We start from the raw sequence: 53,722 nt of genomic DNA, 5'->3' as shown, positions 1-53,722 counted from the left end.
ATAAGGGCAGGCTCCTCTTGGTTGGGGTGTGCGCCCCCGGCTGGAGCCGTGCCGGGGGCGCGCAGGGCTTTTAGTCCTGCTTCTGCTCTTGGTCGGGCTCCTTCTGCCCGTCCTTGGGCAGGTAGGCGCCATCCAGGGCGGCTTTCTCGTCGTCGCTGGGCTTGTAGCCGGTCTGGGCGAGGATGCCGTAGTACTGCCGGAGCAGGGGCAGGCCATGGTCGGGGTCGGCCCAGTCGGAGGGCTTCTGGGCGAGCTGGCCGGCGCTCAGGAGCAGCCAGATGGCGGTCTGCTGGCAGTGCTTGTCGTCGGGGCTGAGCACGTCGGTGCCGGCCCCCCAGACATCCTCGTAGGCGGGCCCGGGCTTCACGCTCGTGAGGTCGGCTTTGCAGGCCCGGTCGTGCATGAGCGCGTCGGCCAGGACTGCGGCGGAGTTTTTCAGGGGCGTGGCGCGCTTGGTGATGTGCTCGATGTGGTCGAGCACCAGCTTTTCGGTCATTTCCGCGAAGGCATAGAGCTTGGCCTGCCGTTCCCATTCGGCCTGCTCGGCTTCCTCCTGCTGGGCCTGCCGGAGGGCTTCCTGCATGCCTGTCCGCTCCCGCTCATGCTCCTGTTCGTCCAGTTCGGCCTGGGTGTACCGGTGCAGGAGGGCCAGGCCGCGTCCCCATTCGGCCGCGTCGGTGATGATGTCGGCGGTGGTCAGGGTCTGGCGTTCGGCCAGCTCCATGTCGGCCAGGACGTGGGCGATGTCGACGCCGGAACGGATGGTTATGACCCGGTGGTATCCGTCCGGGTGGTCGTAGATGTCGTCCATGTCGTCGATGGTGTCCAGTCCCAGGGATTCGACGGTGGCGCGGGCCTTCTCTAGCCACTGCTCGTCCTTTACGCTCTTCCTGCACTTGGCCAGCTGGGCTGACCAGTTGTTGGTGCCGGCGGCCTTCATGAGCTGTTTCTGCAGGTCGGGCCGCCCGTCGAATTCGGCTATGCGGTCGAGCTGTTCGAAGCTGACCTGCCGGTCGGGCAGGATGCTGGGGTCGATGCTGGCGGCCTTGAGCCGCCTGCGCACGGTGGTGCGGCTCCGGCCGGTGGCCTTGGCCATCTGGTCCTCGCTCTCCCCGAGGTCGAGCAGGTGGGCGTATCCCTTGGCCTCCTCGATGGGTGTCAGGCCTGCGCGCTGGGTGTTCTCTACCAGCATGAGCTCGGCCTGCTCCTGCTGGCCGGCCTTGCGCACGATGCAGGGCAGGGTGTCCAGGCCGGCCTTGATGGCGGCGGCGTAGCGCCGGTGGCCCATGATTATCGTGTGCCGGCCCTGCTTGTCGGCGGGGGTGACCACCAGCGGCTGTTGCACCCCCTGGGCGGCGATGGAGGCCGACAGTTCGGTCAGGTCGCCGAGGTCCTTGCGGGGGTTGTCGGGGTTGGGGTCGAGGTTGGCGGCCTTGACCTGCAGGAGGACGGGCTGGCCTTCCGCGGGCATGGTGGCCCCTTGTGTCTTGGTCGCGGTGGGGGTTGCGGTTGCGGTGCTCATGATGTTGGCTCCTTGTCTGTCCGGCGGGCCTCTCCCGCCTGACACCGGCATCAGGCCGCCGGGAGGGCGGAGCGCCGTTCCGCGTGCGGATCGGGACCCGGCAGGCCGCAGGGGGCATGGCATGCTGTTCGGCCATGCGGCCCGCAGGCCCGGCGGTGACCGGGACGCTCCGGATGGCGCGCAGCCCGAGCGGTGGCAGGATGTTGGGGTCAGGCGAGCAGGTTGCGGCTGTGTCCGTCCGGACACGGCCGCCAGGCTTCCCGCCGGCCGGCCGTAGGCCGGCGTCCGTCTTCCGGCGCCTCTGATCGGCCGGCAGCTGATCCTTCCGGATAGGGGTATACCAGTGGTATAGTCATGGGCATACCATTGATATAGTCCAGGGAGGGATCATGACCGTTAGAAAGCCGATGGAGAGCCGCACGGGAGCCGATTTCAGGATGCTCAGGGACAAGTTGGAGGTCAGCCAGCAGTGGGTGGCCGGCCAGGTGGGCGTGACCAAGCTGACGGTCCTCACTTGGGAGGATCCGCATGAGTTCGCCCTCCCCTCCAGGAAGGCCTGGGATCTGCTGGAGGGCATGTGGCGCCAGGCCGACGAGATGGCCGACAGGCTGGTCGGCGTCGCCGGCGAGGCCGCGAAGGCGGCCGAGGAGGAGGGCCGCAGCCCGGCCATGCTCCTGCTCCCCTACTGGCGCAACAAGGCGGACTATCTGCGCTCCGGCCGTGACGGGTGCATGGAGGTGGAGAACCTGTCCACCAGGATGGCCCAGGACCGGCTGGCCGTCCTGGGCATGCCCTGCGGGATCACCTACGCGCAGCCCCTGCCCGACGCATGAAAAAGGGCGCCCCAGGAATTCCAGTCTTCATGGATTCCTGGGGCGCCCTTGCGTCCTTCTGCGCCGGCCGTCAGGCTACTGCCTGCTGCCTATCCGTGCCCTGGAGGTACCAGGCGACGGCCTTGCGGATGATGGCGGATTTGTTCGTGCCCTCCTGCTTGGCCAGCTGGCTGGCCTTGTCGTCCAGGTCCTTGGGCACGCGGATCTTCCACGTCTTCCGGGCCGTCTGGGTGGCCTCGGCACGGCGCAGGCGCATCTGCTCGAATTCCGCATGAAGGTCCCTGAAGAACTGGTCCTCGTCCACCTCGCGGTTCGGGTCCATGTGCCGTACGGAGCCCGGTACGACATCCAGATGCTCCCCGCGTTCGGCTTTGGCAGCCACCTCTTCCATCTGCCGACGCTCTTCCTCCGTCTTCGGCTCGTATTCATATGCCTGCATGATTCCCCTAGATTCTCCGTTTTTATTATTTATATTATTTGCTTGGCAATCTACCGGTCGCGCTTGTGCTGCTCGATCAGATAGCGCCATTCATCGGTGACGGTCATGGCATGGAAGGCGACGAATTCGCCGGGTTCTGCTTCCTTGACCATGACCTCGATGTAGTCCTCTTCGAGCGCCCCGAGATGCCTGGGTCCGACGAACACCACGGCATCCAGCCCATTCCGATCCTGAATCCCCTCCTTGCCTGCATGATGCAGGACAGCATAGGCGATTTCCTGATAGGTCACACCGTGCTTGCCGGCGCTTCTGGTCATCTTGAGCATTCGATATCCTTCCCTCTCCCATCTCCTGTCTATATGGTACCACACTGACGACCCACAGTCAAGGGCTACACTCTTTTTTCTGGCCTTTCCCTGGATCTTCCAGCCGCGGCCCTGCTGTGGCGGTCATCCTCCTCGATGATTCTTCGGCTTCGGATCCTTTAGCGGAAAACCCTGATATGCCCTTTCGCAGCTCCGGCAGCCTGTCCTCGCGCTCGCCCGGCCCCGCATTTCCCTCCCTGCTCTGGCAGGCCCCCGCCTTATGCACGCCCAAAGCTGTCAAGCCGTTATTTGGCAAGCTTCCTAGGGGGCGCGTCTTTTGCGCCCCATAGGATGCGCGGCAGCCGATGATCGACCTGATCCAGGTCGCCGGGGCTCGGGGCGGGAGCCCCGCCGTCACGCCCTGCCCCGCCTTTCACGCCCGACTCTGCCGTACGCCTGGCTCTTTTCCCATGGGCATACACCCCTATGTGCCTTTACCATGAGGGCCATGGCAGGCGAGGATGTGTCTCCGGAGGACAGGGCCAGGGCGGAGCAGGTGGCCGACAGCGTCATCGGCCAGCTGCTGGCAGGCCAGCGAATGACCCTGATCGATGAGGACTCCCCCAGGGGCCGCTACCTGCATGCCCTGATCGAGCGGCGCCGGCAGGAGCACCTGATCGACATAGGCCGGTCCATGGGGCACCTGGCCTGGGTCACCCGCGAGCAGGCCGAGCAGATCAGCGAGTGGTACGCCAGCCGGCGGGCCATCTACGCCAGACTCCAGTCCAGGGTCCGCCGCTGGTGACCGGATGCCCGCATGCCGGGTTATCCACATTCTTCGATTCAGACCCTGCCGCCTTGCCTCCAGGCTGTAGGCTGGGCCTTGCCGTACCGTCCCACTCCCCCGATCAATGCGGACGGCACGGCGTTTCTCAATCGGCCGGGGCCTGCTTCCTTCCCTTGCCCTGGCGTCGGCCGGCGGCCTCGATGGTGGCCTGGGCCTGCGCCTTGTAGCCCAGGTAGAAGGCGCTGCGGGCCGGGGCGCCCAGATGGTCCGGGTAATGGTCGCCCACCGGGGTGACGGCCCGGGCCAGATGCAGATACCATCTCCTGTCGGCCTTGGAGGGGCTGGTGCGCAGGCGGCGGTCAAGCATGGGGATGCCGTGGGACGGGCGTGAGGCTGTGCTGCACAGCGTCTGCCGGAGGAGGGGTTTGAACGTACCGCGGCCGTTGAGCCGGCGGATCTGCGCCGCGTACATGTAGTAGACCCTGCCCAGCCGGTAGCCCAGGCAGTCGGAGTCCTCGTGCGTGCCCGGCCCGAGGATTTCAGGGGGGCAGGCCTTGTCGGGCCTCCCGGCGTAGTAGGCGCGCAGGAGCATGGCATCCGTGCCGCTCACATCGCCGGCCCTGCGGATGTCCTCCTCCACCAGGCGGGGCAGTCCGGCCGGGTAGGGGTCTCCGGAGAACATGGTGCGGAGCATGGCCACGGCCAGGCCCTGGCCGGAGTCGCCGAGGCTGGACAGGATGCGTTCCATATCTGGGGCGGGGCCGTCCTCGTCGCCGGTCATGTCGGATGCCGTCCGGCGCAGTCGGCTGCGCATCCGGCCGTAGGAGGCGTCCTCGTGCATGAGGACGATGGCCCGCCCTTTGGCCGAGCTCAGGGCCATCACATGGCAGGGCATGCCCTCGTCCAGGCCGTCGGCGTCATCGGGCGGCGGGGTCTGCCGCAGGCCGGCCTGATGCAGGAGGGCGTCGGGGTACCTGGGGTCGGCGTCGTCGGACCAGCAGACCACCACGGCGGCCTTGCCGATGGGCGCATGCCATCCCGGGGTCGCCAACATGTAGTTGAGCGCATCCGCATAGGCTGTCGCCTCCTGGTCGCCGACCGGGGACACCAGGCCACGCTGCTTGCCGTATGACCATGAGGATTCCGGGGCGGCGGACACCAGGGAGGCCCCCATGCCCTCGCCGCCTGGCAGGCCCTTGATCTTGGGGTGGGAGCGGACCGGGGAGACGATGCGTCCGGATGCGAGGCTCTGCGCCTTGCCTGAGTCGGGGCCCTCCTCCCGGGACCCGGCCATGGCCTGGTCCCAGGCCCGTCGCAGCGCCGGCGAGTCGGTGAGGGGCTGGCCGCCCCTGCACAGGACGATGCTGCCGATCATGGCCGACCGCCAGACGGCCGGATCGGTCGCCTCCTGCAGGACGGAGCCCTGGGGCCCCCGGTCGAAGAAGGCGAGCACCAGCCTGGCGTCCCGGTCTTCGGACCCGTCCAGCAGCTCATGATGCAGTTTCGCGGACGCCTGGAAGCACCGCCGGCCCCTGGCCCCGTCGCCGCCCAGCAGATAGGGGGCGCTGTCGCACAGGTACATGGGCTTGATGTTGCGGGTGCGCAGCCCGTGGGCCGGGATCTCCAGCAGGCGCGCCCCCTTGCCGTCCGGAGCATCGAGCCTGACCAGGCCTTCGGCCGTGCCGTCCGGCCCCAGGTCCAGCCCCCATTGGATCCTTGCGGACTCGTAGCCGTCCGTCGCCAGCAGGCCGCGCCTGCCCAGGTTCTCGTGCAATGATGCCAATTGTTCCAACATGATGATTCCCCTTGTCTTTATTGAAGTTCGTCCGTCCGGGCCTACCACTCGGGCAGCTGGTCCTTGTACTCCTCGACCTCGGTGCCCTCGAAGATGGCGCGCAGGTTGTCGAGGGGCAGCTCGTCGACGTCGTCCGGATCCTGGCTGTCGTACCAGTCCTCGAGGATGTCGTGCACGTCGAGGGCCACGGTCATGTCGTCGACGTCCATGTCGGTGTCGTCGGCGAGATGCTGCAGGGCGGCCATCCGGTGGCTGCCGGTCAGGCAGATGCCCTGGACGCTGTCGACCAGGATGGGGGCCCCGTCCCACCCCTTCTGGAGGATGGACCGGGCGATCTCGTCAACATGCTTGCGGTCCGTGCTGTTGGGGGTCGCGTAGCAGCTGATCTGCATGTAGGTCATCTCGTCCATCCCGAAGCCTCCTGCCTGTGGATTCCTCTTACATGATTTATTATACTACGATATCGTAGTAAAGCAAGGCGCACCCGGCCTTTCTTCCGGCGAGGCGCCTATGCCTCCGGATGCTCCTGGCCGTCGTGGTAGGCGTCGAACAGCAGGTCGATCACCCAGCCCAGCTGCTCCGGCGTGAGCGTGTCCGACAGCCCCCGGGGGACCCGCTCCAGGTTGCGGGAGAAGCTGGTGCCGAACCCGCCGATCCTGCTGTACTGCTTGGCCTGCGCGATCTTGAGCTCGTGCTCCAGGGTCTCGTCGTCCAGGTCGTCCCTGGCCACCTTGGTCAAGGCCTCCTTCATGCTCTTGCGCCTGTCGGGGTAGGGCTCGGCCTCGTCGATCACCCAGTTGCGGCCCAACTTGCGCGCGGTGCGGAACCCTCCCCGGTTGGCCATCTGCCGGGCGCTGTCGGGCGTGCGCCCGTGCCGCTCTGCATACTGCGCCAGCGCTATCTCTGCCATGACGATCTCCTTCCGTCCGTCCTTGCACCACCCATTATACTACGATATCGTAGTAATGCAAGGAGGGCAGGAGCCCACTCCTGCGCTTGGGCCATCAGGGCCTGCACGCCTCTAGCGCCGCCATATGCGCACGGTCTCCTTGCGGATGAGCGGCTTGTCGGCGGGGCCTTTGACAAAGGGCGGGATCCACTGCCGGCGGCGCAAGGAGCGGCCTTTGCCGTAGGGCTGCTCGCGCCAGAAGCCGCGCACGATCCACCGGTGCGTGTACTCGCGGGTCTTCTCGCCAGGCTCGGCCTGCTCTCCCGGCCTGTGCAGGTTCTCGCGGAGGGTCAGCATCTTCACCCTGGGGATCTCCGTCTGTTCGTACCGGGCAGGCACCCGGTCCAGCGGGTTGACCCTGGGGGCGCGGGTCTCGCTGATCGTGGGCTGCCGGCTGAGCGCCCAGGCGGCTTTGAGCACGTCCTCCAGGATGCCCGGCCTGCTGCCATGGGCGAAGGTCACATAGCCGATGGGCAGGCGCGGATCGCACTCCTTGACATAGGCCGGCTCCCCGCTGAACGCCTCGGTGATCAGAGTGGCGCCCTGGCCGATGGCGTATTTGCCCCAGGAGATGGCGTCGACGCTGCATGAGCGGCCGTCCGGGTAGTCCTGCAACCGGAAGGGCAGGCCGTCCTGGAAGACCATGAAACCGGTGTCGCTGGGCGGCTGCACGTCGGGCAGGTCGCCGGCCTCGGCGGTGTCGGCTGCCAGGGTCGTCATGTCCCTGCTCACCCACCAGATGGGCGAGGACCGCAAGGACTCCCCTATCCGCCATGAGTCGTCCAGGGGCAGGCCTTCGGCGATGGCTGTCCTTCGGCCCAGGTCGTCCTTCCAGTCGGCCAGCCGATCCCTGATGTAGGGCAGCCAGATGGGGGACAGTTTCGGCCTGCTCTTACGCCTGCTCATGATGCTCCTCGTACTCGATGCTCGCGCCGGTCTGGTCGGCGATCTGCTTGGCGACCATCCGATGCCAGGCCGGGGGCATGTCGTCCTCTGGACCCAGGTCCTGCATGGGCACATGCAGCACCTTCTTTCGGGCCTGCACCCCCTTGTCGATGCTGGTCTGGGTGAGGACCTCCAGGTCGTGCATGGCGGCCTCCACCGTGTCGGGGATGGGGAAGCGGCCGTTCTCCCAGCGCTGGATGCTCTGTCGGCGTACGCGCATATGCGAGGCGAGCCACTTCACCGTCAGGTGGAGCGACTCGCGTGTGCTCTTGAACTCTGCAGGGGTCATTTGCCGGAGATGTCGTTCTTCTGCAGGATGTCGTACCCGTCCACGCTGCTGGCGGCTGCAGCGACCGCATCGTCGTCGATGTCCGCGCCAAACTCGCAGTAGGAGACCCCGCTGACCGTGGTCACCACGCCAAGGGGCCTGATGACCTCGTTGATCGCATCCACATAGTCGGAGACGGCCTGGTCCATGTCGTAGTCGTTGACGAAGTCCCCAGCCGCATCGCTCAGGAGGGTGTAGAAGCTGGCCTCGCCGGGGGAGATGATGGAGGCGAAGTTTTCTGTATAAGTTGTATAAGCCATTGCCGTAGCCTTTCTTGCTATTCGCCGGAAGCCTCTGCTTCCTGCTGACAGTTCCAGTATAGCGCAGGATGGGCACTGTGCAACTTTGTGATTCTCCGGGCGTGTTGCATTGTTTCGGCCGGATGTCATGTCCCGCAGGCCCGTCTGATACGGCGTGCCGGCCGGCCGGCCCTTGCGGGCCCCGCCCCTGGGTCGCCGCCGGAGGGGCACGGGCATCGGGTTGCTTCTCCCGCGGCTCATGCCCGCTTGCCTTTGGTCCGTTTGATGCTGTTGTAGATGGTGCCGGCTGACACGTGGTACCGGACGGCGAGCTCGTTGACGGTGGCCTTGCCCTGGTTGTAGAGGCGGGCGACCCTTTTGTCGTCGTCGGCATCGAGCCGTTTGGCGCGGCCCCGCCGGCGGTGCAGGGGCTGCCCCTGGTCGCGTTTCAGGCCTCCCGTCCTGGGCTGCAGGCGCCATTCGGTCTGGGGCAGGATGCGCAGGCCGCTGACGACGTCCCGGAGGATCCTGGGCTGGCGTTCCCATGTCCTCAGCATGCGCTGCAGGCGCTGCTCGCCCGCCCCGCCCGCGGCCATGGCCAGAGAGGCCAGGGCGGCGGCGTGCGGTGCAAGACCCTCGACTCCCTGGTCTTCGGGCATCCAGACCCGCCATGCGTCGTCGGGGTCGCCGGCTCCTTCGGCTGGCCGGGCCAGGCGGCGGTGCAGGGTCATGTGGCTGAGCCCGGAGGCGGATTCGAGACGCTCCCTGGATGCCCCTTCGTGCTCGCCTGCCCGGCACAGGCTGATCAGCAGCCCGGACAGGGTCTGGATGCAGGCCCTGGCATCGAGCATGGCCGGCCTGGGGTCGGCCGTTTCGGGCTCGTCGGCAGTCTTGGCGCCGTCCCGGAGCCGGTTGAGGGTGGCCTCGCTCATGCCGTAGGCGCGGGCCAGGCTTGCGGGGGTCCATCCGTGGTTCATGGCTTCCTTGGCCGTGTCGGCCAGCTTCTGGTTGCCGGCTTCGATGGCCTGGGCGACGTCCGTGAGCCGGGACAGCCCCTCCCCCAGGATGGCCTGTGACAGCCTTCCGTGCAGGACGCCCAGGGCCTGGATCGGGTCCTGCCCGTTTCGATGCAGGAAATTCCTGGGCTGGTCGGGGACCGGGCGGCCCTTGATGCGCCTGGCCATGTCCTCCAGGATGCCCACGGGGTCGGCGCGGCCCTGGAGCAGCATGCTCATGGCGTTCCGCATGTCCAGGGCGTTTTCGTCGCGGGCGGCGGCCCTTACGGCGTTCAGGCGGTCCGGGCCTCCTCCTTCCGGTCGGCCTCCGGCGGCGCGCATCATGCGGATCCGGTAATCGACCCATGCGTCGTCCATGTCCGTGAGAGCGCGGGCCGTGCGGGCCAGGATCCTGCCGCCCAGGGGGGTCAGCCAGTCGGGGATGATGGGTGTCGTGCGTGCTGCGATGTCCGTGATGCCGCTGGCCTGGCGGCCGTAGGAGACGGCCATCGTGTGCAGGGAGAGCCCCAGGCCGGCGCCGGCCGTGTCCAGGGCCTGCGCGTCCCATGTGATGCCGGCCGGGCATACGTCGGGGTTTTCGGCGCTGGAGGGGATGATGCCAGTGATGGCGCGGGCCAGGGTCGGTTTCGGCCCGGAGGGGATGCCGGCGGGCCTGGGCGCGGATCCTTTGCGTGTGCGGGCCGCCCATCGGGCCATGGGCTCGATGCCGTGCAGGGTGGTCGGGTCGACGATGTCCCCGTAGGCGACGATGGCGCCGTCCACCCCGTTGGGGCCGCCTTGGAGGAGTATGCGCCGTCCGGTCCAGGTCAGGCAGTCGGCCGGCCCTTCGGGCCTGCGGCCCAGGACGGGTCCCGGCGACGGGGGCAGGGGACGTTCCCAGGCTGCCCGGTCGCCTTTCCGTCGGCATGTGGACGCCCATCCCAGCAGGAGCGTGTGGTACAGGTCGGGGCCCTCCAGCCAGGCCATGTCCAGCAGGCCGCATATTCCCTGGCCCGGCAGGCCGTGGGGCGGGTATTCGTGTCCGTTTCTGGCGCTGGGCGAGCCGTCGGCTGCGGGCTTGATGCCGGCCGTGTCCCAGGCCTGGATCGACAGGAGCATGAGCGCCGCCCTGGCGGGGTCCACGCCTTCCTCGGGGATGTAGGCCTGCCCCGGTCCGATGCCCCGCGCCACCGGGTCGGCCACGCCCAGGGGCCGGGGGCCCTTCCTGGTGGCCAGCCCCGGATACTGCATGAACGGCCGGTCCGGGCCGAACAGGTCGAAGCGGTCGTGCCACCGGTCCAGGTAGGCGTCCACCAGGGCAGGGTCGAAGCCGTCCCGGTCATACAGCCTGCGCCACTGTTCCATGGGGTCCTGGCCGGTTTCCGGGCCTGGAAGGATGCGGTAGGCGATGGCCGTGAGCAGGCGCAGGACGGGCGCCCGGTAGGCTGCCTCGCCCTCGTCCAGTCCCCGGATGCCGCCGGCTTCATGGAGCACCTGGCGGATCCCCCACTCATGATGCGTCCCGCCGGCGTCGGCGACCCCTATCCAGGGCTGGTCGATCAGATTGTATCCGCCGGTCACCGTGCCTGCCCCTCCCCCAGCATGGCCAGCACGTCGCTGTGGTCCAGGCCGGCCAGTTCGGCCAGCCGGCCCACGCTCATGCCGTCGTCGGCGGCGTGAGTCATGGCCGTCCTCAGCTCCCCGTCGGCGATGATCTCCTCCTTGCCGGCCTGGATCCTGCGCAGGGGCCTGAGCTCGCTGTTGATGGCGTGCTCGTCGGCGTCGAGGGCGATGATGTCCGGATCGTCCGCCATGTGTTCGATGGCCTGCTCCTGGCTGGCTGTCACATGCGCTTCGTCCGCCTCCACGCCGTCGGCCCAGGCCGCCTGCTTCTGGAAGACCCTGGCCAGGCGCAATGCCGAGGCCGGCGCCAGATCATGCCTGTCCGCCAGGTCCTCGGCCACCTGCTCTATCGTCCTGCCTGCTGTCATCATCGACTCCTATCCCTTGCCCAACTGATTACAATATCATTATACCATAATAATGAAACTATATGGTACTTATATTATGAATTCTGGCCAGAGGTCGTGGGATAATGTTGTCAGTGGCGACGGGAAAGAGGCATCCATGACGGATCAGCAGACCGGCGGCGATCCAAGCGGCGAAACATCGAACAATGCCACTGACGACAATCTACGGCAGCCCTCTCAACGAACCCTTGGACAGGCCCGGCAGAGGTACGACGAACCCGATGAATTGCGCCTGATGCCATTGATCCGTGACCTCCGTGTGCCGCTCCTGGAAGGGCTTTTCGCACTTATCGCCGCCCTCTGCGCCTTAGCGAAGCCTTCCCGGCTGATCACTGCAATACAAGCCTGCTGCATCATCGCAATATTGGGCATTGCAGTGGTTGACTTTGTGGTGTTCATCTATGATAGGTTCAGCCTCGCAAAAAACACCGCCGACGGTCAGGAACCCCAGGCGCCGCAGCATGACAGTACGGAACAGCCCCAGACGCAATCTGTGGACGGAGTGGACCCGGCAAATAGAACGCTCCAATATGGAAGTTGGAGAAAGTGAATGGTCCATGCTCAAAGCAGCCAGACGCTTGCACCTTCCTCGTGCGATTGGCCTTGAACCGATCTGAGACGGCAGCTCCTGGTCAAAGGAAGCGTCTGATGGCAGGAATCCTTTGTCCCATTTGTCCCTTGGCCTTATGATTGTCATATGGAATCTACAACAAAAAAGAAAATAGACAAATTCGCAGAAATACAACGGCAACGTCTTCCTAGAGCCGATACTTCCAGCAATCTCATCATTGATATCCTGTATCAGCAATGTTCTCCAAAATTGACGAGGTTCCTGTCCACTGCTCAGGATGACCTGTACACATATGCCAAACAACTTAATGGCGATATAACCGACAGCGAGCAATTAGAAGACATCTGCAAAGACCTGGGGAGAACGCTGTCGGTTCTGAAGGCTTTCAACGAAGATCTGGATTATGAGAGCATAGGATGTACTCTCGTCTGCGATAATCCCAATCAGTGGAAGCAGTTTAAACATGCCTTGCATATTCTGCAGGCAGGACCGGCATCCTGGAGGAAGCCAAGACAACCATTTGATGTATATAAGTTGGAACGTACGGCCCTTTTCTCATTGCTGTAGTTCTCTGAAAAAGCGGAATAGGCCTTTCTGGCCCGGACAAGTGGCACCGTCCTGTCAGAGGCAAGGCCAGGCAGGCGCGGCTTTCCCTTTCAGAGGCTTGCCTGGCGCTGCTCCTTCTCTTCCGCCCGTTCGACCGCCTTGTAGATGGTGCTTCGGCTGACGTTGAACCTGGCGGCTATCTCATTGACGGTCACGGTCCTGGAATCGTACAGCTGGCGCACCATGGCGACGTCCTTGTCGGAGAGCTTGTAGGGCCGGCCGCCGTTCCTGCCGCGCGCCCTGGCCGCTTTCAGGCCGGCCATGGTGCGTTCCCGGATCAGGTCCCGCTCGAACTGCGCCATGACGGCGAACATGTTGAAGACCATCACCCCGCCGGACGTGCTGGTGTCCATGTTCTCGGTCAGGCTGCGGAACCCCACCCCCTGCTTCCGGAACCGGTCCATCAGGCCGGCCAGGTTCTGCACGCTGCGGCCCAGCCTGTCCAGCTTCCACACAACCACCGTGTCGCCCTCGCGCAGCGCCTCCAGCATCCGGTCCAGCTGGGGGCGGCTGGCCTTGGCACCGGAGGAGTGATCGACGTAGATCCTCTCGCACCCCGCCTTCCTCAAGGCGTCGGTCTGCAGATCCTCGTTCTGCTCAAGCGTGCTCACCCTCGCATAGCCAATCAGCATGCGCCCTCCCCTGCATTCCGCCCTCCGGCAGGAGCCGCCGGATGGGTCTCCTTGTACGGGCCGTATTTGGGGGCGATGCGATCATCGATGATTTGCATCAGATAGAAGAATGTCAGCACGCAGGCGGCCATCGAGCAGCAGATGCTTGCGCCGGCCGAGCCTCCTGTCAGCCAGAGCAGTCCAAGAAGGACCGTCCCCATGACCGGCCAGGCGGCGGTGCGGATCCACCACCTGTCGCAGAACCTTCCGCCCATGCCGTGATGGACATCGTAGCCGTATACGGCCAGGGCCAGCAGTTCGACCAGGCCTTCGACCGCCATGCTTATCAGCGGCGCGGCCACAAGGGGCCCGGACTGCCCCGGGAGGTCCGTGCCCGTGCTCACTGCAATCGGGTATGCCGCCGTCGCCATGAAGACCGCTGCAGCCATCAGGTACAGGTAGTGCGCCAGTGCCGTCAGCCGGTTGCGCCAGCCGTCGCAGAACGGCACTATCAGCCCGTTGCATGTCCCGTAGACCAGGTAGACGATCACGGCAAGGATGGTGATCCAATCGACGGCGCGCGTATGCAGCGTGGCGTACAGCCGCTCCCTGCCCTTCAGCAGGAGGAAAAGCACCAGCCAGAATGACGCCAGGAAGACGATCAGCAGCGCCACCGACCAGGGGTCCGTGCGCCTCTTCGCAGCTATTCGATTGTCCACTCCGATTGCCTTCTCTCTCGCGTGGATGTGCCCTGTCCTACAGTTGCGGCTGGACGGGCCTGTCTGGGACCTTGTCTCTTAATCCATATGTTTATATTACATAGATTAAAACATGAGTTTACGCATATTTATGGCTTATATCAGCCTGCATTGCCATCTCCGGACCCAATGTATTGAAAACGGTCGTTTACGAAACGACCCCGGCCTTATGGTCAAGGTCGGGGTCTTCAAATTCCATCCATTGCTGGCGACTGCCGGAATTTGATCCTGCTTTTGTGCTGTGTCGCCTCTGTCTTATGGTTTCAGTCCTTGTTTGTTCTGAGGAATATACAGATTGTTGATGCGTGATGCTTTCTGCCTAATGCTTGAGCTGCATGGGCTCGGCCTCGGCATCCCAGTCCTCGGTGGCGTTTTCCCAGAACTCTTTGTTGTTTGCCAGCCGTTTATCTCGTTCGCTGACTACCTCCACCCTCTCCACGGTGTATCCGTAGTTGGTTTCCATCACCCGGTACAGGCCCTTCCCGTGCTTCCCAAGAGAAATCCGGTTGCGTGCATCCGTACTCACCAGAACCGGCTCTTGCATAGTCGCAGTCATCACAGTCTCCTCGTGTTGTTTTCATCATTCACTCTGCACGGTGTTGCCATGTGTCGGCATCGTGCTATTACTCATTGTAACAACTTGCTCAATGACACACAAGCAATATATTCATTATGGTTACACTTAATTAGATGTTACAATATGTTGATGTTACAAGTGCTCTAGTGTGACAAAGTGGTATAATGTACAGTATGATCACATTAACGAGGGTGCGCGCCACCCAAAGAGCGCAGAAACAGTACGAGTACTACTACGCCAACGACTATTACCTCGCCCAGGAGATGTACCGCATACTGGAGCTCCTCGATGAAGGGCCCATCAAATGGGCCCATGAGCAGCAGACCGAGAAAGGACTCGCACACTGGGTACGGGTCGATCTGCCCGGAGCAGACAAGAAGTCGTACGGCATAGTCTGGAGGGAGATGGACGACGGCACCGCCAAGGTCACGTACATCGGCCTGATCCCCTAGACAGGCGTCGCCACTTGCAATCCCGGGCCCGGCTGCCAGCGTGGCCGGAGCATGGACCACGCTTGCGGACCCGACCGTTCCCCCGCCGTTGATCAGGAAAAGGCCGCGGCCCTTTTACGGGTCGCGGCCGGTTTCTTATGCTTTAGGACAATGGCATCCGGAAGCAGGTCAGTCCCTTCATCGGGAATCTGCTAATCTTCTGCCCTTTCCTGTCCGTTCCTGGATGAAGTCCGCCAGGACGGAGCGAACCAGCGCCGAGGAGGTATGTAGGTTCTCCTCCTGGGCGATGTGCTTCAGGGCTTCCTTCATGGTTGGCGTGACTTTCACGCGCAGTTCCACGTTGACGGGTCGGCGCTCCTCTTCGCGGGGTCGGCCGGCGAAGATATTCATCAAATCCTTATCAGTCAGGGCCGGAGCACCCGGATCCCTGTACACCGCAGTCCCCGGCGCGGGCTTCAGCTCGCCCCGGTCAGCCATTGCATCAAGCTCTTCGCTTGTATAGCTCACCTGCGTTTTCCTTTCTTTCATATATCATATCGCGAAGCCGCCATCCCAAACCGAAAGGTCCGGGGTGGCGGGTTCATTAGAAACCGCCGTCATCTTCAATTTTGCAGCAAATGCATCCACCTGTCGGTGACGGGCATGGCGTGGAATGCATGCGGAAAGCCGTCCGCACGCATGGCCACGATCACCTCGATGGCGTTATGGCGTGAGCCTCCTTCATGCCTGGGGCCGACGAACGCGATTGTCGTCTCTTCGGGATTGCCCTGAGTATTTTGATAGCCGAAAGGATGGTGGACGGCGTATCTTATCTCACTATCCTTCAGGCCATGCTTACGCGCAGAATTGTCAACCTTGACCAATTTGTGAGATTTCATTACATCTCCTGTTAATAAATTTTTTGTTTGCCATGTTGCCTCCTATCCACGCCAGTTCAATTCCATTAACCAAGTCTAATGGCTCCTCTAATCTATACCGCTTAATTACTCCGCCAGCGGATATACCCGCCTGCGCCCCATTTGCCGAAGCCTGGCTGAGCCGCTATGGCGAGGCCCGCCGCCTTGCCGTTACCTTAAGAAGAACGGCCTACGCTGGTCTTCAGCATTCTTTGGTGTCTAGGTCCTCCTTCTCATCTGCGATCACGGCGGCATCGACCATACTCACGAATACTGCGGAGACAAAGATTATGAAAGAGCCGAAGGCCATCGCAAAATATAAGAATACGAACCCAGGCCCTCCTTCAAGTTCCAGGGGTTTGCTCATCTCGCCCGGATACATGGCCATCCCCACGATGGGCACAATCACCACAACCAGAGCGAACGAGAGCACAATTACACGTGTCCATTTTGCCGTTTCAGCAACGAGCACCGCTATCGCCAGGAAGAAGAGGAATAAAGGCGCTAGTTCCCATGCTGTTTGGAAAAACCAGTAAATGCCGCCATACGTCGCGTTCACGTGGTCAACGAAATTCTGGTAAGCCTGTACATCGAAATACATTTTCATTTTTCTGTTCCTTTGTCTTGTAGGCCTGATGCCTTGTTTGTATTCAGCCAAGACCGGCAGGGTCTTTATACGAAAACGAAGTTCTCCGTCCTTTGGCACTTCCTGAAAACTCGTATGAATCTTTCCCGTTCCTGGGCTGTCATCGGCGGCGTGGGATCGGGGCCTGGGATCCGCTCGTCCAGTTGGTCGTCGATGTGCCAGTGCTCGGGGCAGTAGTCGCGTCCGTCGTCGGTGTGCAGCCAGTCTTCGTTGAAGCTGTCTGGGTCGGCGGTCTGGTCGCAGTCCGGCCAGTCACAGACCAGCGTGTGCGCCTGGAAGGTCATGTCGCTCATCGTCTCGTCTCCTTGGTGTTGTAGCTGCCGGCGTCCGAGTAGTCGTCCTCGTCGAGCACCCGGTCCTGCCATCGGGCCGGGCTGTGCGCATCGAGGCTGGAGACAGTGGTGTACCCGCAGGTCATGCACCGGTACAGGACCAGGCTGATCAGCGAGGGCCGGCCGTCGGGCGGGATGCGTATCGCCTTGCCGTTGATGGACCGGGGCATGGCTTTCGTCCCGCATCCTGGGCACCGGTAGGGTCCGCCCAATCCTTTGCCGCAGATGAGCAGCCCGTCCATGGGCTCCCATTGGTCCCAGGTGATTGGACAGCCGTCCCACTTGATGGGCAGCTCATGCCGGCTCATGACTGCCACCTCGGGTCAGGCCCAGGGACCCGGCGTCGGCCGATCCAGTGCCAGTGGTCCGCGCAGTAGTCCTTGCCTGTGTCGGGGTCATGCATCCAGTCCTTGTCCAGACACCAGTTTTCCGGCTCGTCGGGCAGGTAGGCCCATTGGCGGACGGCCTCCTTGTAGGTGGCGTTGCCGTTGTACTCGTCGTTCTGGGCGGTCTCCTTGCAGTCCGGCCAGTCGCAGGCCAGGCGGTGGTAGGTCAGCAGGCGGTCGCTCATGGCTGCTCCCTTCTGCCTTGGATGCGTTGGGGGTCGTGCAGTTCGTCCAGTCCCAAGGGCATGCTGTCCGCCGCCCGGCTCCCCTCCTCCTGCGCTGCCGGGGAGAAGCGGATCCTAGGCCTGCTGGCAGGCATGAGGTTCAGGGTTCGTGCGAATTCCTCCAATTGGGCGTCACGGGCTTTTACGAGTTCGGTGCCGGCGTGGGAGGCTGGGCCGGCAGGAGCCGGTTCGTGCCTCAGCTGCGCGTATCGGGCCTGTATCCGGTCCTGGAAGCCCATGTAGTAGCCGTTGCGCCATCTGGCGTTGGCCTTGCCATGGCGCAGGCGGGCTGCCGGCCGCCAGTGCGAGGCACGGTAGGTTTCCATGCTGGTCCAGATCATCTCGGCCTGCCGGCAGTCCTGTTCGGTCCCGTAGAAGATGATCCGGCGGACCATCCTTCTTCCGTTGCCGGACATGTACTCTTCGAAGTAGGTCCTGGCCCTGTTGCCCTGGGCGACGCAGGATGCCAGGACTGCTTTCTGGAAGTTCATGGGGTCTTTGCCCAGGTCGATCCCGTGCTTGACGATGGGGTCGTTCCTGCGCTCCTGCTGGTGGAGCTGCCAGTCCTCGATGGCGTACCTGCTCATGAGCTTCTGCGCCTGGGCCCAGGCTGTGGCGGCCTCGTTCTCGCTGGCCGCCGGGTCTTCGGCGATGGCCAGCAGGGCCTTGGCCCTGCCGATCATCCGCCGGTATTTTTCGTCGTTCATGGCTTTCCCCTTCTTTGTGTTGTTCGTTGCTTTCCGGGCGCAAGCACCCCGGATGCCCTTGTCAGTTGCTTGGGGTCGGCTTGCGGCCTGCGCCGGCCCCGGCGGTGCAGGAGTTCAGGACGCTGACCGTCTGAGCCTGCTCGGCCGGGCTCATGGTGAGTCGGTACTTGTGCTTGATGTAGGCGCGTTTGGCCATGTAGTCGCAGTGCCAGGCCTTGTTGCGGGGCATCCATACGGGGTCGCTTGCGGCCTGCCAGTCGATGCCGTCGCCTTTGTCCTGGTTGCTTTGCCCGTCCGAGGCCTGCAGGACGTCGGGGTCGTTGTAGTAGTCGGCCCTCTCCCCTGCCCGTTCCGGTCTCCACAGTCCGGAGGCCCAGGCGTCGTGGACTGATACGATGTGGTCGATCTGCACCTGCTGGCTGGTTTCCGGCCCTTTGGTGAAGTGCATGGGCCTGCCTGTGTACGGGTCCTGGAAGTCCCCGGCGATGACCTTGCACCCGGGAGCCAGCCTCACGCCGGTAAGGTCACGCTTAAGGATGCGGTCCCGGGTGGTGGCGTAGGGGCAGGCGCCGCCCTGCTTGCGCCAGTCCCCGAACTGGCTGTCCCTGTGATAGCCGCCGGTGTGAGGCCGGTCCTCCACAGGGCCGTCCTGCGCGTACCGTGCGGCTGTCGCATAGTCGACGGGCGCCCTGAACTCCTTGGAGAAGGACCCCTGTTCAGTCTCCTGCCGGCCGGCATCCGGCCACCGTGGGGGATTCAGGAGCGTCAAGTAGGCCAGGGCGATCGACAAACACCACATAAAGACCAGTTGCCAGATTGAATGCCTACGGGTATGTTTCCTCATCATCCCTACCTCGTTTTGCGATACGGGGAATGCTTGGCTCATTCCATGTATCGCGGTTGTCAGTTCCTGTTGGTCATAATCCCATGCCCGGGTCGTATACGTTTTCGGCGTTGGCGCTCCTATGAACACGGCTCATGGCTGCTCCCTTTCGTGGTTGGCCTGCACGATCTGCCAGAGCATCTCGCTGGCCACGCGCCGCCGGTACGACTGCTTCTCGGGGCTGTACCCCATGGCCGGGCGCGGGATGAGGCTGAGGCCGGAGCGTGACGGGCACAGGACCGCATTGACCGCTTCGAGCATGATCTTCTGCTCTTTCAGCTGCTCGTACAGGCTGAGGGGGCAGACCAGGTAGTTGCGGTCGCCATAGAAGGTCAAGCCGTTGCCCGACGTGAAGTCCGCCATGCAGCTTTTGACCTCGTAGCAGACGAAGGTCCCCAGCTCGACGCTGGCCGGCTCCACCGCATAGTTCGGCGTGAAAGGCTTGAAGCCCACGTAGTCGATGCGCCGCTCCTGCGGGGTCCCCTTGTCGAAGCTCACCTCGGAAGCCCAGTAGTAATGCCTGTATGTGAGTTGGCGTTCGACCAGCCGACCAAGCATCACTGTCGTTTCGCTACGAGTACTCATATCAGGCCCTCACATGTCTGCGATAACGCTTCGGCTCGGCCTGGCGTTTGCTGAGCTCCACGTTCCCCAGCCACAGGAATACCGACCGATCCTGGTAATAACGCTCACTCATGGCACGCCTCCGGATAGATCCTGGTCTCGATGCCCGCACCCAGAGCACGCCGGACCATGTCCCAGGTTTCATGGCTTGGCCCGTCTGCGGGCACATCTGGCAGTGCCAGGAGCAGGTCCGCTCCGTGGTCGATGACTTTCTGGTTGCTCAGCTCAACACCGTTTTCGGGATGTTTCAGGTAGTCGAAGGGGAAGAACTCCATCATGCATCCTCGCTTGTCCGCCAGGCGGTGGGTCATGGCGACGACGCCGTCCGGGAGGATGGCTGGGATGAGTATGGTGTTCCTCCCGCGGCATACTTCGTGGATGTCGTCCAGTCTTTCGCCCAGCAGTGCCTGGTCGGCTTTGGTTTGCCGACGGCGTCCGGCGGCGATGATGATGCGCATGTCACGCATGGCTGGCCTCCGGTCCCTTGTCGAAGCGCGTGGGCGTGCCCGTGTACGGGTCCTGGAAGTCCCGGGCGGCCATCCGGTGACCGGCGGGCGACCTGAACTGCTGGGCAACCCTTTCTTGCGGCCCGGTCTGCCTGCTGCCGGTTTTGTGGTTGATGGCTGGCCCTATGACCAGGACGATCACCAGGAACAGCAGCACGCATGTGGAGCTTGCCAGGTGGTGCAGCCCTTCGCTGGGCAGCATGTACCCGTTGGATTTGAAGGCCTTTCGGCGGCGATGACATTTTCTCATTCTTGCCTCTTTGATTGCCTTGCCGGGGCGCTTGGCCCGCCCTGGCTGGGCTGTCGTGGTTATTCTAAGGGGCTCTGCAGCCCCATATGAACATTATACCATGATAATGTAAAAAGTATAATGCAGACCGTTATAATGTATAACTATATAAAGTATACATTATATGTATATACAATATAAAGTTTACATTATACTGTTTATCCTTCATGGTGTGCTTTGCCGGTTCACCGCTGTTCAGGCGAGGCCGCTGATCTCGTCCATGATGCGCCTGAAGGTGTCTATTTCGGCGTTGAGCCGGGTCATGGTCCGCGTCCCTGGGTAGGGGATGCCGCGCTGCACCTCGTAGAGCAGTTCCATGTTGGCCTCCTCCATCGCCGCCGTAATGGATCTCATGTCCAGGCATCCGTGCCTGAGCTGCGTGACCGGCTTGGCCAGGTACTGTCCCAGGGTCCTTATGCTGTCGAGGATGCCGCTGCCTATGGGGTGCAGCTCCCCCAGTCTTGCCTGCGCGTCGATCCACTGCGTAATCCGTATGATGCCGGTGGTCTTGAAGTCGATGCCTTGTTCGTAGCAGTCCTCCAGGAGCCCGTCGTCTCGGTGGCGGCGTGCGGTCTTCTGGTTGGGCTGGGTGTGTTTGTCGTCCTTGGACGGGTCGGCCAGGAGGTGGATGCCTCCGAAGCCCTGGCGGGCCTGCATGTCGGTGGCCCTGAGCTCGCATTCGAGCACCCCTCCCCCGTCCTTGGGGCTGGCGCTGTATTCGATGGCTATCCAGATGAGTATTGGCCTGTTCATGGCGTCACCTCCCCTGCCCGGCCGGGTTCTGGTATTGGATGAATTCGAGCTGGCAGACGTCGTTGTCCTGCCGTGGCTGCTTCATCTTCGGGTTGCTGCGGTCGCTTTCCGATTGCAGGCTGGTGCGCAGCCGCTCGACGGTCCTCTGCGGCAGGCCCAGCTGGGTGGAGAGCCAGAGGTCCTCGCTGCCGTCCTGCTTGGCGTCCTTGATCATGCGCAGCCTTGACTTGCCGAGGCCCCGCTGGTGCATGCTTCCTTGTCGGTGTTCCATTTTGTCATCCTTACTTGCCGGTGCGCCTCTCCCTTGGCCGGAGGGCGGGCCGGCGGTTGTGCCTTCATTGCCTGGCCGGCTCAGCGGCCGGCCTGGGGGCCTTCCTTGTCCATGCGCTCCTTGCACATGTCGCTCAGGAGGGTGGACATCGAGGTCTCGTGGTCGAAGCAGTACAGCCGGAGCTTCCTGTAGAGGCTGATGGGCAGGTAGACGGTGACCGGCTTCTTGCGTTCCTTCCTGGCGCCCTCCTCTTCGAGGATGTCGCTGACCTTCTTCGCCTTGCCGGCGTGTGTGCCGATTGCCATGCTGTGCGCTCCTTCCGCCCGCCGGCCCTGAGTGTGCCTTCGTGCCGGCCTGTCGAATGTTTAATGGTTTATTTGCATACAGTTTACAGTATATCTGTTTACTTTATAATGTTTACTGTTTTACTGTTATTCCGCCTCGGCCTGGTCGAAGAACGACGTGATTTCGTCGACCTCCTCCTCGTATCCGGATCCATGCGGGATGTCCGCCGTCCCGGATGCCTTCCTGATGGATTCCCTGGCCTTGATCGTCGATTCGAGGACGGGCAGCTTCTTCTCCTTGAGCAGCTCCTTGCAGTCCCTCCATGCCACGGTATTCGGGTTGACGCGGGTCACCAGGACGGCCATGGGCCCGTTGACCGTCTCCGCCGTGGCCAGGGCCCGGTTCACGTCGAGGCTGGAGGGCTGCGTGGTGATGATCACCAGGTCGGCGGCGTTGATGCCGGCCTGGATGACGGCCGACTCCAGCGGGGGGGTGTCGATGAGCACCCAGTCGGCCCCGGTCTCGGAGGGGTCCGATACGTTCTCGACGTTGGCGCTTACCACGGGGAAGGGGAGCGGGTTCCCTGACTCCGCCGCCATCTTCTTCCATTTGGTCGCGCCTGCGGACGGGTCCATGTCCCTGACCTCCACCTTCTCGCCCCGCCTGGCGAGGATGCCGGCGGTGAGCATGACGCTGGTGGTCTTGCCGACGCCTCCCTTGGTGTTGGCCCAGGCTATGACGTTTGCCATCATCGCTCCTTCCCAGTCCTTGCGGACAGTATGCCTGTTTAATGTTTACAGCTTCACTATATAATGTTTAATTTATAATGTTTTCATTTATTACAGTATGCTATCAAAATGTTTACATTGCCCAAGGGATCCGCCTTCTGACTGCCTGGTGAACCGCAACCACCAAGGTTTACAGTTTACATTATAAATTATACATTTTATGGCTTTCCAGGAAACATACCCGGATGGTCCAGACGGGGGATGGGCAAGTCTGTGAGGAATGGATCCTCCGGCCCATGAGGGCCGCTGGCGGCTTTTGACATGAAAGTCCTCTGGCGGCCTCGTCGATGATCCTCGTGGCGCAGGTGCTTTGTGGCCGTTCGCCGCAGACTGTGGAATGGCTGTGTCTTTCGGATTGTGGATAACTTTCATGCTGTATTTGCGATATAGGAGTTATCTAGAGTCTATAGCCACTATAGCTACTAGGTGTTTTGCCCAGCCCTACTGCCGCAAGGGTTTTCAGGTTTTGTGGTGTAGAACAATTACGTTGCCGGTGTAGAACAATTACGTTGCCGGTGTAGAACAATTACGTTGCCGGTGTAGAACAATTACGTTCTTCGGGTGTAGAACAATTACGTTGCAGGAGGGCTTTTGCATCGGTGAATGTGGATAACTTCGATGCATTTTGGGTGGTCCGCATCCTCCAAGCGCCTTCGGCTAAAGGATGGCGGCGGCTGCCTGCCGTGGCTGTAGGAGATGGGCCTTGGGTCCTGGCCCTGGTCGGATCAGTTGCCGGTCTTGCGCGGTTTGGGTTTGACGCTGAGACTGGATCTTTGCAGGATGATGCCTTCGCCTTTGATGACCTTGTAGTGCAGGCCTCCGGGCCATGGCTGGGAGATTTTCTTGAGGCTGTTCTTGAAGTATCTGGTGAATTCCTTGGGGTTCTTGTAGGTGCCGCCGAACTGCCTGCTGAGGCTGTCCCAGGTGATGATGCCCGTCTGCATGGCGTTTGAGTGGTTGAGCGCGTAGAGGCGCCTGGACAGCCACATGTAGATGTCGATGATCTGGCCGCGGCTTCCCGGGTTCATCTGGACCAGGACTTCGAGCATGTCGTCGTCCAGGGGGATGCCGTGCCGCATCTGCTCCCACGTTTCGCCGGTCAGCTGGAGGTAGCCGTTGGCGTGCGACTCGTCGCCGGGTTTCCTGCTCCAGGAGATGTAGCTTTCCTTCGAGATGGTCAGCGAGTCCGTGCGGCGCGCGAACTGGTCCCTGGTGCTCAGGTCCTCGGTGATTTTGATTTGCATGGCGCTGACGGCATCGAGCTGGCGTCTGAACGCCTTGTAGTCGGTCCCGGTGGGACTGCGCATGATGTGCAGCTGCTTCATGAGGTCGCCCAGGTTGTCGGGCAGCCAGATGGTCCTGGTCGGGTTGTCCGGATCGCGTTTGACCTGGGTGGTGATGTAGATCAGCAGCAGGCGGGCGTATTTGCCGTACGGCCACAGCGTGAGCAGTTTCCCGTCCAATGCGTATTGCTGCGGGGTGACCTGGTAGGTGAGTGTGCCGTTGACCCGTATCCAGGGTTCGGCCGTCTTCGGCTCCCGGTAGGGGAGCGAGAACCGGCAGAAGTCGGGCATGATGTAGACCCGGCTCTGTGCATTGAGCTGCTGCCATTGTTCGCCGGTGGGCCGGTCAGTCGCGTCGTTTTCCATTACGATGTATACTTTCCCTTGGTATCTGCTTTTGCAACAAGCCACATCCATTTGTCGCCGGTTGCCGAAGCCTGTGCCGCTGTGTTGTAAAGCTTTGACGCTCGGGTTTTGGGTACTTTTGCGCCGTGAAGCTTTTCAAGTCTGGGCCCCCGTCCGAAGATTGTCGGACGGGGGTAATCCTTACCTGGTTGCAAGTATACGCCAGAAACGTCGCTGTCCTGCCGCCGCGGTGCGTGCGGCCGGCAGAGGGGGTCATCCCCGGCGGTTATGCCGCCCTGCCCGCTCCATCGGCGGGGGGGGGGGTCTTTTCCCGCTGATTGTTCGTTCCCTGCTTGTTCAGGCGCGCCGTTCCCTTTTCCGCCTGCCCGCTCCATCGCGGGGGGGGGGTCTCTTCCCGTTGACGACCCGTTTCCTGCAGGTAGGCGTTCAGGGCTTCCTGTATGCGTTCGCCGAGGCGCCTGCCGCCGGCGGCCTCCCTCAGCAGGGGTGCATGCGACTGCTTCAGGTCGTAGCCGCATTTTTCGAAGATCTTCATGCACTGCTCGGTCGGATCCTTGCCGAAGTGCTCACAGACCATGGCGAATTCCGCGATGGTCAGCGGAACACCGGTCAGGTGCATGACGCTGTACATTTTTGCGGCAGAAAAGCCTAAGAGTTCCGCCAGGTCGGTGATCGAGGTGACGGAACCCGTTTCTTGGAGCCAGCTCTTGATCAGAACCACCGACTCCTTATCGGCTTGACGCCATCTGCTAGATTTCATCAGGAGCCAGTTTACGGCACAGGCAAGCCTTTTTCGGACAATGGAGATCACGTCTCGGGCCCTTCTTCAACAAGCTGGGGAAATTCCCTGGTTATCTTCTGAAATACCAAAATTACAGCATAAAAAGTAGCGGAATTTGTGAAAAATAAGAAATTTGGTGTACTGTGTCCGATGAAGGAGGAGCGGCTGCGGTCGAATCATGGATTGCAGCCGTCAATGGTGTGGGGATCCACGGGGTTTTGTGGATGCGAAGGTAAGCCGGCATGTTTCGCGCCGGCGTGAGGAGAGGGGGCGCAGTGCAGGCTCCGGTCGTTGGTGTTGGCGGCTGATGGTGTCCTGCGAAGGCAAACCGTGTTGTTGATGCGTCGGCAGTTTGGGCTGCCGGCGGGGCACGTCGGCCAAGGACGTGCCGCCGATTCCCCGTTCTTGGGGAGGATGGCAGAAAAAAAGAAGACCCCCGGCTTGGCCGGGGGGTACATATCCAGCCCCTGGGCGAGCCGAAGACTTATCAGCCAAGATTTATCTTTGGTTTACGCCGACAGGGTTCTTGAGGTAAGGATGACTGGCTTATGTACAGGAGAATACTTTAGCACTGTGCGGCCGGTTACGCTGGAGGAAGGCAGTAACCCGCATAAGCGAGAAGAGGGGATTTGTCATGGAGGACCAGGAAGACGAGGGGACCATGGACCTGCAGAGCGTGTCCGATCCCGTGGAGGACGAGGCTTCGGCCCCTCCGGCGATTGTGCCGGAGGACGGGGGAGACCCTTCGGACGGGAAGCCGCGTCCGAAGTGGTTGGTCCCGGTGATTGCCGCTGTCGTGGTGGTCGTTGTGGCTGTGGCTGGTCTTGTGGGCTGGCGCGTGTTTGAGTCCCGCCGGCATGATGCGGCGCTGGACTCCTGCACCCAGGCGGTGAAGACTTTGCAGGGGAAGACCAGTTCGGGCCATATGGCGCAATACCGCGAGGCGGCCGGCATCAAGGCCGACCAGGTCAAGGATGCGAAGACCGTGCTGGCCATGGCTCGCAGCGTGAAAAACGCTGAGGGCCTCAAACGGCAGACCGTGCAGTGCAAGGCCTCCATGTCCGCTGCTGATCTGAATGCGGAGGCCGGCAAGGCCCGGCGGATCGACGGCAGATTCGCTGTTGTGGCGAAGGCGGCTAAGGCGGTTTTGGCTTCCCGGGATGCGAAGGTCCTGGATGATGCGAAGGCGGCTTTGGACGGGAAGAAGGGCGAGGCGTCCAGGCTGCTGGCCGATTCGGACGGGAAGGTGGCCGACAACGCCACCCGTGACGGCCTGCAGAAGGCCATCGACCAGGCCGGCCAGGTCAAGTCCGGCAAGGCGAAGGCCTACCAGGATGCGGTTAACGCCCTGCAGGCGGCCATCGACCAGGTGAACGCCTCCGTGCAGGCCAAGAGCCAGGCCGACCAGCAGGCCGCGGTCCAAGCGGCCCAGGCAGCACAAGCCCAAGCCGCCCAGCAGCAGCCGGCGCAACAGCAGACGGCTCCCTCTTATAGGGGAGGCGGTGGGTACACGCCCTCCTACCGGCCCTCCATCAACAGGGGAGGCGGTGGCGGCTGGTCAGTCCCCGCGCCGGCCCAGCAATCTGCACCCTCAACACCGAACGGAGGAGGGTATAACCCTGGTGTCGAAGATTGGATGAACAGTACTGGGCATCCTGTCTGTCAACAAGGCCAAGCCTGTGGCATTGGGTGATTTATTTATTAAGAATTTGCCAGCGGGACCGGTTGCTTGGTAGGTCTCCTATCCCGCTGGCGTTACTTGTGGGCGGTCATGAGGCCGTCCCCTTCATAGTACCGGAAGGGAAACATCAATGATGACACCAGGAAAGATCGGACGATGGGCCGGACGGCTCCTGCGCCTGGGATCCGGATGGCCCGCCAGGGCGGTGGCCGTGGCAGCCGCCGGGGCCACGCTGATGATCGGCGTCGAGCCGGCGTTCGCCGGCGGCGGCGCCGGCAGTTCGGACGGTGGCGGCGGCGGAGCCGTGGCCTCCCAGGTGAGCTGGACCTATAAGGATGCCAATGATGGCGCGTACGGCTCCTCGACCGATTTCAACAGCATCTATCGTGCTTTCTCGGCCATGGGGGTGTCCATGCAGCCCGAAGGCGTAGGCCATGCGCAGAAAGCCTTGAACGAGGCCAACGGCAACTGCGTGGCCCGTTTCAACGAGGCGCATCCCGACCAGTACGGCCAGGCCCAATGCCGCGTGACCGGCGTTGGCGTCATGACCGGACCCAACAAGTCGTTCAGCGGCGAGGTTCACCACCTAAAAAGTGACTGGATAAATGCGTGGGCTGCTGAGGTTATGGGCAAGACTTATAGCAATCACGGAAGCCAGTACCAGACAAACGATTTGTTCTACGATCAGGCAAATACGTCGATTAATACTCTTGTTGATCAGTACACTCGTGATTCGACCAGTATTGTTGTGATTGCTTTGAACCAGTATGAGCCGAAGCCTGCTGAGGTGCCGCCGGCTCCGCCGTCCAAGACGGTGCAGCCGGGGACGAGCGCTGATTCGATGGGCAATCACACGGTCATCGGTTCGGGCACCGGTGTTGGCGGCAAGCAGTTCGTCTTCCGTGATACGTTCGACCCGCAGGGCCAGGGGTATGTGATCGACCATCAGAAGGTCGTGGACACCAGCACCGGCCAGGACATCAGCGGATCCTTCAATTTCAATACCGCGAACGGTGGCACGCCGGCGGGGAATGTGGCCACGGCGACGTGGAAGGGCGGGGATATCCCCAGCAATCACAACTGGCAGTATGAGCTGGATGTGATTCCGCATAATCCGGATACGAGCCTGATCAAGGATACGGGCTCGGTGTATTGGAAGGGCTCCTCGAAGGAGGCTGACCAGAAGACCCCGGATCATGAGTTCCCGACCTGGAAGCCGAACCCCGACAAGTCCTGGGTGCTGTGGGACAAGACGGCCGGCAAGTGGCAGGCGGTGGTGGATCCGTCCAAGTCGAACACGACCGGCGCCGACGAGCATGTGTTCCTGGACGGGGACAAGGTGGCCGGCGTGGTCAACGGCACCGTGGACCCGCATCTGATCGATGCGCCGAATTCGTTCGCCCTGACGGACGACTGGTCGGCTGCCGAGTATCTGGTGGACCAGGACGGCAGGGACCGGATCCGCGTGTACGAGGCCCAGGCCGCGCCAGGCGCGGACGGGCATTACCGGCAGACCAGCGTCAACGACATCGCCGCCAAGGGCAAGGACGTGACCGACCAGTTCGAGATCACGGTTTCGGGCAGCCGGGCCGTGGCCAAGGCCAAGCCCGCCTACCTGGCCAAGCTCAAGAACATGGGCCAGGGCCTGCAGGTGACCATGCTGGTGCCGTTCACGGTGAACTTCGCCAACGGGAAGGGCGCCGCCCAGGCGCGCAAGGACCACAACAGGAAGCCCGGCGACGAGCTGACCTTCTGCAGCCCGGACGGCTCCGCCCCCCAGTTCACGAACAAGGGCTCCGAGCAGGTCAACGGGCAGACCGTGGCCACCAACCAGCCGAAGATCTGCGGGTACGTGCCGCCGGTCAAGAAGGACGTGGTGTCCGAGGCCAGCCAGGGAGGCGACCAGGACAGCGTGGACGGCAAGGTCGTCTACCCCGGCCAGAAGGTCGAATACCAGCTGACCACCCAGCCCAAGCTGCCTGACCTGCTGGCCTACCAGGGGGAGCGGGTGATCATCACCGACACCTACGACCAGTGGCTGAACGTGGACAAGCAGACCCTGGAGCTGATGGATCTGAACACGGGCCGGGTGATCCCCAAGAGCCGGTACAGCACGAAGTGGGACGACGCTCACCACCTGGTGCAGGTCGTCTTCACCGACGCCAACCTGATCGGCCAGTGGCGGGCGGCCCAGAACCCGCGCATCCAGCTGCGGTTCGAGGGCACCGTCGACGGGAAGGCCCCTGCCGGGCACAAGGTCAACAACCAGTGGATGCTGACCCTGAACAACAGCCTGACCCCGTCCAACGAGGTGTTCAACACCCCGCCTGACTTCAACCCCCTCAAGAAGGACGTCAGCTCCAAGGACCAGAGCATCAGCATCGACGGGAAGACCCTCCTGCTGGGCGACACCGGCTACTACCGGGTCACCCTGGACGCCAGGCAGACCAACCAGGCGTACGCCGTGTGGCGGCTGGGCCTGGTGGACGACTTCGACGACGAGTACCTGTCCATCGACCCCTCGCGGATCGAGGTGCAGGGTTCGGACGGCAAGGACTACACCAAGGCGTTCAACATCCAGGTCAGGGACGGCGTGGTCTACGCGTTCGCCAGGACCGTGGACACCAGGGTGCCGGCGACCGGGGAGACCCTCAAGGGCGACCCGCAGCCTGCCGACCTGGCCGCCTACGCCGCCGCCAAGGGCCACAACCCGCTGCGCGAGCCCGCCATCGACCAGGGCCTGCTGGGCCGCACCTATGACCTGGTGCTGCCCTACAAGGTCATCAAGGTCAAGGACGGCTACGTGGTGAAGAACAAGGCCACGCAGATCATCAACGACCTGCGCAAGGACACCAACCAGGTGAGCAACCCGCTCAAGCCGCTCAACCCGAGCAAGGATGTGGTGGTCAAGGTCAACGGGGAGAGCACGAACGGCAAGAGCGTGTACAAGGACCGGCTCTTCCTCTACCAGCTTGACAGCAGCATTCTGCCGGCCAACCGGGCATACGCCCAGGCCGACCGGTGGCTGATCGAGGACCAGCTGGACCCCAAGGTGGACCAGTACACGGGCCAGTGGGCCGTGTACGCCACCCGCGACCTGTACAAGGACGGGAAGGTGCTGGCCGGCAAGGGCGAGCGGATCGCCGGCTCCGGCTTCGATTCCTCGAAGCTGGGCAAGCTGTTCACCCTGGAGCAGGACCAGTCGGGCAAGGTGACCATCCAGGCCACGCCCGCCTACCTGGCTCTGGTGTCCGCGTCCGGCGACCGTGAGGCCGGCTGGCGCGCCTACATCCAGTGCAAGCGTCTGGCCGTCACCAAGCGCCACGAGAACCGTTTCACCGAGTACTACAACGACAAGGTGAACCCCTCGAACGTGGTGTGGACCCGCACCCCGGACATGACCCCCAGGCTGAGGATCGTCAAGTTCGACACCAGGAGCGGACTGCCCCAGGGGGACCGCAACGACCCCAAGGAGGCCCTGACGGTGGACGGCGACACCGATATCACGGTGCGCATCTACAACGATTCGGGCACCGATCCGGACACGGGCCGGGGCTACGTGTTCCTGGGCCGGGACCTGAAGCTGGAGGACAGGACCGTGGCCGGCGACGGCCAGGTCGTGGACTGGAAGTATCCGGACGGCTGGGCCGACTACCAGCTCAAGCCCGGCAAGCATGTGGATGTGCATGGCACCCTCAAGGGCGTCACGGAGCACCACACCAACCGGGCCAAGGTCACCGGCCGGCCGCTGGCGCCCTGCGTGGTCCCCGGCGACGACAAGCCCTTCGACCCCAAGGATCCCGATGCCAAGCCCGGCCGGGAGACGCCCAAGGATGCGGTCATGGTCGACGGGGTGGCCCTGTGCGGGGACACCACGGTGGAGTCCAACACGGACGACTGGAACGGCGTGAAGCCTCCGGCCCTGCCTGTGACCGGCTCCCAGGTCGCCGTGGCGCTTCTGGCTGCCGGGCTGCTGCTCCTGGGGGGCTTCGTGTCCTTCCAGGGCGGGCGGTGGATGCGCCGCCGGCATGCGGAGAACCATGAGGCCGCCCTGGCGTTCAGCGAGCAGGTCATGGCCCAGGCCGGAGCGCCGGAGCCTGACGAACCGCGGGACGAGCAGCCCCGCTGACGGTCTACGAGCCGCACCCATGCAAAGGGGTGCGGCCCCTTCCTTGCAATGCTTCCCCTCCGGATTTCTTAGGCTGCCTTCTGCCTTTTCTGGTTGCCTCTGTTTTCTCGGTCCGGCGGGGCCTTCGCCCCTATAGGGGCGCTCCGGGCGAAGCGGCTGGCGGGTTCTGCCTCCCGTCGCCGCTCCGCCGCTAATCGTCCGGTCCAGCAGCGGGCCCGGATTGGGGCGTCGTTCCGTCGCCTTGTCCTCCGGTACTCGGCCCTGCGCGGCCGGGAGGGCGCGGCCTGCCTCCCGATCCTCCTGCTGCCGGCCCGGCTGCCACGGCCCGCGCGCTGTCAGGCGCCGGCGGGCCTCTGATGATCTTCCCGCCTGTGCTTTGGCTGATGCGCGGACGGGATGGCCGGTTGAGGAACCGACTGGTCCCCTCTTCTCGATTCCTCGGCCGATTCGCCGTCGCGCATCTTCGTGGCGGCAGAGCCGGGGCGGACTTCCCCTTGCCGCCCCGGCACATACTTTCTGAGGCGGTTGATCGTCATGGCGTTACAGATGGTCGGGCAGCGAGTTGTCGTCGCCGGAAGCCGGCGGCACGCTCCATCCGCCTTGTGGTGCGGATGGAGCTGCCGGCGCGGGTGCTGGCGTGTAGCCGCCGCCACCGCCTCCCCTGTTGACGGAGGGCCGGTAGGAGGGCGTGTACCCGCCGCCTCCCCTATAAGAGGGAGCCGTCTGCTGTTGCGCCGGCTGCTGCTGGGCGGCCTGGGCCTGAGCTGCTTGTGCTGCGGCCTGCTGGTCGGCCTGGCTCTTGGCCTGCACGGAGGCGTTCACCTGGTCGATGGCCGCCTGCAGGGCGTTAACCGCATCCTGGTAGGCCTTCGCCTTGCCGGACTTGACCTGGCCGGCCTGGTCGATGGCCTTCTGCAGGCCGTCACGGGTGGCGTTGTCGGCCACCTTCCCGTCCGAATCGGCCAGCAGCCTGGACGCCTCGCCCTTCTTCCCGTCCAAAGCCGCCTTCGCATCATCCAGGATCTTCGCATCCCGGGAAGCCAAAACCGCCTGGGCGCCGGCTTTGACCTTGCCGTTGAGGCTGGCCTGGCGGCTGGCGGCCTCGTGCATTCTGCCGGCACTGGCATTGAGAGCGTCTTTCCCAGCGCCGGCCTTGCAGGCGAGCAGGGGGGCCGGGCCTTTGTCCCTGCCGGCCAGGGCGTGCAGGCGTTGCACGGTCTTCGGGTCCTTCACCTGTCCGGGGTTTACGGACAGCGCGGCCCGGTAGGCCCTGGCGTACGGGGTCCGGTATGCGGCTTCGATGTCATGCCTGGCCTGGGTGCAGGATTCCATGGCGGAGTCATAGGCTCTGCGGCCCATGTAGGCGCGGCCGCCGTTCACCGCGCCTGCGATGGCGACGGCTGCGAGGAGGGCGCAGCAGGCTATGAGGATTGGTTTGGCGGTGCTCCGCTTCCGGGCGCTTTCGGCGTCCGTGCCGGCCTGCACATCGGGCTCTGCGGCTTGGTCCTGCTTGACCGTCTTCGGCAGGGAGAGCGTGGGCGCGTCGTCCAGGTCCGGCGGCTGCCGGCGGGCCGTCTGGATCGGGGTCTTCGGGTCCCTGGGTCCGGCGGGCGCAGCCTTCTGCGGAATGGGCGCGGGAGGGTTCCTGCCGAGGATGGCCGCCTGTATGCGGCGCAGGGCCTCCTGCTTGTCGGGCAGCTGCGGGTACTGCTTCCAGCTGTCGTCCCAGCCTTCCGCCGCGCTCATAGCCCGGCTCCCGTCTCAGTGCCCGCGGTATGCCTCGATGGCCTGCTCGACCCAGGCCTGCGCCTGTTCCGGAGTGAGCCCTTCCGGCAGGGAGGACATGGGGATGCGCACATATTCGCGTTCATTGCCCTTGGCCTGCGGACGGTCCAGGACATGCTCGATGCCTTTTCGGTCAAGTCTGACTCCCTCCAGCTGGGCCTTGATGAGCCTGCGCGCGTTGCGCGAGCCGATTTTCCGGTCCGGATTCTGGTCCAGCCACCGCGCTACCCGCCGCTGCGTGCCTGGCGAGAGGCCGACGAGCGTGTTGGCAGCCGGAAGGTTTATGCGCCCGGCCACGAAGGCATCCTGCAGGGTCGCATCCAGGTTCTCGAGACGGGAGAATCTCGGATCCGTTTGTTTCTTTCCTTTGGCAGCCATCGCTGTAGATTCTACAGTCCCGGCCAAAAGAGAATGAAAAAAACGATTATATACCAATTATATCAACGAATGTATGAAAAAATATATGAAAATAGGTATAAAATGGCTCAATCAGTAGGAAATAAGGATATAAAAAGGACTGTCAGCGTTGGCAAGGTCAACTCTTTGCGAAGGGCGCTGAACCTGACCGAGCAGGATCTGGGCGACATCATGGGCATCTCCGGATCATCCGTGAGCCGCCGGCTGCGCGGGGCGGTTCCGTTCAGCAGGGAGGAGCTGCGCCGGTTCGCCGAGCAGGCGCACACGGAGGAGGGGTGGTTCGATGCGTAGAGGACTTGCCTCTGGCCGGCGTCCGGCGGCCCGTCCGCATGTGCCGGGATGGCTCGGCATGACCGTGCGGGCGTGGTCCCCGGTGCGCGGGTCGAGGATCCTGATGGCCAGGCGCAGGTTCTGGCCTGTGGTGGCTGTGCTGGCCCTGGCGGGCCTGCCGGTCAACCTTGCGTGCATGTTCTGCGGTTCCATGGCGGGCGAGTGGGTGCTTGGCGCATGGACGCTGGCCGCGGGGGGCCTGCTGGCCGTGGCGGCCCTTCGACGTGCCAAGGATGCGGGGCTCAGCCGGATCATCATGGCGGTTCTGCTGGCGCCTTTGGCGGTGTCGGCGTTCCTGTGCCTGCTGGTGCCGCTGGTGTGCCTGGACGGGCACCCGTCCGACACGGCCGCAGCCGCCTTCACCAGCCTGACCTCCTACCTGTACCTCGGCCTTCCTCTGGTTTTCGGGGGGTGCCTGCCCTCCAGGCGCAGCAGGGGCGTGCGGCTGTGAGCGGGGCGCGGCGGCCCGGGAGGGGGTGTGGCGGACATGGGCGATGCTGATTCGGGTCGCACGGTGATGAAGGTCATCGTGTCCGTCCTGGCTGTGCTGGGGGTCTTTCTGATGCTGCTCCTTGGCGGCGTGGCGTTCACTGCCGCAGCCTGCGAGAACGGCGAAGGGGACGGGGAGGGCGCGCCCTCCTCCACGACCGTGTCCGTGGACAATGCCTCGTACAAGCCGCCTGAGCATTCCGACGACCCCGTGGCGGAGAAGATGGCCTCGTTCATGGAGGGCATCGCCTTGGACGACTCCCACGGGTACTCGCAGCCGCGCCGCATGGGCAACCCCGACTTCGACTGCAGTTCGGCTGTGTTCCGCAGCGGCCAGGCGGCGGGCCTGCCCCTGTCCGGATACCCGTTCACCACCTGGAACGAGGGCGCGGCCCTCCAGTCCGTCGGGTTCAAGCATTTCACCTGGAGCGGGAACTACCACGATGCGAAGGCCACGCTGAAGCGGGGCGACGTGGTGGTGAACCCGCAGGAGCATACGGAGGTCTACGTCGGCGGAGGCCTGTTCGCAGCGGCGCGGCACGCATACCCTTCCGGCGTCGACGACGGGCATCCGGGCGACCAGGGCAAAGGCGACGACCAGGAGATCATCATCAGCGGCTACCTGGACCCCGGTCTGACCGACGTGTACCGGCATGACCCGTCCGCCCAGGTGACGGCCTCCGGCGATGCCACGACCCCGGGGGCGGCGACGCCCGCCGTCTGCCGTCCGGCGGACCAGCCCGACGCGGGGGATGCAGGCGATGGGGTCAATGCCTCCGCCGAGCAGGCCAAGGCCATCGCCAAGCGGATGATCCCCGACTACTTCCCGGGGGCGGACACGGAGAAGGAATACGGGTGCCTGGTGAGCATGTGGACCAGGGAGTCCGGATGGAACATCCATGCGGAGAACGCCTCGTCGGGGGCGTACGGGATCCCCCAGGCGCTTCCGGCCAGCAAGATGGCGTCCGTCGGCCCCGACTGGAGGGACAACGCCACAACGCAGGTCAAATGGGGCCTGCAGTACATCAAAGGCCGGTATTCGACGCCGTGCGGCGCCTGGTCCCGCTGGCAGGCGAAGGGATGGTACTGATGATTGCGTTAGCGGATGCCACGATCAATCCGAAGCTCGACGACTCATGGATGCCGGACGGGCTCCCGGGTGTGGTCTCCTCCGTCCTTGGGGCGGTCATGATCGTGCTGGCGATCCTGTTCATCGTGTTCATCCTGGTATTCGCCGCCAACAAGGTCTTCCCGTCGATGCGCTCCTCCTGGTCGGCGGACGGGCTCTACCGGATCTTCGGGGTCGTCCTGGTGGCCGTTCTGACGGTGGGCTTAGGGCCCGGCATCTACTGGGCGAACCACAACGTGGATCCGTTCCCCGGGGGGGTGAACGCCTCGTCCAGCAACTGGGATGCCGTGAAGCTCGATCCGAGCCTGGTCAAGCAATACGGCCTCGACGGCGCCACGGCGATAGCCAACACCGGGAACGACTTCCGCCAGGCCGGCAGGAAGCTCGGCGATGCCGGCAGGAACCTTTCCAAGGGCAATGTGCCCGGGGCCATAGGCTCGGCGGCCTCCGCGGGAGGCTCCGTGATCTCCGGCCTCGTCAACGGGGCCCATGTGGTGGTCTCCAGCGTCAAGCACAAGGGCATCGCGCAGACCGTGTCAGACGGATGGAAAATCCTGTGGAACAAGGCCGGACAGGTCGGATCCTCGATCGCCTCATGGTTCAGGGATAGGGGGCGCCGGTGAAGTACCCGTGACAGTTTCCGGCCTGCCCGTCAGGGCGGCCGAAGAGCCGACCTACAGCAAAACAATCAACCAATCAATCAAGGAGTAGCAACAAATGCGTGTTCCATTCATCATAACGGCCGGGGCCCTGCCCCTGTCCTCCTCAGCCAGCCTGCTGAAGCTGGCCGACAGCGACAGCCCGCTGCACGACGTCAAACCCAAGTACGACTTCCCGTTCATCAAAACCCTGCTGGTATGGCTGGCCAACATCCAGGGCACGGCACTGATTGTTCTGGCCATCCTTTTCGTCCTCGCAGCCGCGCTTGCCATGGTAGGCAAGTTCACAGTCCATTCAGCCGTGATGCGCAACATCGGTGTCGGCCTGCTGATTGCGATTGTGGTTCTGGCCATGCTGGTCGCGAATGCACCCAGGATCATCGAATGGGCCGGATACCAGGATGTCCTGGGAGCGACCACGTCCATGGGTTCCATGCTGGTGCCCGGCCTGCTGTGAGGGCCGGCTTAAGCGGCTGAGAACATGAGCGAGGAAGGAGGCAAGCATTGGGTCCGTTAATCTCCATGGCCATCAACGCCCTGCTCGACTGGATGATCGACGGGGCGGTGAAGGCCTGGGAGACGGCCTGCAAGTTCGCCCTGCAGGCGGGCTCCATGAACGACAACCAGTGGCAGGTCGTGTCCGACACCGTGGGCAAGGTGTCCATGCCGATGCTGCTGCTTACGGTGATCTTCGCGGCGATTGCCATGATCAGGGAGCTGATAGCCGGCAACGTCGGCAATGTGTGGATTGTCTTCTTCCGCTCCATCCTGGCCTGGCCGCTCACCCTGTTCTCCATCTGGCTTGCGGTGATGGCGTCCAACCTTGCCACGTCGATGACCGGCAAGATACTGAACGTCGACATGACCGGAGGCAGCGGGGCGTTCTCGCTGCCGGCGTTCGACAAGCCCAACCTGTCCTCCCTGATGACGCTCATGGGGGGCCTGCTCATGGTGTTCATGATCCTGCTGATGATCGTCGGAGCCTGCTCGATCATCCTGTGCATGGCGGCCAGGACGTTCATGCTCATCATCATCCTGTCCTTCGCCGGGGTCGCGTTCATGTACCTGAACGACGCCAGCGCCAGGATCGCCCGCCGGTACCTCAAGTACGTCATCGGCATCATCCTGTACCAGCCGCTGTGCGCGGTGTTCATCTATATCACGGGCAGGCTCATGTCCGTGGACGGGATGAGCAACCCCATCAGCTTCTTCACGGGGGTTGTCGGGATGATCCTGGCATCGGTCATGCCCTGGGTCCTGGTCTCCATGGTGGCCAAGGCCGGCATACCCGTGTCCGAAGGGACCAAGGGCGTCGCCTCGGCAGGAGCCAAGACCGTAGGCACGGCCGGGAACGCCGTCAAGGCAGCGGTCAAGGTGGCCGTCCAGGCTCTGCTGCATGGCGGCGGGGCTGCTGGCGCGGCAGGCAAAGGCGGCGGTGCTGCAGGAGGCGCCGCAGGCTCCGCGCCGAAGATGAAGGGCCCAGCCGGCGCCGGAGGGCCGTCCTCGGCAGCGCCTGCTGCTGGCAGTGAGAGGCAGCATCAGCCGGAGCCGGCATCCGGAGCATCTGGGCCGACGGCGGAGGGAACCGGCAAGCAGCAGGCCCGTCCTGCGACGTCCAAGGCTTCCGCAAAGCCCTCCGGGGGCAGCGTCCTGCCTGTCAGGGACCATGCCCCGTCCGAGGGCGGCGACGAGGAGGAACCGGATCCAAACCAGGCCCCGCGCCCGAAGCCCCAGGAATCTCCGCTGCCCAAACCCAAAGGCCAGAGCACGGCGCCTGCTGTGTCCGGTCCTGACACGGGTTCCAGCCCTGCGCCTGCTCCCCAACCGGCCCTGGCCCCGCTTCCTGACTCCGGCGCTGGTTCCGCACCGTCCTCTGGTTCCGCACCGTCTCCGGAGCCTGCGCCTGCTCCCCAGCCTGCGCCGGCCTCTGCTCCTGACACCGAGCCGGCGCCGTCTCCGCCGGCCGGCGGAGGACCGCCGTCCGGCAGTGCAGGAGGCGGGGCTGCCGGTGGAGGACGCAATGGCCACCTGGCGGGCCCTAATCACAACGACGGGTAGCGGCGTTTCGGGCTGGCCGTGACGAGGCCAGACAGGCGGACGGGGCTGCGGCCCCGTCCGCGGACCATGAGTCAGCATTGCAATCAGAAGAGGGGAAATGAGCGAGGGAAACAAGGGGACCGAGCCTTACAGTGCGGCTTTCGCGCCGATGGTTCGGCAGAAGCTTTTATGGCATTGGTCGAAGCACCAGGTGGTTGTGGCGGCCGTATGCATTTCGATCATCATGTTCAATCTCACCTTGGCGCACGTGGATCTGTTCGCGCCGGTGAATCTTGCGTGCCTGGCTGTGCTGGGCGTGGATCTGCCCATTGTCAAGCGCATGAGCCTGTGGCAGCTTGCCGCCCTGCAGGCGGGCTTTCTGCTGAGGCGGGCTACGGGGGCCAGTCGGGCGACCATAAGCCCCATCACCGCCGGTGACACCGTGGCCCTGCTTGACGTGCCCGGCCCGGAGGGGAGAATCGTCAGGCCGTATGAGCTGGTCAACTCGGGCGAGATGAACGGGTCATGCTGGATATGGGATGCGGAAGGCTGCGAGGCCACCAGCATAATCCGATTCCGTTCGGCCGGTTCGGAGCTGGCCAAGAACGCGGTCAAGAACAGCCACGCCGACGCGTTCTCCATGGCCCTGCACTCCCTGGTGGATCATCCCGAGGTCGAAAGGGTCACCTTCCAGACCAGATCCCTGATTAAGCCCACCGATGTGACGGCCCCAGCCGGGGGCGGCTCTGAGGCGGAGCGCGATGTGCGGGCTTTGGAGACCGGCGCCCTGCGGACGGCCATGTACCACGACTACACGGTGACGGTCACCATATCGCCCGTGAAGCGGCTGGGCCGCCGGCCCACCGTTCAGGACACCGGCGATGCCCTGTTCGATGTGACCAGCAGGTTCATCGACATGCTTTCCCCCATCGTCGGCCCGGCGGGCCCCTTCAGGTGGCTTGACGCCCAGCAGGTGCGCGGCGACATGAAGTGCCTCAGCGACCCGGATGCGTATACGCTCCTCGACAAGGACGGGCGGCTTGACGACGACCAGCCGGTCTGGACCTCCTACGAGGAGTTCGCCGACTACATCAGGGTCGGCTCGACCTATGCCAGGACATACTGGATCGACCGCTGGCCGGAAGCCGAAAGCCCGGTCATCGCGGACTGGCTCGTCCAGCTTGACAGCTCGCCCGACACCAGGATGATCTTCACGCAGGCCTTCCACGCCCGCAACCAGAAGGAGGCCAAGACGGCCCTCGAAGAGGCCAGCAACGAAACCGGCGTCATGGACAAGTTCAACCAGATGCTGAACCGGCAGCCAGACACGCAGACTCTGGACGAGGCCAGGCTCATGGAGCGGCGCAAGCAGGAGAACACGAAGGAGCACGGCGACGTCGAATTCCAGGGGTTCGTCACCGTGCTTGCCAACTCGCAGGACGACCTGGACCGGGCCTGCCAGGACCTGCTTGCACGAACGGGCGGCTATGCCATGCACCTGGACAAGCAGATCAACCAGCAGCTGGCCCGCTGGGTGGGCGCGCTGCCGCTCGGCCTGGAGGGGCGCAGATGATCCGCGGCAGGAAGAGGAAGCCGCTGAACAGCGGAACCTACGGGTGCGTGCCCGTCAGGCCCGTCCTGCCGGTGAGGACCCTGGCCGCCATCGATGCCGACGGCGTCGTGGGCAGCGCCGGCATCACGACCCGATCCGGACGGCGCCTGCATCGGAAGGCCATGCGCGCAGCGGAGCGAGAACGGCTCTCATGGGATTCGGAGCTCGGCCAGCAGGCCCCCAAGACCAGCGAAGACACGGAAGGCAGGGAGCGGCTGCCCATGACCACATCAACCAACATGGGCTGGGTGCGGTACGCCCCGAAGATCCCCTGGCACATGGCCAGCGTATCCGAGTCGGGCATGCTCAGCCCCCTGGGCGTCTCCGGATGGCCCAGGCTTGAAGGCCCGGTCATAGGCCACAGCGTCATCAACGGCAACGTGTGGAGGTTCGACGCCTGGTCCCCGTACCGGTACGACGGCACAAGCGTCAACGGCTGGATCATCGGCACCATGGGCTCAGGCAAGTCCACGCTGCTGAAGGCCTTCACCACGCGTGAGACCACATCGCCATGGAACCGGCAGGTGCTCATAGAAGGCGACCCGAAGGGCGAGTGGGCGGCCGTGGCCCTGGCCAACGGCGGGCAGGTGGTCGAGGTGGGCAACGGCCGGTACCTCAACCCGCTGGACGTGGCGGAAAAGCCAGCCGCCGTCACGGACGAGGACTGGGCGAGCACGGTCTTCGGCCTGCGCGTGGGGGCCTTGGAGTCCATAGCCTCCGTGCTCAGGAAGGGCCGCGTCTTCGACCCGGGCGAGCGGGCCGTCGTCTCGGCGGCCCTGGCGGAGCTGCAGCGCAGGACGGCCGTGCCGACGGTGGCCGGGCTGACCGATCTGCTGGACAGCGAGTGGAAGCAGCGTGTGACCGTCCGGGGGATGCAGCGCAGCCAGGTGGAGAGGACCGCAAGCGACCTGACCATCATCTACAACACCCTTGTCGAAGGCGATCTGAAAGGCGGGTTCGAAAGGGAGTCCACCGTGGACCTGGACCCGTCCGCCCCGATGATCGTGTTCAACACGGGCAGCGTGGGAAGCGGCGAGGATCTGCGCAAGCGGCTCTACAACGCCTGCATGAACTCGGCCGTGGACCGGCTCTGCTACAGCCATGACGGCCGGTTCAGGATCATCGTCGCCGAGGAGGGATACGAGCTTCTGCAGGATCCCGCGCTGGTGAAGGCGTGGCAGAAGAGGATGCGCCTGTGCGGCGACCTGGGCACGTCAAGCTGGATGCTCATGCACGAGCTCCAGGACATCGAGAAGTTCGCGCCGGAGGGATCCGACCATCTCAAGCAGATCAAGTCGATCCTCACCCTGTCGGGCGTTCAGATCATCTACAGCCAAAGCCCGGCCAGCCTGAAGGCCATGGGGTCGATCCTGGGAGACGACCTGTCGGAGACGGAGCTGCTGACCATCGAGCAGCTCCCCGCCCACTGGGGCCTGTGGAGGGTCGGCAAGCAGATAAGGGACGTCGTCCAGGCGGACATGGGCCGGGAGGCGTTCCAGCTATTCAGGACGGATGCGAACCGTGCAGGATAGGAGCGGGATATGAACGGTAATGGCGTTGTCCAAGGGTCCGGCCGGCGTGACGCCGGGCCGGAGCAGATGGAGCGTAAGACGAGAATCGTCGGCGTATGGACGAGCTTTTTGGGCACGGGGCTCGGCCGCTGGGTGAAGGAGCACACCGAGTTCGTGGACAGTCTCGGCTCAGGCTCCCCGAAGGGTTCCAGGGCGCTGTTCTTATGGACGGTGGCCCTGCCTTCTCCCATAATGATCCTGCTGCTCTTCATCGTGCCGGGAGCAGCGTTCACGGTGTACCTGCTGCTGGTTGCGGGCCTGGGGCTGCTGTCCATCGTGTTCTGGCAGGCCTATAACGGCAGCGAACAGCAGGACAGGGACGCGTTCGACACGAACCGGCATCTCATGGACCGGCGCGAAGCAGGATACCGGCTGAGCGGATGGTCGCTGTCCCGCAAGGCCGACAACGCCCTTCCCGCCACCAGGGCGGCCCTGGATGCGGATGCCCGCACCAGGGGGGAAAGCATCAGCCCGCGAAAGCTTGGCGTGCGCATCGGCGAATGCCATGGGAGGGGTGCGTGGATCTCCACCGAGACCCCGCTGTATGTGCTTGCATCCACCAGGACCGGCAAGACCACCAGCGTCATCATCCCGATAGTGATGGAGGCGCCGGGGCCGGTCATCACCACATCCTCCAGGATGGACGTGATCGAGGCGACCCTCGCCATGAGGCGCGACGGGTTCCGCACCAGCGGGCGCGAGGACTATGCGGGAGGATCCCCGCAGCATGGCCAGTCGGAGGTCTGGATATTCGACCCGACAGGCATATGCACGGACCCTTCCTACGCCCCCTACGCCATCAACTGGGATCCGGTGGCTGCCTGCATCGACGACCGGAGGGCGCTCAATCTGGCCAGCGCCATCGTGGGCACCGCCGATCTGAAAGGCGACAATGCCAACTGGGCGCATATCGCCACCACCATAGTGCGCAGCCTGCTCGCGGCGGGGGCCGTCAGCGGCAAAGGGCTTGACGACGTCTACTTCTGGTCGCAGAGCATGGACGGCATCATCGCCGCAGCGAACATACTGAAGAACTGCCAGGACGACGACCTGCGGGGGCTGGCGGCGCCCCTCCAGGCCCTGATGGATGACGACCAGCGCACGCGAAGCAACAAGATGCTCTCGGTCTCCACGTCCTTCGAAGCGCTGGGAATCAAGTCCATACGGCAGTGGCTGCGCCCCGACCCCGACAGGGAACGGTTCGACATGAGGAGGTTCCTGTCCGGGCGGGGCACTGTGTACATGCTTTCCCCGCTGCGCAGCACCCAGGGCGAGGCGGCGGCGAACGAGGCCGTGTTCGCCAGCATGTTCCTGAGCGAAGCCAGGGACATGGCCAGGCAGATGGCTGCTGAGAGCGGGTTCGGCAAGCTGGAGCCTCCCCTGTCGCTGGTGCTGGACGAGGTGGCCAACATCACCCCCTGGGAGGGCCTGCCCCAGCTGTTCACCGCCGGCTCGGGCGACGGGATATGGTCCGTGGCCGTGGTTCAGGCGCGCAACGCGGCACGCGCCGCCTTCGGGGACGGCGAGGAGAAGCAGATGTGGGACAATTCGCAGAAGCTGATAGGCCCCGGACAGTCCACGTCGGAAGTCCTGCAGGGCATCAGCGACCTGGTGGGCGAATATGACGAGAACCGCAGCGATCTGTCCTTCAACGGCTTCAACGGGGCGGGCCTGCTCTCCAGCCTCGGCTTCCTGCCCAGGACGGAGCGCAGGAAGGCCCTCCCGGTGGACTCGGTGCGGCGCATCCCCATGGGCCGGTTCCTGCTTGTCTCCTCGAACGCTCGGCCTGCCGCGGTGACGACAGTGCCTTATTGGCGCAGGGGATGGCATCGATGCAGCAGCGTGGATGCCCGGTCCATCGGCCGCGGCCATGCGGAAAGCGTGTTGCGATGAGCAAAGGGAAAGCGCCCCGCTCCGAAATGGGCGCGGGGCTTCATGAATTCGAACGGCGGCACGGGGCTCTGGCGGCACTGGCGTACACGGCTGCGGCCGCCGTCCTTGTGGGCCTCCTGTTCCTGGTCGGGGTCATCCAGTTCCCGGGGCCGTCCTCGCCCTCGCAGGCGCATCCCTCCCCTGCGGCGTCAAGCGCCGGCGGAGCGAAGGCCCGCAGGGCCCAGGCCCGCACCATGTCGGCAACGCCCGGCCAGCCGGCCGGCGACTGGAGGGAGCGGCCCGGCAGGAAAGCCAAGGAGCTGATGGACCGTATGACGGACACGATGGACACGCGGCTGGGCGTCAACGACGACACTCTGCGCACCGAAGTGGCCTTCCAGGAGTCCGACACCGGATCCGCCTACTCCAAGAGCGAGCAGGCGTTCACGGATGCGGTCAAACAGGCTGGCGCCGAGCCGCCCAGGGACGCCGCAGAGGCCGACAGGATGTGCAGCCGGCTTGACCGGCTCTACAGCGACTGGCAGGGCCAGGCCTGGGCTGCGGCGAACACGGCCCTCGACAGCCAGATCGATCAGATGATGGCCTCGGCCGAGCTCGGGCGCTCCTACCTGAAGCAGCACAGGGACTATCCTGCCTCCTGCTCCTTATACACGAAGGCGAACGTCGCCACCGGAGGATCCTCACAGGAGGACATCGAGCGCAAGGTGGGGGCCATCAGGGCCTTCAACGAGGCGTTCAGCAGGTGCGCGGCCGACATGAGCCCGGAGCAGGCATCGCGCATGCCGCAGAAGTGAACGGAGGGAGGCCGCCGATGAATGAGCCTGCGCCAGGGCCCCAGGACCCGCAGGGTCCTGAGAGGATGTGGAAGGCCGCCCAGTCGGCGGAGGATCTGGATATGTCAGCGCTGCCATGGCGGTTCGACCAGAGGCAGAGGCATGTGCGCACGGCCGAGCAGGTGGCCGGCTTCGCCGAAATGCTGTGCCAGATCGACCAGAGGATGGATGCTGCGCTGCCGGCCTGCTGGATGCGCCACGGGTACCTGTTCGCCCTGATGGACGCCCTCAGAAGCGAATACGTGTTCGCCTACCTTGAAACCCCCCACAAGAGCCCGAAAAGCCCGCGCCATTCCTACATGCAGACCAGGTTCTGGATGGACGAGAACTCGATCCTGCAGATGGTCAAGGACTATGCCTCTGCCAGGTCGCTGGGCAACCCGGACGCGGACAAGCACGAGAGCGGCCAGTATTCGAAGAAGACCAGTGACAGGCGCGAAAACGAGAAGAGCCTGGGCATCGATGCCGCGGAATGCTTCCCCTGGGACGCGAACGACCTGGCCGGCCAGGCCGAGCCGGCCGCAGGGCCGGCCAGGGACGCCGCAGAGGCCGCCTGGGGCCAGGACGATCTGGGGTTCGACGGCCGGCAGGATCAGGATATGCCCGGCGAGCCGATGCCAGGGTTTGAAGGCGATGCAGGCCCGGAGGGCGGCGCATACGATTCACCCTGGCTTGACGGGGACGACTTCTCCAGCCAGGATTCCGCCTGACGGCGGTGCTCGATGTCGAGCCCCTGAAGGATGGAGCCGGCACGGCCGGGCTCGGAGGAGCCCTCCATCATCTCCTGCCACAGAGGCTTCATGGTCCCGTCCTCTCCAAGCAGGCGCATCTGTCCGCGCTCCGCAGGCGTCAGCGCCCTCCACACGCCCGTCAGGTCGGCGCCTGGCCTGGCTTTCACGATGATTCTGGCCGGGGCGTCCGGGCGGATGTCCCTGATGCGGCGGATGGTCCCATTGACGTTGCGGGCATCCACGGGGATCCGGATCTTTCCTGACGGCTCCTGGCCGCCGGTGTAGTCCAGGATGATGCCTCTGCCGGCTTTCACCGCCATCTCGCTGCCGTGGGCGATCTGTCGAGGGGGGTCCTGCCTGGCTGTCAGCGCATCCGGGTCCGGGGGCCTGCGCCGGTAGGCGGCTATTTTGCGTCGGATGTTGCGCTGCCACCCGTCGGTTTCTCCGGATGCGCCGAACGGCCGCTTCGGGTCTGTGATGTGGTGTACGGCCCTGTATGAGATGATCTCGCCGGAGATTCTGGCGTAGTCGGGGCCTCTGGGCGAGCCGAGCGGCGGCTCGGGGCCGAGGGCCTCTTCCGGCCAGGGGCCGTAGCCGCCGTCGAAGGCTCCGCTCAGGTCCGGCTTCGATTGGCTGAGCATCACGCTCTTCTCGCAGAGCTTGCAGGTCTGGTTCATCAGTTCGATGACCCTGGCTTGATCCTGCGGCGCATCCTCGTCGGGTATCAGGTGCGGCTGTGCTTCGCTATGGTCGAGCTCGCCGGGCGAGAGCATGTTGGCGATGTCGATGGCTTCGCCGTGTTCGGAGGTCCTGGCTATATGGTCGGCCTTGCGCGGGCCCATGTCCTCTCTGGCCTGCGCGTAGGCATCCAGCATGGTCCCGTACCCGGGGTCCTCCTTCAGCCTGTCTAGGTCGCCTTTGTCAAGGACGTCGCTGAGCTGACGCTCGGAGAGGATCCGCCGGTAGGCGTTCCATTCGTGCTGCAGCCGCTCCCCGGAGTATATGGTCTGCCTGTACTGGCGCGCCCATTCCGAGGCGAAGCGGCCTGTCTGCGTATGCTCCATGACCTTGTGCAGGGTGAACATGGCCTGCTGGTGCGGGGTGGGCAGCAGTTCCTCGGCCGTGTACCATTCCTTGCCCGGCTTCGGCCCGTTCTGCTCGTCCCAGAGCTTCCTGTGCTCGATCTTCTCGTAGCGGGTTTTGTTGCGCAGCTTCCAGGCTGCCAGCTCGTACGTGTCCTCGGTGCCGACCATCATCTCCTTGATGTCCTTGGTGGCCACATACACGTCGTTGCCTTCGCGGCCTCGCGTCATGGCCACATACAGCGTATTGGCGGTGGATATGCCCTCCTGGCCCTGGGGGATGTAGTAGTAGCCGCGGTCGACGGTCTTGCCCTGGCTCCTGTGCGGGGTGACCGCATAGCCGCCTATCACGTTCTTGTCCACGTAGCTGGCCGGCAGGATCACGCCGTCGCCTTCCCGACCGGCGGGATGGCAGCGGATCGCCCCTCCGGATGTTTCGTCTACCGTCCACAGGTCGTTGTTGCGCACGTAGCCGCCCTGGCTGGTACGGATGCGCCGGTCGTTGGTCCTGGTGCAGATGATGTCGCCTCTTCCGGCCGTTGACCCGTCCGACAGGATGATGCGGCGGCGTGGGTCGCTTTCCACGCTTCCCGATGCCTGCCTCCGGCGGCTGATCCGCTCGTTCATGTCGGAGATGCCTTCGTTGCTGCCCACGATCAGCAGCGAGCTGACGCCTGAATCGTAGTCGTTCGCCACCTTCCCGATCAGCTCCTCCTCGATGGCGTCGGCCTGGCCGGCATGGATGCGGCCTTCGGCGTCGTATGCGTGCAGGGCGTAGAAGTCCTTGGTGGCCTTGTCCTGTCTGCCCGACCGCAGCAGCTTGCTGAGCGAGGCCTCGTTCTCGTTCTTGAAGCGCCAGATGCTTTCCAGCATGTAGGTCTTGCTCTTCTGGTGGGCGATCCAGGTGAATGCACCGGCGCCTCCGCCAACCGTGTTGAGCTGCTTGTCGTCGCCCACCAGGATCATCTTCGCATGCTTGATGTCGCACAGTTCGGACAGCTGCTGCAGGTCGAACGTATTGGCCATGCCTGCCTCGTCGACGATCACGATGCCGTTTTCGGGGATGGTGAGGTTCCTCTTCTCCGCCTGCAGGCCGGCCAGCCTCTGCCTGACGCGTTCCCGATGACGGTACCGGCCGATCATGTTCCTGGGGTTGAGCCTTAGCAGGCTCTTCCAGTCCATTCCGTCGAGGCTGCGGTATTCCGCTTCGGCTGCCTCGATCCGCTTGTCCAGGCTTCCGTGCCTGTCCTCGTACATCAGCTTGGCCAGGGTGTCGGCTGGCACGCCCAGGCTTGCTCCGAGCTCCTGCGCGGCCACGGCCGTCGGCGCGAACGCCACGACCTGTCTTCCGCCGGGCCGTGATGCCACATCGGCCAGGCATCGCAGGGTCGTGGTCTTGCCGGTTCCGGCCGGTCCTGCGAGGGCGACAATCGTCTTCTCGCTGGACAGCAGGCCCACCACGGCTGCCTTCTGATCGTAGGCCAGCGGATGCTTGTACCTCCGCCTGTCGGATTGGGCTTCCTGGACTGCCCTGGCCAGCATGGTCTCGTTCCATTCCGGAGGCGGCTTGTAGACGCCGGCCGCAGCGTGCATCTTGAATCTTCCCTCGGCAGCAAGCAGCTCCTTGGTCGCATACACGTTGCCTTCCGGATCGTCGGTGACCGCCCGCTCCCCGTTGACGGCTATGCCGGCGTCCCGCAGCTGATCATCGCTGAGCGCGTATTTGCCCGGATCGACCAGGACGAGGTTCTTCTTCTCCTCCTCGACCAGAAGGTCCGTCAGCTGGTCGCGCTGCCCTTCTTTCAGCCGGAGGCCCCTGGTGAGCCGTTCGGCCGCTGACCGAATCACGTTCTCGCTGATGGTGGTCGTGTTGTAGGAGGTCTCCAGGTGCATGGCGTTGAAGGGATCCTTGAGGTCCTCTTGTCTCCATTTGATGTCCCCATGCATGCTCTGCAATGCGGCGGTGTCGGCGATGGAGGCGCGCAGCAGCGCGGCCAGCCATGCCGCAGGCTCCTGTTTGTCGCCGGCTACCTCCCCCTGCTCGATGATCCTGCGGGCCTGCTCTATGATGTGCGGCTGTTCGAGCAGGGCCTTGATGTCCATGTTCAGCCCGCCCCGCCCGATGGTGTCCTGCACGATGCGCTGCGGATCGTAGCCGAGCATGACCAGCTCCTCGTTCCATTCGTCCATCAGCTCATGCAGCGATTTGGGATCCTTGGGCTTGGCTTTGCGCGACAGCCTCCAGGCTCGCTGGTGCAGCTTCCGCAGCATTGACTGCGTGGGCTCGATGCCCTCGGCGCGCAGCTTCTCCACCTCCTTGCTGACCCGCTGGTTGATTTCGGCGTTGCGCCGGCTGAAGGCGTCTATCAGCTGGTCGTCGATGCCGACCAGGTCGTATACGCAGCTCTTCATGCCCGGCACTTTGCGCTGCCGCCATTGCACGCCCAGGCTCGCGGTCATTTTGTCCATGAAGAGGTTGGTGTGCCGTTCGCTGATGGCGACTGCGGCGCTGTACAGCGCCTTGCCGTCCAAGGCCCCGGTGCTGCCGTCGGCACGCTTGACGATGTTCGAGATGAGGACGTGGTCGTGCAGGTGCGGGTCCCCTTCCCGGCTGTCCCAGTGGGTGAAGTCGACGGCGATGATGCCTGCGGCGTGACGCTTCACTATGCCGTCCTTGCCTGTCCTCGAATAGGCTTCATGGCTTTCGAACCAGTCGATGCTTTCCTTGACGGCCTCCTTATGGCAGCGCATGATGGTTCGGCGGACGTAGGGGTCGCCCGCCGCCCAGAGGATGTCCACGCTTTTGGGAAGGGTGAAGGTCAGATCGTATCCGGCCACGGCCTCGCCGGCCTCGATGCTCTTGCGCCCGATTCTGCTGAGGCTGCGGCCGGTGTCCGGGTCGCAGAGGTTGTCGTAGACGCGGCTGATGTCGACCTTGGAGGCGTGGAAGCCTGCCTGCCTGTGGATGACGCCAAGGCCCTTGCCCATCCACATGCCTGGAGGGGTTCCCGGGGTGTTGTAGTAGCCGGCCATGCCGCCGCCATGGTCGGTGGCCACGTCCTCAACCGTCTGCGTGTAGTACTTGGTGCTCGTGCCCGCCATGAGCTTGGTGAGGCTGGCGGCCATGTCAGATCACGGGCTCCGCTTGGCCGAGGAAACCATCCTCCGGGGTGGCGGACTGCCCCGGCAGGGCGGGCGCAACGGGAGCGGCGGACTGCTCCTGGGCCGGCTGGGGATTCTCGCCTGCCTCGGCGCTCTGGTTCTCGACCGATTTCCGGCATTGCGTGATGACGGCGGCAACGCCTCTGAACCCGTTGCGGCTGGCGGTGCCTTTGCTCCAGCCGTGCCGCTGCAGAATCTCCTGGTACAGCTGCTCGTACTCCTTCGTGTCACGGATCATCTGGCTCGCCCTCTGGCCGAGCTGGTCCCTCTCCTTGTCCAGGGCCTTCACTGTCGCCTTGCGCTCCTCTATCTGCTGGAGCAGCCTGGCTATCACCGGGTCGTTGTTGGCTGATGTCATGGTTCTTTGTCCTTTCCTTACCTTGTTTTTGGGCAAAATCTCGCAGGGCCATGCGCAGGGGCTCCGCCTCAGTGCCGTCCAGCGGCAGTTCGGTTCCGGTCTGCTGCCTGTGGTCGTTTTGCATGTCCTCAAGCGCCAGGTATGTGGCGTACTGCGTGTACTGGCTCATGAGGCTGTTCAGGCGCGACTGGTAGTCCTGGTCGAGGTCTCGGATCCATTCGGCCGACCGGCGCTGGGCTATGGCCTTGCCCCGCTGCTCGCGCCAGCGTTGTTTGACTTGCTCGACCTCCGCGCTTTGGCGTTCTATCGTGCCGCGGTTCTTGCTTGACCAGTCCTCCATGATCCGCAGGAAGGAGTCGTGCTGGTTCAGCATCCTCGCGGATGGGCTGCGCCTGTTGATGACCAGGACGCCGGCGCCCATGAGTTCGCTCAGGTCGTCGGCCAGTGTCTGGATGGTTCTCCTCAGCATGGAGTTTTCGCGGGCCATCCGCCGTCGTTCGGCGGACTCGTATTCGATGGTCTCCTCCTGGCGGCTGATGGTGTCCCGGAGGATCCTGTTGTCGGCGTCCCTGTCGGCGGCCTGGTTCAGGGCATCCTTGTCCTTGTTCCGGTAGTAGCTGTTCCTGCACTGCACCGAGCAGAACCGCTGGATGTACTTCTTGCCCTTGGCCGGCAGGTACGGCTTGCCGCACCACAGGCAATGGCCCACATAAAGGCCGTCCATCTCGCTTGTTTCGTGCATTGGCCCCCACACAGATTTCCGACTTGACACTTGTCCCTGCAGCCGAATTTTATCAGGTTTGCGCATCGTGCGCAGAATTTGGCGTTATTTCAACGATAACACCGGATTTTCCGCATTTTAATGCAAGATGTCCATCTCTTGAATTGGGTCATTTTATGGCTTGTCTGGATGTGATTACTGTCTGTGCTGGTTGGTGTGGGTCTGAGCTGGTTGGTGCACTTAGGGTGTGGTTGGTGATGGTGGTGGTGAAGATGGTGGTTTCGTGATTGCTGGTGGGTCTGGTGCTTGGGTGGTTACGTTTGGTGGGCTGTGGTTACTGGTGCTTTATGGATGTGGCGGGCTGGTTTTCGGTTCCTTTAGGGGCTGACTGGGAATGCTTGTTTCGGACTGCGGCAGTGCTTGCGGTGCGCATGCCCGGCTTTGCCTTTTTCTGCTGGCTCCGGCAGGCGTGTGCCGCGTGCATGGCGGGCTCGGGCGAATAGGTTTTGTGGCAAGCGTTCTGCGGGGCGCGTTGTTTGCGCCCCGCAGAATGCGCGGCAGCCGATGATCGACCTGATTCAGGTCGCCGGGGTGTGGGGCGGGAGCCCCGCCGTCAGTGGCGGGCTTGGCCTTTTGCGCCGGGCTTTGCCGCGCGTCTGCCGGCGGGGCATGCGAAGGCGCCCCCGTTCCGGCTGTGGCCGGGGCGGGGGCGCCTGTGCTCGGATGTCAGTCCGCGATGTCGGCGAGGCTGTTTACGGGGCGCGGGCGGTAGGGGTTTGTGTCGTCCCTGTCGGCGGCGGGCTGTTCGTCGCCCCAGACCAGGTCCATGACGTTGTGCGTGGCGAAGAGCCGGCGGGCGGTTTCGGAGTTGTTCAGCGCGGCGCGGACGGAGTCGGCCGTGCCGGCGAACACGGCCAGCCAGATGTGGCCTCCGGCCAGGCGGCGGGCTTCGGTCTTGCTGACGGTCTTGCCGGCCTTGCGCATGGCGCGGACGCGCTTGCGCAGTTCGCGGACGGCGTCCAGGCGGATCTGCTCTTTGGTCATGCCGATGTAGCCGGTCGGGTCGGCCAGGTAGGCGACGTCGCCCATGCTCAGGCTGGCAAGGTACTCGCTGCGGTTGTTGTTGTGCTTGGCGAAGATGCTCATTTCGGCTCCTAATGCTGTGCTGTTGCTCGGCCTGCCACGGCCGGTGGCCTTTCCCTGACCACACTTCTATATTACCACAGTTGTGGTAGTTGTCAAGCCGGACGGGACTTTTCTGCCGGACTTTTCCCGCGGGGCCGCGCCGGACTGCAAACGGAACGACCAGCCAGGCCCATCCACCCAGCTTCCTCCTCGATGACACGCTTCGAACCGGACGGGCACCCGACGATCCCTCCCCCGCACGACCCGGGGACCCTCCCTCGCTCGGCCTGCTTCGAAACCTGCACGCCCAGCCGGAGGGATGCAACGGCATGCTCGCCCCGCACACCCGACCCTGCCCGGCACCACCCAACTCCGGCAGGCCACCCAACCACCCCCCCCCCACCCCTTGCGCATTTGTGCAGGGGCTATGCATGAGGGCCGCATGAGGGCCGCCGGCTTAACCCCCTGGGGGCCCTGGCGGGGGGGGGCTCAGAGCAGGTCCTCGATGGTGCAGTCCAGCGCCCTGGCCAGCTTGAGGGCCGTGGACACGCGGCTGGAGCTGATCGACCGCCAGCCGGTCTCGAAGTTGCTGATGGCCTGGTACCGGACGCCGGCGCGCTCGGCCAGCTGCTCCTGGGTGAGGCCGAGCTCGGCGCGCCGGCGCGCGAGCTTGCTGCCATCGGTGTTTGATTGAGTGCTCATTGCGGATCCTCCTTGCCTGCCGTGCCCCGGGCCCAGCATACCGCAGCTGTGGTAGGTGCCGTCCGGGCGGGGCGGCTATGATGATGGTGGCTCTAATGCTGAGGGCCGGGCGTGCCACCGCCCGGCCCATTTTCATGCCTGCGCCCGTTCAGGCCAGGCTTATGCGCACCAGGGCCCCCGGCACGTCGGGGATGGAGTCGGCCTCCCACCCGTCGACGCCGGCCTGGCTCATGATGCGGGCGATGTCCGGGGCGCGGTAGGTGCCGAACTCGTAGATGACCCCCCAGCGGTTGACGGTGCGGCCGATGCGGCCGGGGTTGCCGGCCGTGCGCTGGTCCATCTGCTGGCAGAGGGCGCGCAGGGCGCGCATCTGCGCGTGGTCGTCGTCCTCGATCACGGTGCGCCGGCGGCAGGCGCTGACCTGCTGCCAGCCCAGGGCGTCGAGGTCGTCAGCCGGCTTGCTGATTTCCACGGTGATGGTGTGCATGGGGTCCCGGTCCTTTCAGATCTGGTAGGAGACGCGGCACAGCAGGGCGCACAGCCCGATGAGGGCGATGCTCTGCACCCTGTCGGCGATGAGCGCCCGGGGGGTCGGCCTGCGGAGCAGGTCGGCGTGCGGGCCGGCCCCGTTGGGGGCGCTGCGGACGATTCTGTGTGCGGTGGTGTTCTTGGTCATGTCATGCTCCTTTGTCTTGGCGGCTGGGCGGCCGTTGTGTGGTGTGTGGTGAGCCTGGCATGCCCCGCGCCTGCCTGGCGCAGTATGATGGGCATGTCGGCTCCGTTGGATGCGGCTGGGCGGCCTTTCCATATGATCCGGCGGTGGCCGCGCGCTGGCACGCGCGGCCGTTTTCGTCTTCCGTTCACTTCATCCAGTCGGGCTGGGCTCCGGCGGGGCCATTGGCGGCCGGCTGGGCCTGCTGCTGTTGTGCCGGGGCCGGCTGCGCGAGAGCCGGGGCCGGGGCCTGCTGTGCCGGGGCCTGGGCCTGCTGCTGTTGTGCCGGGGCCGGCTGCTGTTGTGCGAGAGCCGGGGCGCCTGGCCGGGCGGTCTTCGGCCAGGATTCGGCAGGAGCCTGCTGCTGGGCCGCCGGCCGCTGGCCATAGCCGGGAGCCTGCTTGCGGCTGTTGGCCTGGTCGATGAAGTTCTGCCTGAGCGGGTCGGGGCACAGGCTCCGGCCGTCCACGCGGATGCGGGCGTGGGGCTGCTGGTCGTCGCGGCCTATCCAGGTGTCGGGCTCGTCGTCGAGGTAGCCGGTGCCGGTCACGGGGTCCTTCTGGCTGATGGTCCGGTCGGCGATGAGCTGGTGGATGGCCTGGGCGGTGCGGCCCCAGTAGACGACGGTGATGGAGTCGTAGTTGGCGGCCTGCTGGCGGTTGCCCTGGGCGTCCTTCCAGCTGTGCCGGTCGTAGACCCTGATGGACAGCCGGGCCTTCCTGCCGGGGGCGGGCTCGGTGAAACGGGTGTCCCCCAGGAAGCCGCTGAAGCTGATCATGCCGCTGATTGTCGTTGCCATTTCGTGTACCTCTGTTCGTGTTCCGGGCCTTGGCCGCCCGGTGGGGAACCCTTCCCCTTACCACACTTATAATAATACCACAGTTGTGGTAGTTGTCAAGCCGGAATCGGCAGATTTCCAACGTTTTTCGGGGGGGCGGGACGTGTGTGCGAACGGCCTGCCGGAAGCGGCCCGGAGGCTCCCCCTCCCCTCCTCGGTGACATGTTTCGGACCCGGCGCATGCGGTGGGCGGTGCGGCCCTGCACGGTGCGCGGCGTGTGCTCGGCCTGGGCTTCACCCCGGGGTCCGCGTGCGGATCGGGACGCGGCAGGCGCAGCCCTTGTGGCATGCTGGTGGGCCGCAAGGGCATAGCCCGGCGTGGACCGGGACGCTCCGGCCCCGGGCCGGCTGTGAGTGGCCCCCTGCGGGGGCCGGGAGCAGTCGGCTTTCGCGCCCTCCTGTCCGGCCGGTCCGGTGGGCTGGGCGTGCGCCGGACCGGGGAGGGGGCAGGGCCGGCTAGCGGATTCTGCTCCACGGGGAGGGGCTGCCGAAAGCGACGAGCTGGCGGACGAGGTCGGCGAGCCTGTTGCTGGGGTCGTCGTCCAGGGCCATCAGGGCCTTTTCCTCGGCTTCCGCGTAGCGTTCAGCAAGCCAGTAGAGGGTGGCCTGGATGGCGTGGGGCTGGGCCTGCTGGGCCGGCCGGGCGGCGGCGATGCGGTCGAGCAGGCGGGCGGCCTGGTCTATCCGGTCGGAGGGGACGGGCCGGGGCGGCCTGCTGAAGCTGTTCGCGAGCCGCATGCCCAGCGGGGATGCGGGGTCGGGGTTGGCCAGGTAGGCGTTGAGGTCCTCTTCTGGCATGCCGGGGTCGATGACGAGGTCGACGAGCATGTCGCGCTGGGTCAGGTTGGTCTGGATGGTGAGGCTGATTTGCTTCGCCTGGCTGTCGGTCAGGGGCTCGCTGGTGTCGAGGGCGTGCCGCCATGCGGCGAGGGCCTTCTGGTCGTCGGCCAGGCTTGGGTTGGTG

At 64.3% G+C, this 53,722-nt stretch carries 60 protein-coding genes; 18 read left to right on the top strand and 42 right to left on the bottom strand.

The window, feature by feature from the left end; all coding sequences use genetic code 11:
* Positions 1–70 precede the first annotated feature (70 nt).
* On the bottom strand, positions 71–1,522 hold the full coding sequence (locus tag P273_RS09625) for a ParB/RepB/Spo0J family partition protein (RefSeq protein WP_024627913.1): 1,452 nt from the start codon (positions 1,520–1,522) through the stop codon (positions 71–73).
* Between the two features lie 389 nt (positions 1,523–1,911).
* Here P273_RS09625 and P273_RS0107900 point away from each other — a divergent pair, with 389 nt between their 5' ends.
* Positions 1,912–2,355, top strand: coding sequence for a hypothetical protein (locus P273_RS0107900; RefSeq protein WP_155804739.1), 444 nt, complete (start codon positions 1,912–1,914; stop codon positions 2,353–2,355).
* 70 nt (positions 2,356–2,425) lie between these two features.
* Here P273_RS0107900 and P273_RS0107895 read toward each other — a convergent pair whose 3' ends face one another.
* Positions 2,426–2,794: a ribbon-helix-helix protein, CopG family gene (locus P273_RS0107895; RefSeq protein WP_024627911.1), complete on the bottom strand. Its 369-nt coding sequence runs from the start codon at positions 2,792–2,794 to the stop codon at positions 2,426–2,428.
* 50 nt (positions 2,795–2,844) lie between these two features.
* Positions 2,845–3,120: a hypothetical protein gene (locus P273_RS0107890; protein ID WP_024627910.1), complete on the bottom strand. Its 276-nt coding sequence runs from the start codon at positions 3,118–3,120 to the stop codon at positions 2,845–2,847.
* A gap of 487 nt (positions 3,121–3,607) precedes the next feature.
* On the opposite strand from P273_RS0107890, the gene P273_RS0107885 reads away from it, so the two are divergent.
* The gene (locus tag P273_RS0107885; protein WP_024627909.1) at positions 3,608–3,904 is read left to right on the top strand and encodes a hypothetical protein; all 297 of its coding nucleotides are present in this window, start codon (positions 3,608–3,610) and stop codon (positions 3,902–3,904) included.
* A 127-nt stretch (positions 3,905–4,031) separates the two neighbouring features.
* Here the strand turns inward: P273_RS0107885 and P273_RS0107880 are convergent, their stop codons facing one another.
* The 8 genes from P273_RS0107880 to P273_RS10065 form a co-directional block, all read right to left on the bottom strand.
* A complete protein-coding gene (locus tag P273_RS0107880; protein WP_024627908.1) occupies positions 4,032–5,681 on the bottom strand; it encodes a type I-C CRISPR-associated protein Cas8c/Csd1 in 1,650 nt (549 codons plus the stop codon).
* A 41-nt stretch (positions 5,682–5,722) separates the two neighbouring features.
* Positions 5,723–6,091, bottom strand: coding sequence for a ParB N-terminal domain-containing protein (locus tag P273_RS0107875; RefSeq protein WP_024627907.1), 369 nt, complete (start codon positions 6,089–6,091; stop codon positions 5,723–5,725).
* Between the two features lie 98 nt (positions 6,092–6,189).
* Complete coding sequence (locus tag P273_RS0107870) at positions 6,190–6,591, bottom strand: hypothetical protein (RefSeq protein ID WP_024627906.1); 402 nt, start codon at positions 6,589–6,591, stop codon at positions 6,190–6,192.
* A 111-nt stretch (positions 6,592–6,702) separates the two neighbouring features.
* On the bottom strand, positions 6,703–7,536 hold the full coding sequence (locus tag P273_RS09860) for a hypothetical protein (protein ID WP_024627905.1): 834 nt from the start codon (positions 7,534–7,536) through the stop codon (positions 6,703–6,705).
* Positions 7,523–7,864, bottom strand: a complete 342-nt coding sequence (locus P273_RS10075) for a DNA-binding transcriptional regulator (protein ID WP_024627904.1) — start codon at positions 7,862–7,864, stop codon at positions 7,523–7,525. The genes P273_RS09860 and P273_RS10075 overlap by 14 nt, the downstream gene beginning before the upstream one ends.
* Entirely contained in the window at positions 7,861–8,163 is a 303-nt protein-coding gene (locus P273_RS10070) for a hypothetical protein (protein ID WP_024627903.1), read from the bottom strand. Before P273_RS10070 ends, P273_RS10075 begins: the two co-directional genes overlap by 4 nt.
* A gap of 236 nt (positions 8,164–8,399) precedes the next feature.
* Positions 8,400–10,718 (bottom strand): type I-E CRISPR-associated protein Cse1/CasA, encoded by a 2,319-nt coding sequence (locus P273_RS0107850; RefSeq protein ID WP_024627902.1) that lies wholly within the window; start codon positions 10,716–10,718, stop codon positions 8,400–8,402.
* A complete protein-coding gene (locus P273_RS10065; RefSeq protein WP_024627901.1) occupies positions 10,715–11,131 on the bottom strand; it encodes a hypothetical protein in 417 nt (138 codons plus the stop codon). The genes P273_RS0107850 and P273_RS10065 overlap by 4 nt, the downstream gene beginning before the upstream one ends.
* 133 nt (positions 11,132–11,264) lie before the next feature.
* Here P273_RS10065 and P273_RS0107840 point away from each other — a divergent pair, with 133 nt between their 5' ends.
* Positions 11,265–11,717 (top strand): hypothetical protein, encoded by a 453-nt coding sequence (locus P273_RS0107840; RefSeq protein WP_155804737.1) that lies wholly within the window; start codon positions 11,265–11,267, stop codon positions 11,715–11,717.
* Positions 11,718–11,864: 147 nt separating this feature from the next.
* Positions 11,865–12,305 carry a hypothetical protein gene (locus P273_RS0107835; protein WP_024627899.1) on the top strand — a complete coding sequence of 147 codons (441 nt, stop codon included), beginning with the start codon at positions 11,865–11,867 and terminating at the stop codon, positions 12,303–12,305.
* A gap of 89 nt (positions 12,306–12,394) precedes the next feature.
* Here the strand turns inward: P273_RS0107835 and P273_RS0107830 are convergent, their stop codons facing one another.
* The 3 genes from P273_RS0107830 to P273_RS0107820 all read right to left on the bottom strand — a co-directional run bounded on the left by P273_RS0107830 (position 12,395) and on the right by P273_RS0107820 (position 14,269).
* Complete coding sequence (locus tag P273_RS0107830) at positions 12,395–12,976, bottom strand: recombinase family protein (RefSeq protein WP_024627898.1); 582 nt, start codon at positions 12,974–12,976, stop codon at positions 12,395–12,397.
* The gene (locus P273_RS0107825) at positions 12,970–13,674 is read right to left on the bottom strand and encodes a hypothetical protein (protein ID WP_024627897.1); all 705 of its coding nucleotides are present in this window, start codon (positions 13,672–13,674) and stop codon (positions 12,970–12,972) included. Before P273_RS0107825 ends, P273_RS0107830 begins: the two co-directional genes overlap by 7 nt.
* 358 nt (positions 13,675–14,032) lie before the next feature.
* Positions 14,033–14,269: a hypothetical protein gene (locus P273_RS0107820; protein ID WP_024627896.1), complete on the bottom strand. Its 237-nt coding sequence runs from the start codon at positions 14,267–14,269 to the stop codon at positions 14,033–14,035.
* A gap of 194 nt (positions 14,270–14,463) precedes the next feature.
* Here P273_RS0107820 and P273_RS0107815 point away from each other — a divergent pair, with 194 nt between their 5' ends.
* Positions 14,464–14,742: a hypothetical protein gene (locus P273_RS0107815; RefSeq protein ID WP_024627895.1), complete on the top strand. Its 279-nt coding sequence runs from the start codon at positions 14,464–14,466 to the stop codon at positions 14,740–14,742.
* Positions 14,743–14,919: 177 nt separating this feature from the next.
* Here P273_RS0107815 and P273_RS0107810 read toward each other — a convergent pair whose 3' ends face one another.
* From P273_RS0107810 to P273_RS0107730, 17 genes are all read right to left on the bottom strand, one after another.
* A complete protein-coding gene (locus P273_RS0107810) occupies positions 14,920–15,249 on the bottom strand; it encodes a hypothetical protein (RefSeq protein ID WP_024627894.1) in 330 nt (109 codons plus the stop codon).
* Positions 15,250–15,344: 95 nt separating this feature from the next.
* Entirely contained in the window at positions 15,345–15,620 is a 276-nt protein-coding gene (locus P273_RS0107805) for a hypothetical protein (RefSeq protein WP_024627893.1), read from the bottom strand.
* 220 nt (positions 15,621–15,840) lie between these two features.
* The gene (locus P273_RS0107800; protein ID WP_024627892.1) at positions 15,841–16,245 is read right to left on the bottom strand and encodes a hypothetical protein; all 405 of its coding nucleotides are present in this window, start codon (positions 16,243–16,245) and stop codon (positions 15,841–15,843) included.
* Between the two features lie 65 nt (positions 16,246–16,310).
* Positions 16,311–16,577: a hypothetical protein gene (locus P273_RS0107795; RefSeq protein ID WP_024627891.1), complete on the bottom strand. Its 267-nt coding sequence runs from the start codon at positions 16,575–16,577 to the stop codon at positions 16,311–16,313.
* Positions 16,574–16,924, bottom strand: a complete 351-nt coding sequence (locus P273_RS0107790) for a hypothetical protein (RefSeq protein ID WP_024627890.1) — start codon at positions 16,922–16,924, stop codon at positions 16,574–16,576. The genes P273_RS0107795 and P273_RS0107790 overlap by 4 nt, the downstream gene beginning before the upstream one ends.
* Positions 16,921–17,187, bottom strand: coding sequence for a hypothetical protein (locus tag P273_RS0107785; protein WP_024627889.1), 267 nt, complete (start codon positions 17,185–17,187; stop codon positions 16,921–16,923). Before P273_RS0107785 ends, P273_RS0107790 begins: the two co-directional genes overlap by 4 nt.
* A complete protein-coding gene (locus tag P273_RS0107780; protein WP_051354175.1) occupies positions 17,184–17,933 on the bottom strand; it encodes a DUF2786 domain-containing protein in 750 nt (249 codons plus the stop codon). The genes P273_RS0107785 and P273_RS0107780 overlap by 4 nt, the downstream gene beginning before the upstream one ends.
* Before the next feature lie 61 nt (positions 17,934–17,994).
* A complete protein-coding gene (locus tag P273_RS0107775) occupies positions 17,995–18,780 on the bottom strand; it encodes a DUF1524 domain-containing protein (protein WP_051354174.1) in 786 nt (261 codons plus the stop codon).
* Between the two features lie 129 nt (positions 18,781–18,909).
* The gene (locus P273_RS09350) at positions 18,910–19,401 is read right to left on the bottom strand and encodes a hypothetical protein (RefSeq protein WP_155804735.1); all 492 of its coding nucleotides are present in this window, start codon (positions 19,399–19,401) and stop codon (positions 18,910–18,912) included.
* Positions 19,402–19,505: 104 nt separating this feature from the next.
* A complete protein-coding gene (locus tag P273_RS09610) occupies positions 19,506–19,907 on the bottom strand; it encodes a hypothetical protein (protein WP_024627885.1) in 402 nt (133 codons plus the stop codon).
* Positions 19,900–20,196: a hypothetical protein gene (locus P273_RS0107760; RefSeq protein ID WP_024627884.1), complete on the bottom strand. Its 297-nt coding sequence runs from the start codon at positions 20,194–20,196 to the stop codon at positions 19,900–19,902. The genes P273_RS09610 and P273_RS0107760 overlap by 8 nt, the downstream gene beginning before the upstream one ends.
* Before the next feature lie 234 nt (positions 20,197–20,430).
* The gene (locus P273_RS0107755) at positions 20,431–20,988 is read right to left on the bottom strand and encodes a hypothetical protein (RefSeq protein WP_024627883.1); all 558 of its coding nucleotides are present in this window, start codon (positions 20,986–20,988) and stop codon (positions 20,431–20,433) included.
* Positions 20,989–20,992: 4 nt separating this feature from the next.
* A complete protein-coding gene (locus tag P273_RS0107750) occupies positions 20,993–21,238 on the bottom strand; it encodes a hypothetical protein (protein WP_024627882.1) in 246 nt (81 codons plus the stop codon).
* Between the two features lie 101 nt (positions 21,239–21,339).
* Positions 21,340–21,564, bottom strand: a complete 225-nt coding sequence (locus P273_RS0107745; RefSeq protein ID WP_024627881.1) for a hypothetical protein — start codon at positions 21,562–21,564, stop codon at positions 21,340–21,342.
* A 126-nt stretch (positions 21,565–21,690) separates the two neighbouring features.
* Positions 21,691–22,296 (bottom strand): ParA family protein, encoded by a 606-nt coding sequence (locus P273_RS0107740; protein WP_024627880.1) that lies wholly within the window; start codon positions 22,294–22,296, stop codon positions 21,691–21,693.
* 761 nt (positions 22,297–23,057) lie between these two features.
* On the bottom strand, positions 23,058–23,981 hold the full coding sequence (locus P273_RS0107735) for a replication protein RepA (protein WP_024627879.1): 924 nt from the start codon (positions 23,979–23,981) through the stop codon (positions 23,058–23,060).
* 265 nt (positions 23,982–24,246) lie between these two features.
* Positions 24,247–24,702, bottom strand: coding sequence for a hypothetical protein (locus P273_RS0107730; protein ID WP_024627878.1), 456 nt, complete (start codon positions 24,700–24,702; stop codon positions 24,247–24,249).
* Positions 24,703–25,396: 694 nt separating this feature from the next.
* Between P273_RS0107730 and P273_RS0107725 the strand changes: the two genes are divergently transcribed.
* Both P273_RS0107725 and P273_RS0107720 read left to right on the top strand, forming a co-directional pair.
* Entirely contained in the window at positions 25,397–26,455 is a 1,059-nt protein-coding gene (locus tag P273_RS0107725; RefSeq protein WP_024627877.1) for a hypothetical protein, read from the top strand.
* A 118-nt stretch (positions 26,456–26,573) separates the two neighbouring features.
* On the top strand, positions 26,574–30,572 hold the full coding sequence (locus P273_RS0107720) for an adhesin isopeptide-forming adherence domain-containing protein (RefSeq protein ID WP_024627876.1): 3,999 nt from the start codon (positions 26,574–26,576) through the stop codon (positions 30,570–30,572).
* Between the two features lie 540 nt (positions 30,573–31,112).
* Here P273_RS0107720 and P273_RS09605 read toward each other — a convergent pair.
* On the bottom strand, positions 31,113–32,318 hold the full coding sequence (locus P273_RS09605) for a hypothetical protein (RefSeq protein ID WP_024627875.1): 1,206 nt from the start codon (positions 32,316–32,318) through the stop codon (positions 31,113–31,115).
* Between the two features lie 15 nt (positions 32,319–32,333).
* A complete protein-coding gene (locus P273_RS0107710) occupies positions 32,334–32,735 on the bottom strand; it encodes a hypothetical protein (RefSeq protein WP_024627874.1) in 402 nt (133 codons plus the stop codon).
* A gap of 102 nt (positions 32,736–32,837) precedes the next feature.
* Here P273_RS0107710 and P273_RS0107705 point away from each other — a divergent pair, with 102 nt between their 5' ends.
* The 11 genes from P273_RS0107705 (at position 32,838) to P273_RS10005 (ending at position 44,037) form a co-directional block, all read left to right on the top strand.
* Positions 32,838–33,065: a helix-turn-helix transcriptional regulator gene (locus P273_RS0107705; RefSeq protein WP_155804733.1), complete on the top strand. Its 228-nt coding sequence runs from the start codon at positions 32,838–32,840 to the stop codon at positions 33,063–33,065.
* Positions 33,066–33,168: 103 nt separating this feature from the next.
* Complete coding sequence (locus P273_RS0107700; RefSeq protein WP_024627872.1) at positions 33,169–33,555, top strand: DUF805 domain-containing protein; 387 nt, start codon at positions 33,169–33,171, stop codon at positions 33,553–33,555.
* Between the two features lie 36 nt (positions 33,556–33,591).
* On the top strand, positions 33,592–34,683 hold the full coding sequence (locus P273_RS0107695; RefSeq protein ID WP_253269597.1) for a peptidoglycan amidohydrolase family protein: 1,092 nt from the start codon (positions 33,592–33,594) through the stop codon (positions 34,681–34,683).
* Complete coding sequence (locus P273_RS0107690; RefSeq protein WP_024627870.1) at positions 34,683–35,345, top strand: hypothetical protein; 663 nt, start codon at positions 34,683–34,685, stop codon at positions 35,343–35,345. Before P273_RS0107695 ends, P273_RS0107690 begins: the two co-directional genes overlap by 1 nt.
* Before the next feature lie 94 nt (positions 35,346–35,439).
* A complete protein-coding gene (locus P273_RS0107685) occupies positions 35,440–35,838 on the top strand; it encodes a hypothetical protein (protein WP_024627869.1) in 399 nt (132 codons plus the stop codon).
* Between the two features lie 47 nt (positions 35,839–35,885).
* Entirely contained in the window at positions 35,886–37,439 is a 1,554-nt protein-coding gene (locus P273_RS0107680; protein ID WP_155804732.1) for an O-antigen polymerase, read from the top strand.
* Positions 37,440–37,536: 97 nt separating this feature from the next.
* Entirely contained in the window at positions 37,537–38,991 is a 1,455-nt protein-coding gene (locus tag P273_RS0107675; RefSeq protein ID WP_024627867.1) for an SCO6880 family protein, read from the top strand.
* Complete coding sequence (locus P273_RS0107670; protein ID WP_024627866.1) at positions 38,988–40,562, top strand: hypothetical protein; 1,575 nt, start codon at positions 38,988–38,990, stop codon at positions 40,560–40,562. The genes P273_RS0107675 and P273_RS0107670 overlap by 4 nt, the downstream gene beginning before the upstream one ends.
* Positions 40,563–40,571: 9 nt before the next feature.
* Positions 40,572–42,494: a type IV secretory system conjugative DNA transfer family protein gene (locus P273_RS0107665; RefSeq protein ID WP_024627865.1), complete on the top strand. Its 1,923-nt coding sequence runs from the start codon at positions 40,572–40,574 to the stop codon at positions 42,492–42,494.
* Positions 42,491–43,288: a hypothetical protein gene (locus P273_RS09600; RefSeq protein WP_155804731.1), complete on the top strand. Its 798-nt coding sequence runs from the start codon at positions 42,491–42,493 to the stop codon at positions 43,286–43,288. Before P273_RS0107665 ends, P273_RS09600 begins: the two co-directional genes overlap by 4 nt.
* A gap of 17 nt (positions 43,289–43,305) precedes the next feature.
* Positions 43,306–44,037 (top strand): hypothetical protein, encoded by a 732-nt coding sequence (locus P273_RS10005; protein WP_155804730.1) that lies wholly within the window; start codon positions 43,306–43,308, stop codon positions 44,035–44,037.
* On the opposite strand, the gene mobF is transcribed toward P273_RS10005, so the two are convergent.
* From mobF to P273_RS10060, 9 genes are all read right to left on the bottom strand, one after another.
* Positions 43,920–48,266: a MobF family relaxase gene (gene mobF, locus P273_RS0107645; RefSeq protein WP_024627862.1), complete on the bottom strand. Its 4,347-nt coding sequence runs from the start codon at positions 48,264–48,266 to the stop codon at positions 43,920–43,922. The genes P273_RS10005 and mobF overlap by 118 nt on opposite strands.
* Position 48,267: 1 nt before the next feature.
* Positions 48,268–48,540 (bottom strand): hypothetical protein, encoded by a 273-nt coding sequence (locus P273_RS0107640; RefSeq protein WP_024627861.1) that lies wholly within the window; start codon positions 48,538–48,540, stop codon positions 48,268–48,270.
* Positions 48,530–49,402, bottom strand: a complete 873-nt coding sequence (locus P273_RS0107635; RefSeq protein ID WP_024627860.1) for a hypothetical protein — start codon at positions 49,400–49,402, stop codon at positions 48,530–48,532. The genes P273_RS0107640 and P273_RS0107635 overlap by 11 nt, the downstream gene beginning before the upstream one ends.
* A 705-nt stretch (positions 49,403–50,107) precedes the next feature.
* Positions 50,108–50,527, bottom strand: coding sequence for a hypothetical protein (locus P273_RS09345; protein ID WP_034524981.1), 420 nt, complete (start codon positions 50,525–50,527; stop codon positions 50,108–50,110).
* Positions 50,528–50,995: 468 nt separating this feature from the next.
* On the bottom strand, positions 50,996–51,208 hold the full coding sequence (locus P273_RS09335) for a helix-turn-helix transcriptional regulator (RefSeq protein ID WP_024627858.1): 213 nt from the start codon (positions 51,206–51,208) through the stop codon (positions 50,996–50,998).
* 148 nt (positions 51,209–51,356) lie between these two features.
* Positions 51,357–51,695 (bottom strand): hypothetical protein, encoded by a 339-nt coding sequence (locus P273_RS0107620; RefSeq protein ID WP_024627857.1) that lies wholly within the window; start codon positions 51,693–51,695, stop codon positions 51,357–51,359.
* Between the two features lie 15 nt (positions 51,696–51,710).
* Positions 51,711–51,884, bottom strand: a complete 174-nt coding sequence (locus tag P273_RS10000) for a hypothetical protein (RefSeq protein ID WP_155804729.1) — start codon at positions 51,882–51,884, stop codon at positions 51,711–51,713.
* Between the two features lie 184 nt (positions 51,885–52,068).
* Positions 52,069–52,719: a hypothetical protein gene (locus P273_RS0107610; protein WP_155804728.1), complete on the bottom strand. Its 651-nt coding sequence runs from the start codon at positions 52,717–52,719 to the stop codon at positions 52,069–52,071.
* Between the two features lie 495 nt (positions 52,720–53,214).
* Positions 53,215–53,722: hypothetical protein (locus P273_RS10060; RefSeq protein ID WP_034524977.1), on the bottom strand; the 508-nt coding region annotated here is incomplete at its 5' end.

The organism is Bifidobacterium sp. A11 (assembly GCF_000499185.1).
Classification (GTDB): domain Bacteria; phylum Actinomycetota; class Actinomycetes; order Actinomycetales; family Bifidobacteriaceae; genus Bombiscardovia; species Bombiscardovia mizhiensis.
Note: the sequence above shows the minus strand (reverse complement) of the source record. Positions and strands in the feature narration are given on the sequence as shown.

Coding starts and splice junctions, on each gene's coding strand:
- P273_RS09600 (WP_155804731.1), top strand. CDS start 42,491: ATGAGCAAAGGGAAAGCGCCCCGCTCCGAAATGGGCGCGGGGCTTCAT.
- P273_RS09350 (WP_155804735.1), bottom strand. CDS start 19,401: ATGAGTACTCGTAGCGAAACGACAGTGATGCTTGGTCGGCTGGTCGAA.
- P273_RS0107700 (WP_024627872.1), top strand. CDS start 33,169: ATGGCCAGGCGCAGGTTCTGGCCTGTGGTGGCTGTGCTGGCCCTGGCG.
- P273_RS09605 (WP_024627875.1), bottom strand. CDS start 32,318: ATGAGCGCGGCGGAAGGCTGGGACGACAGCTGGAAGCAGTACCCGCAG.
- P273_RS09625 (WP_024627913.1), bottom strand. CDS start 1,522: ATGAGCACCGCAACCGCAACCCCCACCGCGACCAAGACACAAGGGGCC.
- P273_RS0107840 (WP_155804737.1), top strand. CDS start 11,265: ATGACGGATCAGCAGACCGGCGGCGATCCAAGCGGCGAAACATCGAAC.
- P273_RS0107760 (WP_024627884.1), bottom strand. CDS start 20,196: ATGAGAAAATGTCATCGCCGCCGAAAGGCCTTCAAATCCAACGGGTAC.
- P273_RS0107725 (WP_024627877.1), top strand. CDS start 25,397: ATGGAGGACCAGGAAGACGAGGGGACCATGGACCTGCAGAGCGTGTCC.
- P273_RS0107620 (WP_024627857.1), bottom strand. CDS start 51,695: ATGCACACCATCACCGTGGAAATCAGCAAGCCGGCTGACGACCTCGAC.
- P273_RS0107710 (WP_024627874.1), bottom strand. CDS start 32,735: ATGGCTGCCAAAGGAAAGAAACAAACGGATCCGAGATTCTCCCGTCTC.
- P273_RS09860 (WP_024627905.1), bottom strand. CDS start 7,536: ATGAGCAGGCGTAAGAGCAGGCCGAAACTGTCCCCCATCTGGCTGCCC.
- P273_RS0107755 (WP_024627883.1), bottom strand. CDS start 20,988: ATGAACAGGCCAATACTCATCTGGATAGCCATCGAATACAGCGCCAGC.
- P273_RS0107690 (WP_024627870.1), top strand. CDS start 34,683: ATGATTGCGTTAGCGGATGCCACGATCAATCCGAAGCTCGACGACTCA.
- P273_RS10070 (WP_024627903.1), bottom strand. CDS start 8,163: ATGGCTTATACAACTTATACAGAAAACTTCGCCTCCATCATCTCCCCC.
- P273_RS0107895 (WP_024627911.1), bottom strand. CDS start 2,794: ATGCAGGCATATGAATACGAGCCGAAGACGGAGGAAGAGCGTCGGCAG.
- P273_RS0107720 (WP_024627876.1), top strand. CDS start 26,574: ATGATGACACCAGGAAAGATCGGACGATGGGCCGGACGGCTCCTGCGC.
- P273_RS0107640 (WP_024627861.1), bottom strand. CDS start 48,540: ATGATCCGTGACACGAAGGAGTACGAGCAGCTGTACCAGGAGATTCTG.
- P273_RS0107790 (WP_024627890.1), bottom strand. CDS start 16,924: ATGAGCCGGCATGAGCTGCCCATCAAGTGGGACGGCTGTCCAATCACC.
- P273_RS0107735 (WP_024627879.1), bottom strand. CDS start 23,981: ATGGAAAACGACGCGACTGACCGGCCCACCGGCGAACAATGGCAGCAG.
- P273_RS0107695 (WP_253269597.1), top strand. CDS start 33,592: ATGGGCGATGCTGATTCGGGTCGCACGGTGATGAAGGTCATCGTGTCC.
- P273_RS0107785 (WP_024627889.1), bottom strand. CDS start 17,187: ATGAGCGACCGCCTGCTGACCTACCACCGCCTGGCCTGCGACTGGCCG.
- P273_RS0107820 (WP_024627896.1), bottom strand. CDS start 14,269: ATGACTGCGACTATGCAAGAGCCGGTTCTGGTGAGTACGGATGCACGC.
- P273_RS0107780 (WP_051354175.1), bottom strand. CDS start 17,933: ATGAACGACGAAAAATACCGGCGGATGATCGGCAGGGCCAAGGCCCTG.
- P273_RS0107750 (WP_024627882.1), bottom strand. CDS start 21,238: ATGCACCAGCGGGGCCTCGGCAAGTCAAGGCTGCGCATGATCAAGGAC.
- P273_RS0107675 (WP_024627867.1), top strand. CDS start 37,537: ATGAGCGAGGGAAACAAGGGGACCGAGCCTTACAGTGCGGCTTTCGCG.
- P273_RS0107830 (WP_024627898.1), bottom strand. CDS start 12,976: ATGCTGATTGGCTATGCGAGGGTGAGCACGCTTGAGCAGAACGAGGAT.
- P273_RS0107665 (WP_024627865.1), top strand. CDS start 40,572: ATGAACGGTAATGGCGTTGTCCAAGGGTCCGGCCGGCGTGACGCCGGG.
- P273_RS0107900 (WP_155804739.1), top strand. CDS start 1,912: ATGACCGTTAGAAAGCCGATGGAGAGCCGCACGGGAGCCGATTTCAGG.
- P273_RS0107835 (WP_024627899.1), top strand. CDS start 11,865: ATGGAATCTACAACAAAAAAGAAAATAGACAAATTCGCAGAAATACAA.
- P273_RS0107610 (WP_155804728.1), bottom strand. CDS start 52,719: ATGGCAACGACAATCAGCGGCATGATCAGCTTCAGCGGCTTCCTGGGG.
- P273_RS0107635 (WP_024627860.1), bottom strand. CDS start 49,402: ATGCACGAAACAAGCGAGATGGACGGCCTTTATGTGGGCCATTGCCTG.
- P273_RS0107685 (WP_024627869.1), top strand. CDS start 35,440: ATGCGTGTTCCATTCATCATAACGGCCGGGGCCCTGCCCCTGTCCTCC.
- P273_RS0107885 (WP_024627909.1), top strand. CDS start 3,608: ATGGCAGGCGAGGATGTGTCTCCGGAGGACAGGGCCAGGGCGGAGCAG.
- P273_RS0107670 (WP_024627866.1), top strand. CDS start 38,988: ATGATCCGCGGCAGGAAGAGGAAGCCGCTGAACAGCGGAACCTACGGG.
- P273_RS09345 (WP_034524981.1), bottom strand. CDS start 50,527: ATGAGCATCTTCGCCAAGCACAACAACAACCGCAGCGAGTACCTTGCC.
- P273_RS10075 (WP_024627904.1), bottom strand. CDS start 7,864: ATGACCCCTGCAGAGTTCAAGAGCACACGCGAGTCGCTCCACCTGACG.
- P273_RS10000 (WP_155804729.1), bottom strand. CDS start 51,884: ATGACCAAGAACACCACCGCACACAGAATCGTCCGCAGCGCCCCCAAC.
- P273_RS0107880 (WP_024627908.1), bottom strand. CDS start 5,681: ATGTTGGAACAATTGGCATCATTGCACGAGAACCTGGGCAGGCGCGGC.
- mobF (WP_024627862.1), bottom strand. CDS start 48,266: ATGGCCGCCAGCCTCACCAAGCTCATGGCGGGCACGAGCACCAAGTAC.
- P273_RS10065 (WP_024627901.1), bottom strand. CDS start 11,131: ATGATGACAGCAGGCAGGACGATAGAGCAGGTGGCCGAGGACCTGGCG.
- P273_RS0107805 (WP_024627893.1), bottom strand. CDS start 15,620: ATGAAATCTCACAAATTGGTCAAGGTTGACAATTCTGCGCGTAAGCAT.
- P273_RS10005 (WP_155804730.1), top strand. CDS start 43,306: ATGAATGAGCCTGCGCCAGGGCCCCAGGACCCGCAGGGTCCTGAGAGG.
- P273_RS0107795 (WP_024627891.1), bottom strand. CDS start 16,577: ATGAGCGACATGACCTTCCAGGCGCACACGCTGGTCTGTGACTGGCCG.
- P273_RS09335 (WP_024627858.1), bottom strand. CDS start 51,208: ATGAGCACTCAATCAAACACCGATGGCAGCAAGCTCGCGCGCCGGCGC.
- P273_RS0107815 (WP_024627895.1), top strand. CDS start 14,464: ATGATCACATTAACGAGGGTGCGCGCCACCCAAAGAGCGCAGAAACAG.
- P273_RS0107875 (WP_024627907.1), bottom strand. CDS start 6,091: ATGGACGAGATGACCTACATGCAGATCAGCTGCTACGCGACCCCCAAC.
- P273_RS0107800 (WP_024627892.1), bottom strand. CDS start 16,245: ATGAAAATGTATTTCGATGTACAGGCTTACCAGAATTTCGTTGACCAC.
- P273_RS0107745 (WP_024627881.1), bottom strand. CDS start 21,564: ATGGCAATCGGCACACACGCCGGCAAGGCGAAGAAGGTCAGCGACATC.
- P273_RS0107740 (WP_024627880.1), bottom strand. CDS start 22,296: ATGATGGCAAACGTCATAGCCTGGGCCAACACCAAGGGAGGCGTCGGC.
- P273_RS0107870 (WP_024627906.1), bottom strand. CDS start 6,591: ATGGCAGAGATAGCGCTGGCGCAGTATGCAGAGCGGCACGGGCGCACG.
- P273_RS0107890 (WP_024627910.1), bottom strand. CDS start 3,120: ATGCTCAAGATGACCAGAAGCGCCGGCAAGCACGGTGTGACCTATCAG.
- P273_RS0107775 (WP_051354174.1), bottom strand. CDS start 18,780: ATGATGAGGAAACATACCCGTAGGCATTCAATCTGGCAACTGGTCTTT.
- P273_RS0107705 (WP_155804733.1), top strand. CDS start 32,838: ATGGCTCAATCAGTAGGAAATAAGGATATAAAAAGGACTGTCAGCGTT.
- P273_RS09610 (WP_024627885.1), bottom strand. CDS start 19,907: ATGCGTGACATGCGCATCATCATCGCCGCCGGACGCCGTCGGCAAACC.